Here is a 54,160-nt window from a genome sequence, read left to right as displayed (position 1 = left end):
GGCGCCGGCACGGCCGCCTCGGGCAGCTCGACGCTCGCCGACGGGACCGCGCAGCTCGCCGACGGCACGGCCAAGCTGGCCGCCGGTGCGCAGACGCTCGCGAACGGCGCACAGCAGGTGAGCGCGGGCAATCGGCAGCTCGCCGACGTGGCCGACCGTGCCGGCGCGGCCGTCCAGCAGGCGGCGAACGCCCTGCCCCAGGTGCGCACCGACATCGCCGACGCCCTGGCGGAACAGGGTCTGACCCCGGAGGAGATCGACCAGGTCCTCGCGAAGCTCGATCCGCTCGGCGCACGCCTGCAGGAGGGCAACACGCAGGTGCAGAGCGCTGTCGGCAAGGTCGACCAGCTCGCCACCGGCGCGGCCTCGCTGGCCTCCGGGGCCTCGGACCTGGCGAACGGCGCCGGCACGGTCGCCACCGGCGCCTCCGCCGCGAACGACGGCGCCGTACAGCTGCGTGACGGGCTCGCCACCCTGGCGTCCGGCACGGCGGACCTCCGCGACGGGCTGTCCGACGGCGTCGAGGCGATCCCGTCATCCACTCCCGAACTGCGCTCCCTGCAGGCCGACACGATCGCCGACCCCGTGAAGGTGTCCAGCGACAAGGTCGCCTCCGCCGAGGACTACGGCGCCGGCCTGGCCCCGTTCTTCGCCGCGCTGTCGGCGTGGATCGGCATCTACGCCCTGTTCCTCATCGTGAAGCCGATCTCCCGCCGGGCCATCACCGCGCTCCACTCCCCCGTCCGCATCACGCTCGCGGGCTGGCTGACACCGGCCCTGCTCGGCGCGGTGCAGATGCTCGGGCTCATGGGGATCCTCGCGCTCACACTCGGCTTCACCTTCGACCATCCGCTCGGCACGCTCGGCGTCATGGTGTTCGCGTCGGCGACGTTCGCGGCGATCATCCTGGCGCTGAACGTCTGGCTCGGGTCCGTCGGGCAGTTCCTCGGCCTCGTGCTCATGGTGCTGCAGCTGGTCACCGCCGGCGGCACCTTCCCCTGGCAGACGCTCCCCGCGCCGCTGGCCGCCCTGCACCACGTCCTGCCCCTGGGCTATGTCGTGGATGCGATGCGACAGCTCATGTACGGCGGCGACTACGCCCGCGCCGGTTGGGACCTCGCGGTGCTCGGAGTGTGGCTGGTGGGCGCGCTGCTGCTGGCGATGGCCGGCGTGACGCGGATGACCCACCGCCGCACCCTGCGCGATCTGCAGCCGAGCCTGATCGGGTGAGCGGACCGGGGCGCCCGGCCCGCCGGACGGATATGATGCGAGAGCGCGACCCTGAAACGCGCACTGGGGCTCGGTGGGACTGAGTTCCACCTGTCTACCCGAAAGAGTTCTCGACGATGACGACCGATTCGCAGGAGTCCACCGTACCCACGCACCCTTCCCTGGGCGTCCGCATCGGCCGGATCGCCTTCCTCGTCGTGGCCGGGCTCGTCGTCATCGCGGTGGCGGCGGCGTTCTTCGTGACCTGGACGATCCAGCGCTCGTTCCCGCAGACCGCCGGCACGGTGAAGCTCGAGGGCCTCCGATCCGAGGTCACCGTGCAGCGCGACGACCTCGGCATTCCGACCATCACCGCCGACTCGACGGACGACCTGTTCTACGCCGAGGGGTTCGTGCACGCGCAGGACCGCTTCTTCGAGATGGACTTCCGCCGGCACGTCACCGCCGGCCGCGTCGCCGAGATGTTCGGCGAGTCCCAGGCCGCGACGGACGCTTTCCTGCGGACGCTCGGCTGGCGCAAGGTCGCCGAGGCGGAGGTCGAGGCGATGGACGACACCACGCGCGGCTACTACGAGGCCTACGCCGACGGGGTCAACGCCTACCTCGCCTCGCGCTCGGGAGCAGAGCTGTCGCTCGAGTATGCCGTCCTCGGCATACAGAACCCCGACTACGCCCCCGAGCCCTGGCAGCCCGCCGACTCGGTTGCCTGGCTGAAGGCCATGGCCTGGGACCTCCGCGGCAACATCGAGGACGAGACGGAGCGGTCGCTGCTGGCCGCCGAGCTGAGCGACGGCACGGATACGGCCGCCACCGCCGACGTCCTCGCGAAGCTCTATCCCGACTACCCGTTCGATGAGAACCCGGTCATCGTGCCGAAGATCTCGACGGTACCCGCGCTCGGGACCGATGCCGAGCCCGCGGCCTTCGTGCCGTCCCCGTCGGATGACGAGGTCCAGCAGGCGACCACCACCGTGGAGTGGAAGGAGACGGCGAACGTCATCGAGGCGGCGAGCGAGCTCGTCGGCGATGTCGGCGAAGGCATCGGCTCGAACTCCTGGGTCGTCTCCGGCAACCTCACGGAGAGCGGCATGCCCCTGCTCGCGAACGACCCGCACCTCGGCGCGTCCCTGCCCTCGGTCTGGTACCAGGTGCAGCTGAAGTGCTCGACCGTCGACGACGACTGCCCGTTCGACGTGGGCGGCTTCTCCTTCTCGGGTCTCCCCGGCATCGTGATCGGCCACAACCAGCAGGTCGCGTGGGGGTTCACGAACCTCACCACCGACGTGACCGACCTGTACGTCGAGCGCATCCAGGGCGACGAGTACTGGCGCGACGGCGCGCTCGTCCCGCTCGAGCAGAGCACCGAGACGATCAAGGTCGCCGGGGGCGACGACATCGAGCTGACGATCCGCTCGACCGTGCACGGCCCCATCATCTCGGGGCTCACCGATGACTTCACCGCCATCGCCGACGACCCGGAGCCGGCGCTCGAGGAGGGCACCGACGCCCCCACCGCGCTCCCCGCCCCGGTCGACGGCACCGAGTACGCCGTCAGCCTGCGCTGGACCGCGCTCGATCCCGGCACGACGGCGACGGCGATCTTCGCCCTCTCCACCGCCCAGGACTTCGAGGACTTCCGCTACGCCGCATCCCTCTTCGACGTGCCGGCGCAGAACCTCATCTACGCCGACACCGACGGCAACATCGGCTACCAGACGCCGGGGCGACTCCCGATCCGCGGGGCCGGTGATGGATGGATGCCGCAGCCGGGTTGGGACAGCAGCTACGACTGGACGGGCTTCATCCCGTTCGAGAAGCTGCCGGTGTCCTACAACCCGGGCTCCGGGTACATCGTCACCGCGAACAACGCCATCGTGACCGACGACTACTCCTACTTCCTCTCGCGCGACTGGGACTACGGCTACCGCGCGGCGCGGATCGCCCACCTCATCGAGCGACGTGCCGCCACGGCACCGCTGACCGCGCAGGACATGCGCGACATCCAGATGGACGACGAGATGTGGATCGGCAAGCACCTGGCGACGGCGATGAGCGACGTCTCGGTGTCCGGTGCCGGGCCCACGGAGGCGGTCGAGCTGCTGCTCTCCTGGGACGCCCAGAACACCGCGTCCTCCGCAGCGGCCGCGTACGCGAACGTGCTGTGGTCGAACCTCGTGCAGAACATCTTCGGGAAGCGCGAGCAGCCCCTGCCCATCGACGGTCAGGGACGACTGTTCACCGTGGTCGCCGACATGCTCGAGGACCCGACGGATCCGCTGTGGGTCAACCCGCAGATCGACGTGGACGGGATGGACGCCATGCTCGCCCTCTCGGCCGAAGAGGCGTACGACGAGCTCTCCGCACTGCAGGGCACGATCGTCTCGCGCTGGAACTGGGGCGACCTGCACGCCATCACCCTGACCAGCGACACGCTCGGCTCCTCCGGCATCGCCCCCATCGAGGCCCTGTTCAACCGCGGACCCTTCCCGGTGAGCGGCGGCGCCTCGGTGGTGAACGCGACCGGGTGGGATCTCGGCACCTCCTACGCCACGACCACCGTGCCGTCCATGCGCATGGTGATCGACCTGTCCGACTTCGACGCGTCCACCTGGAACCACCTCACCGGCGCGTCCGGCCATGCCTTCCACGAGCACTACATCGACCAGACCGCGGACTGGGCGGTCGGCGAGCAGACGCCGTGGGCGTGGTCGTCCCATGCCGTGGATGGCGCGACGGTGGACACGCTGGTGCTGGCGCCCGCCGGCTGAGAGCGGGACGCCCCTGAGAAAGAGGCGCAGGATGCTCGGCTAGCGTTGAGGGGTGCCATCCAGTTACCTCGCCCCGAAGGGCACCATCGCCACCCTCCTGGAATTCGAGCACGGCGGCGCGACGCTCATCGCCGAGAGCTTCGGTGAGGGACCGCACACCTACCTGCTGCTGCACGGCATCGGGATGGGCCGCAGCGTCTACCTCGACGTCTTACAGCGCCTCGAGGGCCGCGTGATCGCGCTCGACCTGCCGGGTTTCGGCGAGGCACCCGAGCCGACCCGCACGCTCACCATGGAGCGGCACGCCGATCTCGTCGCGGCCTATCTGCGCCACGTGGACGCGGACCCGGTCGTCGTGATCGGCCACTCGATGGGCAGCCAGATCGCCGCGGAGCTCGCAGCCCGGCATCCCGAGCTCGTCGAGGGCGTGGTGCTGGCGGGCCCCACCGTGAACAAGGCGGCCCGCAACATCGGCGCCCAGGCGCGGTATCTGCTGACCGACCTGGTCGGCGAGCGGCCGCTCGTGATCTGGCGCGGAGCCCGGGAGTACCTGCGCGGCGGTCCGCACCTGATCCGCAAGATGCGCGCGACCATCGTGCACGAGCCGGAAGACGCCTTCGTGCGCATCGAGTGCCCGGTGCTGGTGCTGCGCGGGGAGAGCGATCCCCTCGCCCCGATGAGCTGGTGCCGTGAGATCCTCGACGCGATCCCCGGGGCCGAGCTCGAGGTCATCCCCGACCACGGTCACGGCACCCTGATCAGCGACTCCGAGCCCGCCGCGCGCCTCATCCACGAGTTCGCCGCACGCCTCTGAGCCCGGTTCCGGCTCCTCGGCGACGGCGTCAGCCGGCGGCGGGCGGGGTCTGCTTCGACTCGGCCAGCTCGTCCGCGACGAGACCGCGCTGCTCGATCGTGCCGTTGCGGTACGCCTGTCGGCCGACCATGTGCGCCGAGAGCGGGGCAGTCGCGAACTGCATCAGCACCACGGGGGCCACCAGCACGAACCCGAGCAGGATGCCGCCGATCGAGCGCTGCGACAGGGCGATGGCGATGCAGATGAGCAGCAGGCCGAGCACCTGAGGCTTGGTGGCCGCGTGCAGCCGCGACGGCACGTCGCGGAAGTGCAGCAGTCCCACCGCAGCCGACAGGCAGAGCACGGCTCCGAGCAGGATCAGCACCAGGACGGCCACGTCGATGACGGCATCCGGGATCATGAGACCGAAGACGTTCATGAGGTCGTGTTGTCCCTTCTCGCGACGAAGCGGGCGACGGCGATGGAGCCGAACACCCCGATCGCGGCGATGATGAGGAGCACGGGGATGTTGCGGGTGTGACCGTTGATGGCCATCTCCGCACCGAGCACGCACATCACCTCGGTGAGGAGCACGTCGGAGGCGACGGCACGGTCGAGGATCGACGGACCGCGCACGATGCGGATGAGCGCGAGGATGGCGGCGATGCCGAACACCACCATGATCAGCAGGAGCAGGATGTTCATCGGGCACCGCCCTTCATCGATCCGAGTCCGGCGCGCTGGTCGGCCTTGAGGGCACGGTACTGCGCGGGGTCGCCCAGCGCACGCACGACTCGGCGCTCCCACGTGAGCACCCCGGCGCGCTGCTTCTCGACATCGGCCCGGTTCCTGACCCCGATCACGTGCAGGTACAGGATGCGCCGGTCTCGATCGGTCTCGACGACGAGAGATCCGGGGATCAGCGACGACACGACGGCGACGTGCGTCATCACCAGGTCATCGGCGTAGCGCAGCGGCACCGCGATGATGGCCGTGCCCGGCTGCCGGCGGAAGTCGAAGACCTGCACGGTGACCGAGAGCGCACCGCTGAGAACCGCCCACAGGAACTGCACGACGAAGAGCGCGGCGTACCAGAGGTTCACGCGACCGGAGAGCGCGACCGTCGGCAGGCGGAAGACGCGGGTCACGAAGATCGCGACGACGAGACCGGTGAGGAACGACAGCACGGTGAACTGCGCCCACAGCAGCATCCAGAGCACGACGAGCCACGCGAGGAACGGCAGCTGCACCCGGATGTCCCGCCAGAGGTGGCGCTTGGTGTCGCGACCCATCAGCCCACCTCCTCTTCCAGCTGCACGAGGCTCACGGGCTGCAGCAGGGCGGCGCCGATGCGGTCGCAGAGCGCGTAGAGCGGGCCGGCGAAGATCGTCAGCGCCAGCGTGACCGCGACCATCCCGCCGGTCGCGACCGTCATGATCTTCGGGATGCGGCGGGTCTCCTGCTGCTCGTCGGCGGCCGGAGCGTTGCCGAGGTAGGAGATGCGGCCCTCGGTCTCGGTCGAGTCCTCCTCCTCGCGCCAGAACGCGAGGTTCCAGGCGCGCATGAGGGCGTAGAGCGTGAGCAGCGAGGTGATGATGCCGCCGAAGATCAGCACGATCATGAGCGGGGTGCCCACGGACGCCGCGGCCTCGAACAGCGCGAACTTGCCGATGAACCCCGAGAACGGCGGCAGGCCACCGAGGTTGATCGCCGGAACGAAGTAGAGGACGGCGATGACGGGCGCGACCTTCAGCAGGCCCTTCACGCGCAGGATCGAGGTGCTGCCCGCTCGACGTTCCACGAGCCCGACGGCGAGGAACAGGGTCGTCTGCACGACGATGTGGTGGACGATGTAGTACACCGTCGCGCCGATGGCCGCGGGGGTCGCTATCGCGAGACCGAAGATCATGTAGCCGACATGGCTGACCAGGGTGAACGACAGGATTCGTTTGAGCTCCGCCTGCGCGACCGCGCCGAGCACCCCGACGATCATGGTCGCGAGCGCGATGATCAGCAGCAGCGTGTCGATGCTGTTCGAGGCGAAGAGCTGCGTCTCGGTGCGGATCAGCGCGTAGACGCCGACCTTGGTCAGCAACCCGGCGAACACCGCGGTGACCGGGGCCGGCGCGGTCGGGTACGAGTCGGGCAGCCAGAACGACACCGGGAAGATGGCCGCCTTGATGCCGAAGGCGACCACGAGCATCAGGTGCAGCACCAGCTGCGTCTCCTGCGGGAGCTCGGACATACGCTCGGCGATCTGCGCCATGTTGACCGTGCCGAGCGCGCCGTAGATCATCGCGATCGACGCGAGGAACAGGATCGACGAGACGAGCGAGACGACGATGTACACCGCGCCGGTGCGGATGCGCGACTCGGTGCTGCCCAGCGTGATCAGCACGTAGGACGCGACGAGCAGGATCTCGAACCCGACGTAGAGGTTGAAGAGGTCGCCCGCGATGAAGGCGTTGAAGATGCCGGCCGCGAGGATCAGGTACGAGGGGTTGAAGATCGAGATCGGGGTCTCGTCCGTGCCGTCCGCGGCGCCCTGACCGATCGAGAAGAGGAGGACGGCGAGCAGCACGATGCTCGATACGAGCACCAGGAGCGCGGCGAGCCTGTCGACGTACAGCACGATGCCGAACGGGACGGGCCATCCGCCGACCGAGACGGCCAGCGGATCGCCGGAGTCCACGACGACCAGCAGGATGGCGGCGATGACCGAGACCGCGGCGAGGGTGGCCACCGTGACGACGACCTGGAGCCGCGGGTTGCGTCCGAAGACGAGGGTGATCGCGGCACCGAGGAGCGGCAGTCCGACGAGGAGGGGGACGAGGGCGGTCATGGCCTGTCCTCCTCTTCGTCACGGTCGTGGGGTTCATCGGGGCGCGCCTGGTCGCCCTCGGCTGAGCGCGAGGAGGGTTCGCTCCCCCAGCCGGTGGGGGCGTCGAACGGAGCGTCGTCGTGGATGGCGGGGTGGTCGCGCATGTGCAGCACCGTGATCGGCGCCGTCTGCACCCCGACGAAGTCGGTGGTCGCCTCGTCGTCGTCGGTCTCGGACTCGTCGTCCATGAGGTCTTCGTCGGCGTCGGTGCGCTCACGGAGCGCGATGTCGGCCTCGTCGTCCTCGACGGTGTCGGCCTGGCCCAGCTGCCAGGAGCGGTAGATCAGCGCGAGGAGGAACGCCGAGACCGCGAAGGTGATCACGATCGCGGTGAGCGTGAGGGCCTGCGGGAGCGGGTCGCTCATCTCGCCCTCGGTGCCGAAGAACGGCGCGTTGCCCGGCACGCCCATCACGATCAGCAGCAGCAGGTTCGTGGCGTTGCCGAGCAGCAGGAAGCCGATCAGCACGCGGGTCAGGCTGCGCTCCAGCATCGCGTACACGCCGCACGCGAAGAGCACGGCCATGATGACGATCAGGGTGAGGGAGACGTCCATCAGCTGTTCCCTCCGCCCCGCGAGAGGAAGCCCTCAGGACCCGGCGTCGTGCGCAGGGCGGCCTGACGGTCGACCTCGGCGCCGAGGCTGCGCAGCACGTCGAGGACCAGGCCGATGACGACGAGGTACACGCCCACGTCGAAGATCGTCGAGGTGACGAACTCCATGTGCCCGATGCCGGGGATCTCCCACTCCCAGAACGAGCTGGTCAGCGGCGCGAGGCCGAACAGCAGCGGGACCACCGCGGTGCCCACGGCGAGGATGAGGCCGGTGCCGAGCAGTCGACCGGCATCCGTCGGCGCGGCGGCGCCCAGCTCCCAGCGTCCGCCCGCGATGTAGCGCATGACCAGGGCCATGCCCGCGACGAGCCCGCCCGCGAAGCCGCCGCCGGGGAGGTTGTGGCCGGAGAACAGCAGGAAGATCGACACCACGATGATGGTGTGGAACAGGATGCGGACGATGACCTCGAGCAGGATCGACCGGTTCTCCGGCTTCATCTTCTGACCGCCGACGAGCCAGGCGCGCGGGCTGCTCTCGTTCTCGGTGGTCTGGAAGCGGATGCCCTCGGTGGTCTCGACCAGCGGACGGCTGCGAGCGGCCTTGCGCGTCGCCCGCGGCAGGTTCTTGGTGGCGGCGAGCAGGTCGGCGCGGTGGGTGACGAACACGAGGGAGGCCACGCCGGTCGCGGCGAGCACGAGCACGGAGAGCTCGCCCATGGTGTCCCAGCCACGCAGATCGACCAGCGCGACGTTGACGACGTTCTTGCCGTGACCGATCTCGTATGCGAGCGTCGGGAACGCCTCGGAGATCGGATCGGCGATACGGGACTGGGTGGCGACGACCGCGACGAAGGCCATCGTCACACCCACGCCGATCGCCAGCAGGGCACGGGGGATCCGGCCCACCGACGCGTTGTGCTCGCCCATCCGCGCGGGAAGGCGGCGAAGCACGAGCGCGAAGGTGACCATGGTGACCGTCTCGACCAGGATCTGGGTGAGCGCGAGGTCGGGGGCGCCGCTGGTCGCGAACAGCACCACCATGCCGAGGCCGGTGACCGAGACCAGCACCACGCCGGTGTACCGCTTCTGCGCGCGGACGGCGAAGATACCGGCCGCCGCCATGATCGGCGCCACGACGATCTGGGCAGGGGTGTGCCAGAGGGAGAGGTTGTACCGGTCGATGTCGCTCGCGATCAGGGCCGTGACCTCGGCAGCGACGAACACGACGAAGATCGTGCCCACGTAGACCGGCAGCGAACCGCGCTGCGTGAGGGTCGTGCTGAGGACCGACAGCCGGTCGACGCCGCGCATCACCAGGTAGTACACGTCGGCCGCGGTGAAGCGCAGCATGCGGGCCTTGCGGTCCCAGCCGGTGCGACGCGTGAGGAGGAACAGCCCGATGCCGAGGAGGATCGACAGGATCGAGATGCCGAGCGCGGGCTCGAAGCCGTGCCAGAGCGCGAGGTGCCCCGGGCCCTCGACGGCGGCACCCGCGTGGTCGAGCCCCGGCGTCGCCGTGACCGCGTAGCCGTGCAGGGCGACGTCGAGCGCGGGAGCTCCGATGCCGGCGGCGAGCGTGACGCCGGCGAGGATGATCGGCGCGGACAGGAAGCCGACGGGCGGGTCGGGCCACGCGGTGTCGGGGAGCTGCTGCCCCGACTCGTCGCGCTTCTTCCAGAACGCGCCCCAGAGGAAGCGGACGCCATATGCCGCAGTGAGCATGGATCCGAGGATGATGCCGATGAGCGCGACGAGGCCCCACGGGGAGCCGCCGATCGCGTCGTCGAGGAGGGCCGTGAGGGTCGACTCCTTCGCCACGAAGCCGATGGTCGGAGCGATACCCGCCATGGAGGCGACGGAGATGAATGCCGCCGTGGCCATGACCGGTGCCTGCCGCCCCACGCCGGACAGCTCGTTGATGTCACGGGTGGACAGTTGGCGGTCGATGACGCCGACGATGAGGAACAGCGCGGACTTGAACAGCGCGTGCCCGATGACCAGGGCGAGACCGGCGAGCGCTGTCGCCTGCGTGCCGTATCCGACGACCACAGCGAAGAAGCCGAGCTGGCTGACCGTGCCGAACGCGAGGATGCGCTTGAGGTCGGTCTCGCGCAGCGCCTGGATGCCGCCGAGCAGCATCGTGAGGATGCCGAGCGTGATGACGATGGGCCGCCAGGTGGCACTGAACGCGAAGATCGGGGCGAAGCGGGCGATGAGGTAGATGCCGGCCTTCACCATGGCGGCCGCGTGCAGATACGCGCTCACCGGTGTCGGCGCAGCCATCGCGCCGGGGAGCCAGAAGTGGAACGGGAACAGCGCCGACTTGCTGATCGCGCCGACGAGGAGCATGACGATCGCCGCCTCGACGATCGGCCCGGTGGGTGCGATCTCAAGGATCTCGCGGATGCTGGATGTGCCGGCATCGACGACCAGCAGCACCACGCCGACGAACATCACGAGGCCGCCGAGTGTGGTCACCAGCAGGGCCTGCAGAGCGGCACGACGGCTGGCGGCACGGCGGCGGTAGTGGCCGATCAGGAGGTACGAGAGGATGCTCGTCACCTCCCAGAACATGACGAGCATCACCAGGTCGTCGGTGAGCACGAGTCCGTACATGGCTCCCGCGAAGCCGAGGAGGACGCCGGCGAACTGCCCGATCCCCACGGTGTCCTCGTAGAAGTACCAGCGGCAGTAGAGCAGCACCAGGGCGCCGACACCGGTGACGATCAGCGTGAGCACCCAGCCGAGCACATCCATGTTCATGGAGAGGCTGATCCCCAGCTGCGGAATCCACTCGTAGGTCTCGAACGGCACCGGTCCGTCGAGCACCTGCGGCGTCATGACGAGCGCGTGCACGAAGGCGGCCGCCGGCACGAGGGCCGCGATCGCGAATGCCTGGGCCCCGAGCCAACGCACCAGAACGGGCATCAACAGCGACCCGAGCAGGAACACGGCGAGGAGCAACAGCATATACGCGGCTCCCTCGGGGGTCGTCGGCCTCACGGCTCAGGCGGGGGGTGTCCCTGTCAGTTTACCGGGGCGAGAAGGTCCCGCGGTCCGCGTCTTGCACGATCGTGCAAGAGTTGTCGCATGCGGGGGGTCTGGTTGCGGGAGCTTTCCGGGTGGCTCGGGGCCCTGGCCCTGGCCGTGATCACCACCGCGCAGGTCGCCTCCTCCGCCCGATCGGAGCTGCTGTTCCGCGACGGGGATTCCCTGATCGTGGCCATGTTCGCGCGGTCCCTCCTCTCCGGCCAGCCGCTGGACTGGGCGATGTCGAGCGTGCTGTTCCTGCCCGAGTCCGCGGTGTTCGCCGGCCTCGATTCCGCCCTGCCTCTGGATGTGGACGGTCTGCTCGCGACGAGCGCCGTGGTGAACCTGATCGCGCTCTACGGAGCTCTCCGACTCGTCGCGGGGCGGCGTCGCCGCGGGTCGGCGCCCGTGGCGTGGTCGCTCCTGGGGCTCACCGTGTTCGCGGTCCTCGCCGTGACGGAGACATCGGCGTCGCGGGATGCGCTCGAGCTCGCGTCTCTGCAGCTGACGACCACCTACTACGCCGCGACGGTGGTCGCGGTCGTGCTGTCGGTCGGTCTGGCCCGACGCCTCATCGATCGCGACGGCGGCGGCCTCGGATTGTTCATCGCCCTCTTCTCGACGGCTGCCGTGTCGACGCTGTCGAATCCGCTGTACGCGGCCTGGGCGACGGTTCCGCTCGCGCTCGTCCTCGCCGTGACGATGATCCGCTCCCCACGGAGGCCGCGGATCGCGATGCTCCTGGTGACGCTTCTCGCCGGCACCATGATCGGCTTCGTGGGTCGCATTCCGTTGCAGGCATGGATCGCCAACACGGGGGCGGGGTACGTGCAGCCCGGGCTGTGGAGGGAGTCGCTGGAGTACTACGCCGGCCTTCTCGCGGAACGTCTCTCCTCGCCCGGCGGAGTGGTCGGCTGCCTGATCGTGCTCGCGCTCCTCGCGCTCGCGGTCGTGCGTTCGGTTCGCGTCCGGGAGGACGGAGCCCGGCTCGTGGCGGTGATGGCCTGGCTGGCGCCCGTGCTGGTGGGGATCGGGGCGATCGCGCTCGGGACGCACGCCGCCCGCTACCTGCAGCCCCTCGCCTTCGCGCCCGTGCTCGCGCTGGTCGCGGCTCCGCACGCGTGGCGGATGCCGTTCCGCTCGGTCGTCGCGGGCGCCGCCGCCGTCCTGCTCGTCGTCGCCGGCGCCCTGAGCATCCCGCGGCTCGCCACCGCCGCGGGCGCCGAGGACCCCGACCTCGTCTGCGTGACCGACTGGGTGAACGCGTCCGGCCGCACCGGTGGCGGGCAGTTCTGGACGGTGCGGCTGCCCAAGCTGCATCTCGACGACCCCGCCCGGCTCGTGCAGGTCGATCATGAGCTCAACGGCTACGCGTGGCTGGTGAACCGGCACGACTTCGACGTCGGCGAGGTGTCGTTCCTGGTCGAGGATGCGCAGACCGTTCCGTGGAGCCTCCCCGTACCCGCCGTCCCCGACGAGGTGGTCGACTGCGGTCGCTACCGCATCCTGGACTTCGGGGACACCCTGCTGCCGCTCGGCCCGCAGCGCAGCTGAGGCGTGCTCAGGATCCGCTCAGCGCGCGGCGCGGGCGGTCGTCGTGCCGGCGCGGAACCGGCAGGTGAGGTGCTGCGTGAGACCGGGCTCGCCGCGCAGCATGCGCGCCACCTGCTCTCCGGCCGCCCGGCCCTTCTCGACGGCCGGCTGCACGCTGGTCGTGAGCGTGAGGTCGCCGAGACCGTCCAGCGCGATGCCGTCGAATCCGGCGACCGAGAGGTCTTCCGGCACGCGCAGCCCCAGCTCCTCCGCGGCACGGATGACGCCGACGGCCAGCAGGTCGCTCTGCGCGAGCACGGCGGTCGGCCGCGTGACGGGGTCGGCCAGCAGCATCCGCCCCACGACGACGCCCTCGTCGATGAGGCTGCCCGCGGCCGAAATGGCCGGAGCGTCGGGGAACACCTCACGCGTCCCCGCGAGCCGGTGGACCGTGACGTCGACGGTCGCGTTCGCGACCCGGTCGGGCGTGACGGGCCCGCGTTCCCGATCGCTGTCGAGCGGAAGCGTGACGAGGGCGACGTCGCGGTGACCGAGGTCTCGCACATGGCGGGCGATCTCGGCGGAGGCCTCGGCGTTGTCGAGAGTGATGCGTGGGATGGCGTCGCCGGCATCGCCTTCGATCACGACCACCGGGAGTCCGCGACCGACGACCACCTCGAGCGATGCCCGCGTGCGTCCGGAGCATCCGATCAGCACGACCGCGTCGACGGGGGCGTTCGCGATCGCGGAGCCGTCCTCCCCCGGCTCGTCGCGCATGAGCAGGATGCCGGCGCTGAGCTCGGCGAGTCCGTCGGTGAGGCCGTCCATCATGGCCGTCGTCACGGGGTCGAGGAAGGCCGCCCGCAGGTGCCCCTCGAGCACGACCGCGACGATGCCGCTGCGTCCGCGGCGCAGGGATGCCGCACGCGGATCTGGTCCGGCGTAGCCGAGTTCGGCCGCGGCGGCGAGCACGCGCTCCCTGGTGGCCGCCGCCACCTTCGCCTTGCCGCTGAAGACCACCGAGGCCGTGGAGGTCGCCACTCCCGCCTCGCGCGCGACGTCGGCGATCGTGGGCCGACGCGGCGTCTCCTGACTGCTCATACTTCGAGGATAGCTCCCTCCCGTTCCGGTGGATCGAATCGATTCGATAGGCTATCCGACATGGATGCAGCCCTCACCCGTTCGCAGTTCGTCCGCTGGCGTGCCGCGATCTTCGCCATCTTCCTGGCGAGCGGACTCTCGATCGCGACCTGGGCATCGCGCGTGCCCGGGATCAAGCTGGCGCTCGACCTCGACAATGCGCAGGTGGGACTGATCCTCCTCGGCATGGGTGTGTCGTCGATCCTCGGCATCTCGACGAGCCCCGCCGTCATGGCGCGTACGGGTGCGCGCCGCGGCATGCTGCTGACGATGCTGATGTTCGCGACCGGCATCACCCTCGTCGGTCTCGGGGCGACCGTGTTCGGCTCCGTCGCCGTCGTGCTCGTCGGTATGGTGCTCTTCGGCTTCGGCAACGGCTGCGTGGACGTGATGATGAACGTCGAGGCCACCGCGATCGAGCAGCAGATGGGCCGCACGATCCTTCCCGTCTTCCACGCGTTCTTCAGCTTCGGCACGGTCATCGGCGCGGGCGTCGGCGCCCTCGCCGCCCACCTCTCGATCGACGTCGCCACGCATGCGGCGTTCATGGGCGCACTGATCGCCGTGATCGCGGTGGTCTGCTTCTTCCAGGTGCCCACGCGCGAGGCGGCGCTCGACCCCGCCGATCACGAGAAGCCGCCGTTCCGTGCGCGGATGCACACGGCACTCGAGGCCTGGCGTGAGCCGCGCACCTATCTGCTCGGCACGGTGATGCTCGGGATGTCCTTCGCGGAGGGCGGCGCGAACGACTGGATCGCTCTCGGCACCGAGCAGGGCCACGGCTTCGGCGAGGGCACCGGAGCGGTCTCCCTCGCAGTGTTCTCCGTCGGCATGACGGTGGTGCGACTGTTCGGCGGTCCGCTGGTCGACCGGTTCGGACGCGTCCTGGTGCTGCGCATCCTCGCCGTCGCGGCGGCCTCCGGCATTCTCCTCTTCATCCTCGCGCCGACGTTCCCCCTCGTGCTCGTCGGAGCGGCCCTGTGGGGTGTCGGCGCCTCGCTCGGGTTCCCGCTCGGCATGTCGGCAGCGGCCGATGATCCCGTCAAGGCCGCGGCCCGGGTCAGCGCGGCGGCGACGATCGGCTACATCTCGTTCCTCGGCGGCCCTCCGGTGCTCGGAGTCATCAGCGAGCACATCGGCCTGCTGAACACCCTGTTCATCCTGGTCGGACTCGTGGTGCTCTCCGGACTGTTCTCCGGCGCCGCCCGTCCCCTGCGCGAGGACGAGAAGACGCCGGTGCGCGGAGGCCAGGAGAGCTGAGGCCCCGTCGCCCCGACCCCGCACGCGCATCGCTCTGGGAGACCCTCGGCTCTTTCCCGACCGGTGACGGCACACGATGGGGTCGTGTGCGTCGGAGCCGCACCGTGACGAAGTAGGCTCGACGGGTGCGTCTCGTCATCGCCCGCTGCTCGGTCGACTACACCGGTCGGCTCAATGCCCATCTCCCGCTCGCCACGCGTCTGCTCGTGCACAAGGGAGACGGGAGTCTGCTCGTGCACTCCGACGGCGGCAGCTACAAGCCGTTGAACTGGATGAGCCCGCCGTGCACCCTGTCGAGCGAAGAGCCCGGCGAGGAGGAGGCGAGCGCCGGCGTCGTCGAGGTCTGGCGCGTCACGCACAAGAAGACCGGTGACGCCCTGCGCGTGCAGATCTACGAGATCATCCACGACACCTCGCACGAGCTGGGCGTCGACCCCGGGCTGCAGAAGGATGGCGTCGAGGCCGACCTGCAGCGCCTGCTCGCCGAGCAGGTGGACCGCATCTCGGAGGGCGCGACCCTCGTGCGCCGCGAGTATCCGACCGCGATCGGTCCGGTCGACCTGCTGGTGCGCGATGCGGACGGCGCCGCCATCGCGGTCGAGATCAAGCGCCGCGGCGACATCGACGGCGTCGAGCAGCTCACCCGCTACCTCGAGCTGCTGGGCCGCGACCCGCACCTCTCCCCCGTGCAGGGTGTCTTCGCCGCCCAGGAGATCAAGCCCCAGGCGCGTGTTCTCGCCGAGGATCGCGGCATCCGCTGCCTGGTGCTCGACTACGACGACATGAAGGGCATCGAGTCGGGGATCCCCCGGCTGTTCTGAGCCTCTACCGGTCAGACGCAGACGCCGGTCAGCGCACGGTCATCAGCCGCGGGATCGGCCCCTCGAGGCGTGCGACCGCGATCTTCACCTCGGTGATCTCGAGCCGGCAGCCATCGACCGCCTCGGTCAGTCGCGCGAATCGCTCCTCCACCCGGTCGAATCGCTCATCCACGCGGTCGAATCGCTCATCCACGCGGGCGAAGCGCGCCTCGTTCTTCACGTCTTGCGCATCGAAACGCGCGTCCATCCGATTGATCATCCAGCCGAATCCGCCGATGATCGCCACGAGCAGCGTCACCGCTGTCGCCAGCATCGTGATGACTTCCACCGACACGTACATGCCCCCATTCTCGCCCGCAGATCCGTCGTTGTCACGACCTTATATGTGGACAGGGGGGTGGTCACATGAGGTGTGCAGAACGTTCTCCCGTGCACACCTGTGCAGGAAGAGCGGTCACCCTCGATCGGCCCCATAGGCTGGAGGCATGCCCCACTCCCCTTACTCCTGCGTGCTGTGGGACGTCGACGGCACCATCATCGATGCATCCGTCGGCATCCTCCGTCGGCTGAACGTCGCGCTGACCCACTTCGGCCACCCGGCGCCCACGCGCGAGGAGCTGGTGCACTGGATCGGACCGCCCATGTTCCAGTCCTTCCAGGACCAGGCGGGCATGACCCCGGAGGAGTCCGCGGAGGCGGTGGCGTTCTACCGCACGCTCGGCAAGGCCGACGGGTACACCACCGACGTCGCGACCTACCCCGGAGTGACCGAGCTCATCCACGACCTCCACGCCGCCGGGGTGCCGCAGGCGACGGCCAGCTCCAAGCCGGAGAACCAGGTCGACGCCCTCGTCGATCACTTCGGTCTCCGCCCCGCATTCCTGACGACCGTCGGCGCGACGCCGGACGAGTCCACGCTCGCGTCGAAGACCGACATCGTGGCCGAGGCGCTCCGCCGCCTCCGCGAGCTCGGCGCCGATGTCTCCCGCCCGGTGCTCGTGGGGGATCGACACCACGACGTCGAGGGCGGCAATGCGAACGGCGTGCCCGTGATCTTCGTCGAATGGGGCTTCAGCGACTCGCACGAAGGAGACGAGGCGGCGTTCCGCGTCGCGTCCGTCGACGACCTGCGCGCACTGCTGCTCGGCTGACGCCCGGGCGCATGATCGTCCGCGTCGACGGACCACGATGATCAGCGCGCTCCCGCGCCGAAGACCGCCGAAAGCACAGGACTCCCCGCCGGATGGCGCGTCGACGACGCGATCCGGTCGGGGAGTCCTGTGTCTCGCCCGTCTCAGACGGGGCGAATGTTCTCAGCCTGCAGGCCCTTGGGGCCCTGCGCCACATCGAACTCGACTCGCTGGTTCTCTTCGAGAGACCGGTAGCCGGATGACTGGATGGCGGAGTAGTGCGCGAAGACGTCAGCGCCTCCGTCGTCGGGGGAGATGAAGCCGAAGCCCTTCTCCGAGTTGAACCACTTAACCGTGCCCTGGGTGCTCATGTACTGCCTGTTCTGCTGGGTAAAAAGCCGACGCAGGGATGCCCCGACATCGCTAACGCTAGTGGAGGAGGCCCCGAGGGGAATAGCCGCGGGCAGAAGGTAATCCAAATGTTGCATGAGCGGCACACGGCCGTCATACAGCGGGATTCGCGCGGGCCGGCGGACGAAGCGCCCGGAAAATGGTGTGGCCCTCACCGCGGGGGGAGCGATGAGGGCCGAAGACGACCGGAGGGTGCGTCAGAAACAGCCTAGCTCCTTTTCGGAGCGCTTGTCCCCCTTTTGGGGGACAAATCCGAAAATCGGTGGGAGAATGACGAGAGCGGCCCCCTCGAGTAGCCCATTGGGGACTGAACTACTCGAGAGGGCCCAATCGCATGCACGGATCGTCTTGCCTCTGGGGAAGGCTGCCGTCTCCTGGGGAGAGACGGGGACGATCGATCCCCTTGTGCATGCACCTTCACCATAGGGGAGGATGAACGATTCCGCCACGGACCATGGTCCACGGGGTGGATTCGGCGAAGGTCGGGGACTGATCCCGCGAGGATCGCAGGTTTCGGGTGGAGACAGGGCACACAGCCCGGAGGCGACTCCGGTGCCCCTCTCCCCCGAATCCGCGACCGATCGGCCCCGCTCAGACCCGGCGGTGCAGCTGCCCCTGCGTGATCGCGATGCCGAGGACCACGATCAGGGCGCCGACGGGCTCGTTCCAGGAGACCTGCTCCGCGAGCACGATCACGCCGAGGACCACGCCGACGACAGGGGTCAGGTAGGTGACGGTCGAGGCGTTCGTCGCACCCCAGGCGCCCACGATGTTCGTGTTCCAGACGTAGGCGAGTCCCGTTCCGAGCGCTCCGAGGGCGAGGACGGCCAGCACGACCGGCACCGACAGCGGCACCGGCGTGATCGCGACCGCCGGCGCGATGGCCAGCATCACCACCGCCCCGAGCCCCACCTGCACCGTCGCGACCGGGATCGCGGCGAGACCGCGCGGCGAGACGAACCGGCGCAGATACACGAAGGCCGCTCCATAGCTGGCGGTCGCGCCGAGGCAGGCCAGCTGTGCGAGCGCCGTTCCGCCGCCGAGCCCGTTCCACGGCCCCAGCACGATCAGCACGCCGAGGAATCCGACGATGATGCCGAGGGTGCGATCCCGCGTCGGGCGCTCTTCCCGAAGCGCCAGCAGCGACACCAGCATCGTCATGAGCGGCGTCGTGGCGTTGTAGATGCTCGCCAGCCCGGACGAGATGTCCTGCTGCGCCCAGGCGAAGAGCAGGAACGGGACGACGCAGAGGAGCAGCCCGACGACGAGCAGGTGCCCCCAGATCCGGCCGAACGGCGGCAGGCGATGACGCCCGACGAGGCAGATCACCGCGAGGGCCACGGCTCCGGTCACCAGCCTTCCGAGCACGACCTGCGCCGGCGACAGCCCCTCCAGCGCGATGGCGACGAACAGGAAGCTCGCTCCCCAGGTGAGGGCGAGCAGGACGAACTGCACCAGCACTCCGCCTCCCCTGGTCGGCGTGGGCTTCTCGGTCACTCGGGTCATGCCCGCCCCCTCCGGGTTCGTCGGTGAGATGTTCGGTTCCCATGCTGGCGGGACGTCTGCCCGCGCACCGGCGGGTTTCGGCCATCTCGTCGAGGTATCCCGACAGACTCCCGAGTAACCTGTTGCCGTGACGCTGCTCAACAAGGACATGACGCTGTGCATCTCGCTGTCGGCACGGCCGAGCAACAACGGCACCCGCTTCCACAACTTCCTCTACGAGGCGCTCGGACTGAACTGGATCTACAAGGCGTTCGCGCCGACCGACCTGGGATTGGCGATCGCGGGCGTGCGCGGACTCGGCATTCGCGGCTGCGCGATCTCGATGCCGTACAAGGAGGACGTGATCGCGCTGGTCGACCGGATGGACGCGTCTGCGAGTGCGATCGACTCGGTCAACACCATCGTGAACGACGACGGCGTGCTCACGGCGTACAACACCGACTACTCCGCCATCGCGCAGCTGATCGAGCGTGCCGGCCTCGACCCGGCGGCGTCCGTGCTGCTGCGCGGCTCGGGCGGCATGGCGAAGGCCACCGCGGCCGCGTTCCGCGACGCCGGCTTCACGCGCGTCACGATCGTCGCCCGGAACGAGACCGGCGGCCGCGCCCTGGCCGATCTGTACGGCTACGCCTGGCGAGCCGACGTCGGGGACGCGAGCGCCGACATCATCGTGAACGTCACCCCGATCGGCATGGCCGGCGGGGCGGAGGAGCATGCGCTGTCGTTCTCGGAGAAGGCCATCGACGCTGCCCGCGTGGTGTTCGACGTCGTCGCGCTCCCTGCCGAGACACCCCTGATCGCCGCGGGGCGCGCGGCCGGCAAGACGGTGATCACGGGCGCCGAGGTCGCCACGCTGCAGGCGCTCGAGCAGTTCGTCCTCTACACCGGCATCCGTCCGTCGGACCAGCAGGTGCGGGAGGCCGAGGACTTCATGCGCGCGGGGACCGCCTGACCGGGACGCCTGCAGCACCGGGGGAGAGGCGCCCGAAATGAGCAACCCAGGTTGACAAGGATCGGCCGAGCAACCTAGGTTGACAGCATGGAATCCCTCGACGTCGCGCAGATCGCCGCGGACACGACCGATCCGCGAGCGGGGCTCCGTGCCGTGGCCTCCCTCCGCACCCTCGCTGACAGGCTCGAGCTCCGGCAGGTCGAGGCCGGACTGCGGGCGGGAATGAGCTGGCAGTCCATCGCCGACGCTCTGGGAGTGTCGCGTCAGGCCGTGCACAAGAAGCACGCGAAGCGCATCGATCCGACCATCGTCGTGCCCCGGCGGAACTCATGAGCCGATTCACCCGGGCCGCCGCCACGATGCACACGCTCTCCCTGGCATCCATGGAGGAGGCGTCCCGGTTCGGCGTCCGCGACGCCGACATCGATCACCTCCTGCTCGCGCTGACGATCGATCCCGACACCGGCGGGCAGGTGCTGCGCAGCATGGGTGTCGGCCTGGAGGCGGCGCGCGCGGCCGTGGCGGCGCAGCACTCCGCGCAGCTCGACCTCGTCGGAGTGACATCCGGCGCCGACGGGCCCGGGCGCATCGTCTTCCACGAGACCACGGGCTACGAGTTGACCGATCGCGCACTCGCGGTCCTGAAGGACGCGTCGACCGGGGATCGTGTCGGTGACTCCGCGGCCGTGCTGCGCTCGCTGACCTCTGAGCCGAGCGGGCTCATCGCCGAGGTCCTGCACCGGCTCGACGTCGATCCTGAGGCCCTGACATCGCGGCTGGATGAGGTGCAGCGACTCCGCCTGTCGCAGCGGGACTCACCCGATGCGGCGGCACTGACCGGTTCGCGCTCGATCTTCGTCCCGGCGACGCTGGACGACTTCTGGGCGCTGCTCTCGTCGGCGACCCGCATCCCGGAGTGGGATCAGGGGATCGCGGCGATCGACGGGGACGACTCGACGACAGACACCTGGAATGCCACGACGGCGACCACGACACCCGACGGCAAGCCGATCCCGGTCAAGGCGGAGTTCCTGCGCCAGCGGGTCCACCTCGTGCACCGCGAGGAGCGGGTCGGCGTCCAGTGGCGATTCACCCGCCCCGACGCGGCACGATCGAACCCGCGACTCGTGGCCTTCAGTCTCGAACATGCCGCCGGCGGCATGCAGCTCCGGGTGACCCTCACCTGGGAGACCGCACGGCCCCGTCGGGGCCGCCGATTCCTTCGGTTTGCGTTGAAGCCGCTCCACCGCTTCGTCATCTTCATCCAGCTGGCGCAGATCGAGAGCGGCATCACGCGCGTCTTCCGCTGAGGCCGCGCCGGCGGGTGCGGTGCGCAGTGCGCAGCGATGCACCCGCCGGGGCCGAGTCCGCTCAGCCCTTCGCGCCCTTGCGGGGCTTGAGGAACTCGTCTGGTGCGTTCTTCTCGCGCTTCGCTGCTCGCTTCTCCTTGAGAGTGAGCTGCGGCGCCTTCTTGCTGTCGCGACCCTGGATGGACTTTCCGGACATGGTTACTCGCTTCCCCTTCGGTGGCTGGCGTAACCTCCGACCATAGCGAGAACCCCAGGGAAGTCAAATTTCTCTGTGACCGGGAAATTATTCGCGTCCGGAAAGGCCACCGAAGGGCGGTCGAGGATCCCTCGGACACCCCGAGCGCACCCACGTCTGCACGCCCCTCAGGCAGACAGGTGGGCACCCTGCAGGAGCGCATACGCCCCGACACCGGACGCCGTCGCGGACGCGGTTCCGCCGTCGTCGACGAGGAGCAGGACGTAGCCCGATTCCTCGGCGGCGCGCCCCCAGTTCGCGGGAAGCCCACTCAGCTGATCGGCGATGAGGGTCTCGTGAGGACGGATGCCGCGCACATCATGAACCACCAGAATCCGGTCGCCGCGGAACTCGACTCCGACCCCACGCACGGGAGTCAGCGGTCCGTCGTGGGGAGGTTCGAGGAGGCTCCAGCCGTGCGCCCGGAGGTGCTCCCTCATCCCGTCTGTGTCATCGCGCAGCCGGAACAGCATCGTGGCGATCGGCTGCTCGTCCGTCCCCCGCAGGACGAAGTCGCATGCCGCTCGCGGAATGGAAGCCCTCCGCGTCCGGGATCCGCGGACCGCCATGATGCCGACGGCGACGAGGAAGACCCCGAATGCGCCCTGGAAGCCCCCGAGGAGGAACCCGAGCGCGACGCCGGACACGCACAGTCCGAACGCCGCACTCGGGCGCCGCCGATCAGTCCTGTCGACCTTCGGCATTCCCGCTGCCCGCCACCTCGGCCGTGGGTCCGCCCTCCACCTGTTCCTCCTGGTGCCCGTGGCCGCCGTGCGCGTCGGCCGCATCGATGTCGGCCTGCGTGAGAGGGACGAGGCGGTCCTCGAAGAACCAGCGGGAGACGGCGGAGCGCACGTTCTCCGTCCAGGGGATGCGGCCCTTCGCGTTCGGACGCACCACGAGGGGCTCGTAGCTCTCGACGTCGATGAGCTTCCACCGGTCGTACTCGTCGACCGGCTGGTGCACCTCGACGAACTCGCCGCCGGGGAGACGCACGATGCGGCCGGACTCGAAGCCGTGCAGCACGATCTCACGGTCCTTCTTCTGCAGCGCGATGCAGATGCGCTTCGTGACGAAGTAGCCGCTCAGCGGGCCGATCAGAAGCAGCGCCTGCAGGGAGTGGATGACGCCCTCCATCGTGAGCATGAAGTGCGTCGCGATGAGATCGGAGGAAGCCGCGGCCCACAGCACGGCATAGAAGATCATGCCGGCGACGCCGATCGCCGTACGGGTGGCGGCGTTGCGCGGACGCTCCGCGATGTGGTGCTCGCGCTTGTCGCCCGTGATCCACGCCTCGAGGAAGGGGTAGATCGCGACCGTCACGATGAACAGGCCCATCACCACCACCGGCACGATGATGCCGAACGACCAGGTGCGGTCGAACATCACGACGTCCCAGTTGGGAGGCGCCAGTCGCAGGGCACCGTCCGCGAAGCCGATGTACCAGTCCGGCTGGGTTCCCGCCGAGATCGGCGAGGGGTCGTACGGCCCGTAGATCCAGAACGGCAGGATCTGGAAGAACGTGCCGAGCACCACGATCACACCGAAGACGATGAAGAAGAACCCGCCCATCTTCGCCGCGTACACCGGCATCATCGGGTAGCCCACGACGTTGTCGTTGGTGCGGCCCGGTCCCGCGAACTGCGTGTGCTTGTTGATGATCATCAGCATCAGATGCACGACGATCAGCGCGATGACGAGCATCGGCAGGATGAGGATGTGCAGCGTGTACAGGCGCCCGATGATGTCGGTTCCGGGGAACTCGCCGCCGAACAGCATGAACGAGGTCCAGGTGCCGATCAGCGGGAGACCCTTGATCATCCCGTCGATGATGCGCAGGCCGTTGCCGGAGAGCAGGTCGTCCGGGAGCGAGTACCCGGTGAAGCCCTCGGCCATCGCCAGGATGAACAGGATGAACCCGATCACCCAGTTGAGCTCGCGAGGCTTGCGGAACGCGCCCGTGAAGAACACCCGCAGCATGTGGAGGCCGATGCCGGCCACGAACACGAGCGCCGCCCAGTGGTGGATCTGGCGCACCAGGAGCCCGCCGCGGATGTCGAACGAGATCCGCAGCGCCGAGTCGAAGGCCGCGGTCATCTCCATCCCGCGCATCGGGGCGTAGGCACCGGTGTAGTGCGTCGGCACCATCGAGGCCTGGAAGAAGAAAGTGAGGAACGTGCCGGAGATGAACACCACCACGAACGCCCACAGCGCGATCTCGCCGAGCATGAACGACCAGTGGTCGGGGAAGACCTTCCGGCTCAGCTCCTTGAGAAGGCCGGAGACGCTGGTGCGCTCGTCGATGTAGTTCGAGGCGGCGCCGACGAAGCGTCCGCCGAGGGGCGGTGACTTCTTCGGGGCCGTCTGGTCGAGAGTCGGGGACTCACGGGACATGGTGCGATCCTCTTCGGTCGTGGGGGCCAGGGAGTTCACGGACGGCAGGCAGCAGGGAGCGCATCGTCGGACGGCACCGGGGGAGCGGTGGTCGCGACGCGCGAAGAAGAGGCGTCCGCGAGGGACGGCGAGGAGGATGCGGGGCGATTCCACACGCACAGGGCAACACGAGACGACCTTCTGGTCAGTCTTGTCGCTTTGCGGGTACTGCGCCCTCGTCCGCAGGTTCGTGAGGTGAACCTGCCGCCAAGCTACCAGAGAACGTGACGGCCTGCGCGAGTCCGGGGGCCCGAGACGGAACGGCACCGATTTGCTACCCTGGATGGTGGAATCACGACGGAGGACGACCTCCGGCGGCGAGACAGACCGGGGACGACCCCGAGGGGAGTCTCCCGTGAACCATCCGTCCGCCTGGCCCTTCTGGGTCGTCTCCCGTGAACCTCGGGCCGCCCGCGCCACACTCGCGCTGTGCATCGTCGCGTTCACGATGGTCAGCGCTGCGGCGCTCTCCGTCGGAGCTCGAGGGATCTGGCTCGAGCTCGTGCTCTCCGCGGGCTTCCTCGTCTGGGCCACCGCGCAGTGGGCCTGCGTCGAGCGTCGTCGACACCGCGAGACGGCCTTCCGCCGCGACGTGGAACGCTACATCCACGCGCTCTCCCACTCCTCCGCCCAGGAGTGACGTCACCGCCGTCGAAGCCGGGGTCACCCATCGGCATCGACCGCGTACCATCAGATGCAGTGCGCTGACACAGCGCTGCGTCCGGGACGACCCGGACGTCGTTTTCATTCGGGGACGGCCCCACCTCGAAGGAGTCCGGCGATGTCACGCACGGAACTGAAGCAGCTGATCGGCGTCACCGACGTCGTCCGCGTCGTCCTGGGATGGGGTGCCTTCGCGGCGCTCCTCCTTCTCCACCCGGTGCTCGAGCCCCCCGTGCCCGCCCCGGTCCTCATCATCGCGCTCGGCGTCATCATCGCCGTGATCCTCGTGTGCGCGTTCGGCGTCGTGAAGCAGGCCGAAGCCCTCGCGCACCGGCTCGGCGACCCCTACGGCTCACTGGTCCTGACGCTGTCGATCGTGCTGATCGAGGTCATCCTGATCTCGGCGGTCATGCTCGGCCCGGGCGAGCACGCGACCATCGCGCGCGACTCGGTCATGGCCGTCGCCATGATCATCCTGAACCTCGTCATCGGACTCGCTCTGCTGCTCGGCGGACTCCGTCATCGCGGCATGGCGCACAACCGGACCGGCACCTCGGCGTACCTGTCGATGCTGGTGGTGCTCGTCGCCCTCGCGTTCGGCCTCCCCGCCCTCATCGGCACGGACGGCTCGTACACGACCGCGCAGGAGATCCCGATCATCATCCTGACGCTGGTGCTCTACGCGTTCTTCCTCTACCGGCAGATGGGTGCGCAGGCGAGCGACTTCACCGAGGTCGACCCGCGTCTGCTGCAGAGCGCACAGCGTCAGGAGAAGGCGGAGTCCACCGGCGGGATCCGCCAGGTGCTGGCCGAGCACCGCACGGAGGTCCTCGTCCGCCTCGCGCTGCTGGTGGTCACGGTCATCCCGATCGTGCTGCTGTCGCACGACATGGCGGCGCTGCTCGACGACGGCCTGGGTCGCCTCGGCGCCCCGGTCGCCCTCGCGGGTGTGCTCATCGCGGGCATCGTGTTCCTTCCGGAGTCGATCACGGCTGTGCGCGCCGCGCTGGGGGGAGAGGCTCAGCGGGTCAACAACCTCTGCCACGGTGCGCTCGTCTCCACGGTCGGCCTCACGATCCCCGCGGTGCTGATCATCGGGATGTTCACGGGTCAGACCGTGGTTCTCGCGGAGTCGCCGGCGAACCTTCTCATGCTCGGGGTCACGCTGCTGCTCTCGGTGACGACCTTCGCCGCCAAGCGGGTCACCGCGATGCACGGCGCCGCCCACCTGGTGACGTTCGCCGTGTACCTGGTCGTCCTGTTCAGCTGAGGGTGCGGCCGCCTGTTCGGGGGAGCGGGCGGCCGACCTAGACTGGCCGCATGGAGGCGACCCGGCGACCGGCGAACTCGGCCGGGACGGATGCCGCGACGCGCGCCGTGACGTGGGGACGCGTGTACTTCGCCGCCCAGGCGCTCGCGGGTGCGGCCTGGTGGGTCGGGGTGTTCACTCTTCCCTGGGTGCGATCCGCGACGCTGGGCACGCTCGACGTCGGACTCCTGGCCGTACTGGACATCCCGCTGTTCGTGATCGCCTCCGCACTGGTCGCCTGCGGGCTCCGGTTCGTCGCCTGGATCGTGGCGCCCTGGACGATGCTCGTCGCGGCCGGCATGGTCCTGTACGCCACGGTGACGGCGACCGCGGGGTGGGGCGCTCTGCTGATGGTGGCGGCAGCAGCCGGCTCGACGGCCGCCGGGATCGTCGTGCTCGTGGGACGACTGCCCTCGGAGTGGCTGCTGATCGGTCCGTTCCGCTTCCGCCCGGCAGCGCCGACCACGACCGGAGCCCTCGTCACGAAGGCCGCGGTCCAGACCCTCGTGTTCTCGGGGATCTTCCTCATCGTGATCCCCGGCATCATCCTGGCGCTGGAACTGCGCTGGGGGCTGCACCTGGACTTCCCGGCCGCCCTGCGCATCGGAGGGGTGGTCCTGTTCGCCGCCGCACTCGCCCTGTCGCTGTGGTCGTCGGCGGCGATGTCCGTGCGCGGCGCCGGGACCCCGCTGCCCTCGGAGATGCCGCGCCGGCTCGTGATCTCCGGCCCGTACCGGTTCGTCCGCAACCCGATGGCGGTCGGCGGGATCGGACAGGGTGTGGCGATCGGCCTGATCGCGGGCTCGTGGCTCGTGGTCGTCTACGCCCTCGCCGGCTCCCTGGTCTGGAACACGCTGGTGCGGCCGCTCGAGGAAGCAGACCTGGAGGAGCGGTTCGGGTCGGAGTTCCGCGCCTACCGCGCGACCGTCTCCTGCTGGATCCCCCGGCGTCCGGCAGCCGCGGCCGAATCGGAGACCCCGACTCGCACAGTTGCCTCAGGCAACTAAAGGCGTAGACTGGCGACATGACGGTCGCAGACGGTGTCGCAGGCATCCATGTCGCGCTCGTCCGGGTCGTATCCGAATGGACCGAGAGCGACGTGCAGGCGCTGGTCGCGGAAGGCGTCGGCGTCGCGCTCGACCCCACCGGCATCCGCGCGGTGTACCTCCTCGGCCTCAACGGCGGGGCGATGGGATTCGGACAGCTCGCCGAGCGCGGATCGATGTCGCGCCCGACCACGTCCAAGCTGGTCTCCCGGCTGGAGGCGCAGGGCATCGTCGATCGGGTCCGCTCCGGACGCACGGTCGAGGTGCGGCTGACGGATGCCGGCGACCAGGCCTACGCACGCCTGGTCGCCGCCGGACATCGGATGGTCGACGACGCGCTGGACGGCTGGGATGCGCGTGAGGTCGAGCAGTTCCAGGCGCAGCTCACGCGATTCGTCGCCGCCCTTTCCCGCACGAGCACGCAGCCGTCTCACGGCGTCTCCACCGACGTCGCCACCCCCAAGGAGGAAACATGACACGCACGTACATCGTCACCGGCGCCGCCTCCGGCATCGGTGCAGCCACCACCGAGCTGCTGCGCACGCAGGGCCACACCGTGATCGGCGTCGACCTCGCCGGCACCGAGGTCGAAGGCGACCTGTCGACCCCGGACGGCCGCAAGGCGGCTGCGGATGCCGCCGTCGCGGCCGCCGGCGGCACGGTCGACGCGGTCATCGCGTGCGCCGGCATCGCCGCGCCGATCTCCAAGACGATGGCCATCAACTACTTCGGCGTGACCGAGTTCCTGGAGGCGCTTCTGCCGACGCTGAGCCTCGCCGACCAGCCGCGCGCCGCCGTGGTGTCGTCCATGGCGTCGCTGCAGCCGGTCTCGCCCGAGCTCGTCGACGCCGCCCTGAGCGGCGACGAGACGCTGGCGCTGTCGATCGGCGACCAGCTCGCGACCACCCCCGAGGCCGGATTCCTCAACTACTCGTCGAGCAAGCGCGCGCTGTCGCGCTGGGTGCGCCGCGAATCCGTCACCCCGGCCTGGGCCGGCGCCGGCATCCCGCTCAATGCCGTCGCCCCGGGCACGGTCACCACGGCGATGACCGCGGGTCTGCTCGCGAGCCCCGAAGGTCTCGCGCAGGTCGACGCGGCGGTCCCGATGCCGCTGAACTACCACCAGCCCGCCTCGTCCATCGCCGAGCTCCTGGTGTGGCTGACGAGCCCGGCGAACACGCACATGGCCGGTCAGACCATCTACTGCGACGGCGGCGCCGACGCCGTCCTGCGCGGGGACGACATCTGGTCCTGGAACGACGCACCGCGCGGCTGACGCGGGATGGCGACGAAGGCCCGGTCCGCTGAGGACCGGGCCTTCGTCATGCCGGGTGCGAGGTCACTCCCGCACCCAGGGGATCAGGGCGCGCGGAAGGCCGACCGGTACTGACTCGGAGTCGCGCCGAACGCCCGCCCGAAGTGCTGGCGGAAGAGCGCGGCGCCGCCGAACCCGGTCGTCGCGGCCACGGCGTCGATCGGCAGCGTGGTGGTCTCGAGCAGTTCCCTGGCCGCGGCGAGCCGCTGCGCGAGCACCCACTTCGCGACCGTCGATCCCGTACGGGCACGGAAGGCGCGGGTGAAGGAGCTGCGGCTCAGGTGCGCGCGAACAGCCAGGACGTCGATGGAGAGGTCGGTCTCGAGGTTCGCCGCCGCCCAGCGCATCGCGTCGGCGACCGGGTCTCCTCCGCTCTCGGGGATCGGCCGCTCGATGAACTGCGCCTGCCCGCCGGCACGGTGCGGCGGTGCGACGATCCTCCGGGCGACACGGTTCGCGACGTGCTGACCCTCTCTGCGGGCGAGCAGGTGCAGGCAGGCGTCGATGCCCGCGGTGGCGCCGGCGCCCGTGATGATCCGCCCCTCGTCGATGTACAGCTCCTCCGGCTCCAGGGCCACGCGGGGGAAGCGCTGCCGGAAGACGTCGGCCCACTTCCAGTGCGTGGTCGCCGCGTGGCCGTCGAGCACCCCGCTGTCGGCGAGGGGGAACGCGCCCAGGCAGAGTCCGACCAGTTCGGCGCCTTCGTCGCGTGCGTCCCGCAGGGCGAGGGACAGCTCGTCCGGCGCCGCGCTCCCCGGCTCGCCCCACCACGGGACGACCACCACGTCGGCCCCGCGGACGGCCTCCAGCCCGTGACGGACATCGATGTCGAAGTCGGCCGAGGTGCGCAGGGTCCCCGCCCGGAGCGCCGCGACCCGGATCGGCCACGGGTCGATCTCGCCGACCGGCGTCTCCCCGCCCCACACCAGCGAGGGGACGGAGAGATGGAACGGGCTGATTCCCTCCACCGCGATCACGGTCACACGCGGAGCGGCCATGCGCCTTCCTTCCTGACCCTCCGAGCCGATCTCGACGGGTCGTGACCCGAAATCACCTGTTCAGATGTGTTCGGGTCAACCAGACTACTGACGACCCCCGAGAGAGGACACCCGGAATGACCACCTCAGCCACACTCCGCACGCTCAGCGGCGTCGTCGACACCCCGGCGACGCTCGCGAACTCGACCGTCGTGCTCGTCGACTTCCAGAACACGTACACCCGGGGCGAGATGGAGCTCGAGGGGTGGGACGCTGCGCTCGACGCCGCCGCCGACCTCCTCGCGCGAGCCCGCACGGCCGGCGCGACCGTGATCCACGTGCAGCACGACGGCGGTGCCGGATCGGCGTACGACATCCGCGAGGACATCGGCGCGATCCACGAGCGCGTCGCCCCGGCCGACGGGGAGGCGGTGGTCGTCAAGAAGGCGCCGAACTCCTTCGTCGGCACCGAGCTCGGCGACCTGGTCGACGCGGCCGGGCATGAGGACGTCGTCATCGCCGGGTTCATGACCCACATGTGCGTGACGTACACGACGGAGGGCGCGTTCCTCCGCGGCAACCGACCCACTGTCGTCGCCGCGGCCACCGCGACGCGAGCGCTCCCCTCCGTCGCGGGCGACGTGCCGGCCGAGCAGCTGCATCGCGCGGCCCTCGCGGGCATCGCCGACCTCTACGCCACCGTCGTCCCGACCGCCGCCGACCTCTCCTGACGTCGCCGCACGAGGCCCGGCTCCTGGAGGGCCGGGCCTTCTCCGCGCCATCCACTCGTCCGTTATTTTGAATGACTCAAAATAACGTGGTACGGTCGGAGGGAACCGGACGGCCGGATCATCCCTCCTCAGCTCGTCGCAGACGGCATCCGCACGGGAGGCATCCGGCCGGCAGATGGCGCGCCGTTCATCGGGGGCTTGTCGCCCCAGAGCGGTGTTCTGCGCGCCATCGCGCAGGATCGTGTGCACCCCGCATCCGACTGCCACCGGCGAGAGAAGAGAGGAATCGCTGATGGAGGAGACCCGATCCGGCTGGAAGCCCAGCCCGGTGTTCAGCTCGATGCCGCACTCGATGGGCCGCGGCTCGCGCGAGGACATCGTCTGGGAAGCGCTCGAACGCGTCGACGGCAAGCCGGCACCATCCATGGGCGCGATGCAGGCGGCCATGGGGAACGAGGCGCAGATCCGCCTCGTCCACGACGCGATCCGTGCGTACCTCGACGCCCACGGGCTGCAGAGCACCAGCGAGCTCGGCGTCCGCGCCGGGAGATCCGCATGAAGAGGCGGGAGGCGCGCGGGGACGTGACCCTGCGGATCCGATCCGCCGAGCTGTCCCTCACACCGCCGCCTCGGGTGGCTGCCGATGAGTTCGTCGCCCGGCTCGGATCCGGCGGCCTCGGATGCACGTCCTACGTGGTCGCCCGGCGCGAAGGGACGGCGCCCGAGTGGATCGTGCTCGACTACGCCGCCGAGGGCCGCGAGCGCGTGTGGCGCCAGACGCCGTCACACGCGGACGACGTCCTCTCCTATGTCCTCGTGGAGGACGACTCGTCGAGCGGTTACGTCACGATCGCCTGAGGACGGCCGGCGCGCCCGCTCCGGTCATCCGCCGAACACGACGACGGAGCTCGAGCGGGAACGCGCCGCCCGCAGTGCCACAGCGCCCAGGGCCCCCGCGGCGAGGATGCGGACGAGGAGCACGATGTTGGAGACGAGGAACATCGTGCTCATCTCCGACATGCTCCCCGACAGCGCCGCGAACTCCATCAGGGAGCCCGCCACCACGGCGGCGAGAGCGATGGCGGGGATGTAGCGCCACGGCGTGGGCATCGGGCTGCGCAGCACTCCGGCGACCACCACTCCGCTCAGACCCAGCTTCACGAGCGGGTCCACGAAGAGCGGTGCGGCGGAGGTGACGTCGAACACCGCGGTCAGGAGCGGCTGACCCACGAAGACCCAGATCGCGAGGAGGAACAGTGCGACGACCGCGCCCCTCGACAGCCGCAGCGCATCCTGCCGACGGGCTGCGGCGATTCCCGCACTGGCGAGCGCGAGGCTGAACGCCGCGGTCGTCGTCGTCGCGAGCAGGCTGAGCGCTCCGCCGTCGAGCGCACCGGGAAGGCTGCGGAAGACGGCGAGGAGGGCGGAGACGAGGAAGAGCGACCCGGATGCCAGCCACCAGCGCGACCAGCGAGGCGCAGCACCTTCCACCGCGATCGCCGGCGATTCCGGTCGACTCATCACTCACCGCTCCGTCGGTCGGGGACAGATCCTGCGATCCACCCTCGCAGACGCCGCCGAGTCACGCCAGAACGCGGTCGCACACCGCAGGTCGGAGACCCGCCGGGTCGAGCCCGGCGGGTCCCGCCGGGGTCAGTGCCCGAGGTTCGTCCAGACGGTACGCGTCTCCAGGTACGACTCCAGGTTGGCGTGGCCCATGTCGCGGCCGTAGCCCGACATCTTGAACCCGCCGAACGGAGCCGCCGCATCGGTCGCGCCGTACATGTTGATGTACACCGTGCCCGCCTGCAGGAGCCCGGCCAGGCGGTTCGCCTTTGTGATGTCGCGCGTCCAGATGCCCGCCGCGAGACCGTAGGGAGAGTCGTTCGCACGGCGGGCGATCTCGTCGATGTCGTCGAACGGCTGCGCCACGACGACGGGTCCGAAGATCTCCTCCCGCACGGCGGCGAAGGTGTCGTCCACATCCGTCAGGACCGTCGGGCGGATGTAGTACCCGCCCGGGATCGCGGCATCGGGGAACGCGGACCCGCCGGCAGCGACCGTCGCGCCCTGCTCCTGGGCGCCGTCGATGTAGCCGAGCACCCGCTCGTGCTGACGGGTGGAGATGACCGGACCGATCTGCGCGGACGGGTCGAAGCCGTGGCCGACCGTCATGGACGAGGCGATGTCGGCCAGGCGGCCCACGACGTCGTCGTAGGAGCGCTTCTGCACGTAGAGGCGCGACCCGGCGGCGCAGGCCTGGCCCGCGTTGAAGAAGATCGCGCTGGCCGCGGCCGCCGCTGCCTCCTCGACGGGGCTGTCGTCGAAGATGATGTTCGGGCTCTTGCCGCCGAGCTCGAGCGTCACGCGCTTGACCATGGGGGCCGCGCGCTGGGCGATGCGGGTGCCGACCGCGGTGGAGCCGGTGAAGGCGACCTTGTCGACGTCGGGGTGGTCGACGAGCGCCTCGCCGGCCTCGGCGCCGTAGCCGGTGAGGATGTTCAGCACGCCCTTCGGCATGCCCGCCTCGAGCGCGAGCTGGCCCAGGCGCAGGAGCGAGAGCGGCGTGTTCTCGGCGGGCTTCATGACGATGGTGCAGCCGGCGGCGAGTGCCGGCGCGATCTTCCATACCCCCATGAGGAGCGGGTAGTTCCACGGCACGATCTGGGCCACGACGCCGACCGGAACGCGCTCGGTGCGCACCATCGCGTCGGTGATCGACACGGGGATCGTGTTGCCCTCGATCTTCGACGGCCATCCGCCGAAGTACTCGAAGTGGTTGATCGCGAGGGGCAGATCGACGGATGCCGCCGCCCCTTTGAGCTTGCCCCCGTCGAGCACCTCGAGCTCGACGAACTCGTCGGCGCGCTCCTCCAGGAGGCGGGCGAGCCGCAGGATGATCCGGCCGCGGTCGAGGGCGCTCATGCGTCGCCAGGGCGCGTCGGGGGCGAAGGCGCGGCGGGCGGCCTGCACCGCGCGGTCGGCGTCCACCGCGTCCGCGGCTGCCGAACGGGCGATGACCGCACCCGTGCCCGGGTCGACGATGTCGATGGTGCGACCGGAGTGCGCCTCGACGAGCTCGCCGTCGATGAGCAGCCGCGGAGGCTGGGCGAGGAAGCGCTTGGTCGCCTCGCTGATGTCGGGATCGATGGTGATGTGCGTGGGGGCGGTCGTCATCACGGCTCCTTGTTCAGGCGTGGTGCAGGGCGGCGAGCGCCTCGGCGGGGAAGGCGGTCTCGGTGTCGCCGAGGAGGAGGGCACGGTAGGTCGCGGTGGCGGCCTCCTCGAGGTTGAGCGCCCGACGGAACGCCATGCTCACCGAGTCGCCCAGTGCGGAGCAGCCGTGGTGGCCCATGATGATGCAGTCGTGATGCGCGGCCTGCTCCGCGGCGGAGTCGGCGAGCTCGTCGGAGCCGTTCGGGTAGTACGGCGTGGTCCCGACCGAGCGGACGTAGTACGCATGGTCGAGCGTGATCAGGCGCACGTCGTGTCCGAGCGCGTTGAGCAGCACGGCGTGCTGGGGGTGCACGTGCACCACCGCGTTCACGTCGGTGCGCGTCTGATAACTGCGCTGGTGCAGCTTCCACTCGCTGGAGGGGCTCGCGGAGCCGCTGATCACCTCGCCCGACAGGCTCATGACCGAGAAGTCCTCGGGCGTGAGCCTGTCGAGCCAGGTGCCGGAGCCGGTGACCACGAAGGTGTCCTCGTCGATGCGGGCGGAGATGTTGCCTCCGGAGGCGAGGGCGAGTCCGCGGGCGACGATGTCGGCGCCGACGGCCATCAGTTCTTCGACGAGGGATTCCACACGCGTGGTCATAGCGACTCCTTTTCGGGGTGGGGTGAGGGGGATGTCAGGCGCTGACGGCGGACGGAGCGGGGTTCGCCGTCACGACGTCGCCCGCGTCCTTCGGCGCCTTCAGCAGGAACGTCAGGGCGAAGCCGACCAGGTAGAGCGAGGCGATGATCCAGACCGTGCCCTCGATGCCGACGGGTGCGGCGAGACCGGCGATGACCGGGCCGATGAACTGGCTGAGGCCGGCGCCGAGGTTCAGGATCGCGACCGCGGCGGCCTTGTTCTTCGGTGCGAGCAGCGGGACGATCGCGGACAGCGGCACGAACATGCCCAGCGCGAGGCCGTAGACGATGGCGATCGCGATCGTGATCCAGAAGTTCGGACCGATCAGCGTGGGGACGTAGAAGAGCGCGAGGACGGTGACGAAGCAGCCGATGCCGCCGGCCCAGGCCACGACGTTGACGCGGCCGATCCAGTCGGCGAGGTAGCCGGAGAGGAGGTTCGCGGCGACGTTCGCGGCGAGCATCGTGCCCCAGATGATCTGCCACTGGGCGAGGTCGAAGCCCACGTCACGGACCATGTACGTGGTGAGGAAGACGACGAACGCGTAGAAGGAGAGGGTGTTGATGATGCGGACCACGCCGCCGACGCCGACCTTCGGGTTGGTCGCGACGATGGTGAGGGAGCTGACGACGCCCTTGACGCTGTTCGCGACGGTGACCTTCTTCGTGACCGGGTTGCGCAGCAGCACCAGGACCATCAGTCCGCCGACCACCACGAACGCGAGCGCCATCCACAGCGTGGCCAGCTCTCCGATGATCGGGATGACCGCGCCGGCGAAGTAGGAGCTGAGCACGCCGAGGCCGAGCGTGGAGAAGAACCAGTACCAGCCGACGGCGCGACCCATCACGTTCTCGTCGGTGTCGATCGTGACCCACACCAGGAATCCGTAGGCGAACATCGGGTAGCCGAGCCCGCGGATGCCGAAGGCGAGGAGCATGATCTCGAAGTTGCCGCCCATCACGCCGAAGACGAGGAAGAGCACCTCGAAGACGACCCAGATGCCGAAGCCGAGCATCATGACGCGCTTGGGGCCCCACGCCTCGGCGAGCGCACCGCTCAGCCAGGCGGCGACCGCGACGACGATGCCGTAGACCGACCAGAGCAGGGCGATCTGGCTGCCGTCGAACCCGCGCTCGTCGAGGTACGGGGAGAGGAAGCCGGCCTCGATGCCGTCTCCGATCATGAAGATCGTCAGGGCGACGAAGCCCCAGGCGATGGGGCGGGAGATGCCCTGCGAACTGAGAAGGCGCGCGAAACGTCCTTCGACGGGAGGTGTTGCGGGGGTGACCATGGGTGTCTCCTCGTTGAGCGCGTAGAGATTTCGGGGTAGTGGTGTACATTTGTTCAGCGACGTGAACGAATGCCCATGGCCATCTTGGGCATGAGTCGCGCAATTGTCAAGCAGGGCGGACGGCGGCCGGACGAGGCGGCATGGGAGGATGTTCAGCATGCTGATGGGTCGCGTGGCGCGCATGTACTACGAGCTGGGGCTCACGCACCAGGAGATCGCCGACGCGCTCGGTCTGTCCCGCGTCCGGGTGACGAGGCTCCTCGCCGAGGCCCGCGACTCCGGCATGGTCGAGATCATCGTGCACGTGGAGGAATCGCTCTTCGCCGCCGAGGAGCAGGCCCTCCTCAACCGCTTCGGGCTGCGTCAGGCCTGGATCGCCCCGAGCGTCGACGACCCCGCGAAGGCGTCGAGGGCGATGGCCACGGTGGGCGCCGAGGCGCTCGCGAGCGTCATCGAGAAGGACACCACCGTCGCGATGGGTCTCTCCACCGCGGTGGCCGCGGTGGTGGAGGCGTTCCCGGCCCGCGCGCTGGGCGCCCGTTTCGTGCCGCTCACCGGGTCGAGCAGCGGACTCGCCCATGGCGCCAACCCGCACGAGCTGACCATCGCGCTCGCACAGCGGACGGACGGCTCGGCGTTCCACCTGCCGGCACCGCTCGTCGCCGCGACACCGCAGGCCGCCGAGAGCGCCTACGCCGATCCGGGCGTGCGCGATGTGCTGGCGCGCGCCGCGGAGGCGACCACTCTGATCGCGGGCATCGGCAGCACCCACGACACCCGCGGACTCCTGTTCGGGTCGCTGAGCGAGAACGAGCGCACCGCACTCCTCGAAGCCGGCGCGATCGGCGACATCGGCGGTCGGTTCTTCGACGCCTCCGGAGCGCCGGTGCGCGGAGAGCTCGATGCACGCGTCGTCGGACTCGACCTCGACCAGCTCCGCGCGATCCCGCACCGCCTGGCGATCGCCGCGGGCGCGGCGAAGGTGGAGGCCGTGCGGGCGGCCCTCGCCAGCGGCATGGTCAACATGCTCGTCACCGACTCGAACACCGTCACCGCCCTGCTCAGCTGACGGCACGCGGGATGCGGACCACACGCCGGCGCGCGATCCGCCTCCCGGAGGACGTCCTAGCCCGCGGCGGCGAGCGCCTTCTCGTTCGCGGTGCCGGGGACCCGCTGACCGGCGAGCCAGGCGCGCAGAGCGGTGGCGGCGATGCGCGAGTGCTCGACGATGACGTCGTCGGACGCCCCCGCGATGTGCGGCGTCATCGTGACGTCGTCGAACGTGAACAGCTCGTGGTCGCGGGGGAGCGGCTCCTCGTAGAAGACGTCGAATCCGGCGCCGGCGATCCGGTGCTCGCGCAGCACGGTCATCAGGGCCTGCTCGTCGATGATGGCCGCGCGGCCGGCGTTGATCAGGAACGCGTCGGGGCGCAGCAGCGCGAGCTCGCGCTCACCCAGCAGGCCCTCGGTCTCCGGCATCAGGGGCACGTGGACCGTGACGATGTCCGACGTGGAGAGCACCTCGTCGAGGGAGACCACGCTGGCCTCGTCCCCGAACGCATCCGGGGCGAGGAAGGGGTCGTACACCTTGACGGTCATGCCGAAGCCCCGGGCGCGGGAGACCATGCGACGCCCGACGGCCCCGCCGCCGAGGACACCGAGCGTGCGGCCGTCGAGGCCGATGGAGCGGAAGATCTCGTACGGCTCGAACACGTCGCGCTCGCTCCAGTTGCCCGCGCGCAGCCAGCGCTCGGACTCGCTCACCTTGCGCACGGTGGCCAGCAGCAGTGCGAAGCTCAGGTCGGCCGTGACGCCGGCGTTGCGACCGGGAGTGGTGAAGACGGGGATGCCGCGCGCCGTGCAGGCGTCGAGGTCGACGTTCGCCGGCTTGGCGCGGCACGACACGACGGCCTTGAGGTCGGGCGCCTTGGCGAGGGCCGCCTCGTCGACGACGTCGAGCTCGGCGATCACGACGTCCGCCGCGGCGAGCGACTCGTCGACCCCGCGGTCCGCGAGCGATCCGCCGTCCATGGTCGGGTCGACCAGCGTGACGTCGAAGGCGTCGGCGAGGGAGTCGGCGATCGCGGCGTCGAACGGAGCGGTGATGAGCACCTTCGGGCGGGACTGTTCAGTCATGTGTCTTCTTTCGAGGAGGAGATGGTCAGTGAGCGTGGGACGCCGAAGGATCCGCGTGGCCCGCGCTCTCGCGCAGGTGACGGAGTCCGGGCCAGTGCGGCCGCAGGGCGTCGCGCGTGGCGATGAAGAGGGAGTACGCCTCGTCATACAGGGCGACGCGTGCGGAGTCCGGGCGGAAGGTGGTGGTCGACGGCGTCAGGCGTCGCGAGGCGTCGTGGAGGTCGTCGGCCAGGCCGACCGCCGCCATCGCGAGCGTCGCGACTCCCCGCGCACCGACCTCGGGCTCGTCCTGGCGGACGATGTCGCGCGCCGTGACGTCGGCGAGGATCGCGCAGAGGAGGTCGGAGTCCGAGCCTCCGCCGCACACGAGGAGGGGGCCGTCGAGACCCAGCGCCTCGGTCGATTCGCGCAGGCTGAAGGCGAGGCCCTCGTACACGCTGCGCAGCAGCTGCCCCGAGGTCGTGGTCACGCTCATGCCGAGCCAGGAGGCCGAGGCATCGGGCGCGAAGAAGGGCGCCCGTTCCCCGCTCGGCGCGCCGTAGGGGAGGTAGATGACCCCACCGCTCCCGGGAGGCACGGCGACGGCCTGCTTCTCGACGACGACCCAGTCCTCGTCGCCGAGGCCGAGCGTGGCGCGCACCCAGTCGAGGTTGGGGGTTCCGGTCATCGGCGCCATCGATTCCAGCACCTGGCTGCCGCGACCGGTGGCCAGGACGATGCTCGACTCGGTGCGCACGTCCGCGCGCGACGCGTGGTTGATGCCGACGAGGCTCGTGGTGCCGAGGATGGCGTAGCCGCGGCCGTCGTCGAGGACGCCGAGTCCCACACCGGCGGCCGCGGTGTCCACCACGCCGACGACGACGGGCAGACCTTCGGGCAGACCCAGAGCCGCTGCCACGTGGGGGTCGACCGGTCCGGCGATCTGCTGCGGGTCGAGCACCTCGGGGAGCAGGTCGCGCACGTGCTCCTGTCCGAGCGCGGCGAAGAGTCCGTCGGCGTACGCGCCCGTGCCGGTGTGGAGGTAGGTGCGAGACGCCTCACTCGGATCGGTCGCGCGGCGACCCGTGAGCTTGAAGCGCAGCCAGTCCTTGCAGTTGAGCTGGGTGGCGGCGCGGTCGCGGAGGCTCGGGTCGGCGTCCATCAGCTCGTCGACGAGGATCGGCAGCGCGCCGGCGAACAGGGGCGAGCCGGTGGCCTCGTGCACGGCGTCGGCGCGTCCGTCGCCCAGCCAGTCGTCCAGTCGCGCGTGGGCGCGTCCGTCCAACCAGAGCGCGGCGGGGCATGCCGGCCGTCCGTCGGCGTCGACGAGCCAGGCGCCGTCGCCCTGGCCGGTCACGCCGAGCGCCACGATCTCGGCATCGCCGATCTCCTCGACGACCGCCGTGATGGTGGATGCCGCGGCATCCCAGATGTGATCCATGTCGGCTTCGGCGCGGCCGTCGTCCGAGCGCTGGACGCGGACGCTCGAGCGGGACACGCTCGCGATGCGGCCGTCGAGGTCGAACGCGACGGTCTTCACCGAGGTGGTCCCGGCGTCGACGCCGAGGATGATGCGAGTGCGGCTCTGCACACTGAACTCCGAACAATGGTGCGGGCTGATGATCTATTGTTCAGTATAGCTCGCTGACCTGAGAGCGCAACGAGACGGCATCCGGTTCGGGCGGCCACGACGAGGAACGCCCTCCCGACCCGGATCGGATCGGGAGGGCGCTCACCCGTCAGGGGACGCTATCGCGACAGCTCCGCGTGTACGGGCTTCGGGATGAAGAGCGAGAAGACCAGCGCTCCGACGAGCACGACGGCACCCGTGATGAGGGCGGCGACATAGCCCGCTGCCGCGTCACCCGACGCCGCGGCGAACGACGTCTGTGCGGCATAGATGATGACGAAGCTCAGCCCCGCGCCGAGATTGATGGCGCCCGTGTTCAAGCCGGGAAGCGAACCGGGACGCTCCTTCGGGGACAGCACGACGCCGAGACCGTTGAGCATGATGTTGCCGATGCCCGCGTAGGTGATGCCGACGGCGACCGAGAGCAGCAGCAGCACGAGCCGCGAAGAGGTGTCGACGTTCGCCACCATGAGCCCGAGCACGACGACCGTGCCACCCAGGCCGATCCGCAGCATCGTGCGGTACCCGAGGGTGGCGGCGAGTCGGCCGCTGAGGGGACCCATGAGCAGTCCGGCGAGCGCGTACGGCATCAGGATCCAGAGGGACACCTCTTCCGCGCTCATCGCGAGGCCCATCGCCGAGTCCTGTGCCAGCGCCGGGACCACGCCGTTCATGACCGCGAAGATCCCCGAGAGGGTGAGGAGCGAGGTCGCGGCCAGCGCCCAGGTCGAGCGCTGCCGCAGCTGCGTCGTCGAGACGAGAGGATCGCGGATCGTGCCCTGGAGCTTCCAGAAGGAGAGGAAGGACACGATCGCCACGACCGCGAGGACGACGACGAGCACCACATCCGCATCGGCCAGCCGGCCCAGCTCGTTCACCGCGACGAGCATCGAGCCCACCGACACCACGAGCAGGAGCGAGCCCCACCAATCCATCCGCGGCCGGTCGTCGGCCATGGTCTCGGGGGCGAGGAAGCGCACCACGAGGGCGGCGACCACGGCGACGCCCGCCATCGTCCAGAAGATCGAGGCGAATCCGTGGTTGGTCGCAAGATAACCGCCGAGCAGCGCGTCACCGCCGGCGATCCCCCCGTTGACCGCCGTCACGACGCCCAGCAGCGTGCCGTAGGCCTTCGGGTCCTTGACGGCTGCGCGCAGCATGATCAGGCACAGCGGGACCACCGGCCCGGACACGCCCTGGATGAGACGGCCGATGAAGAGCATGGGGACGTTGGTCGCCAGCGCCGCGACGACACAACCCACCGCCATCACGAGCAGCATCCCGACCAGCACGCGCCGCCGACCGATCAGATCTCCCAGGCGCGGGAGGAACAGGGTGAACAGCGCGGCAGCCGTGAAGAAGACGGTCTGGGTCGCCGCGATCTCGGTCGACGTCGCCGCGAGCTCCCGCTCCATCGTCACGAGAGCCGGGCTCAGCATGCTGGCGTTCAGCTGGAACGCGAGGCACGCGGCGAGGAGCGCGATCATCAGGGGCACCACGCTCGATCGGGTGCGGACCGCTTCTGCTTGTCTGGTCATAACTCACTTCTTCGTGTTGATTCGTTGGCTGGCGGTGTGCGTAATCCTTTACGCACGCCCTATCTTTGAGTCGTGGTGTCGCCGACGGCACCGGTGGAGATCGAGGTCGTTGTGAAGAGAGCGTCAGTCACGTTGCACGAGGTGGCCGCCGCTGCCGGAGTGTCCATCGCGACGGTCTCACGGGCCCTGAACGGCAAGGACCGCGTCTCGTCACGCACGGCCGAGCACGTCGCCGAGGTGGCCGAACGACTCGGATACCGGGTGAACCTCATCGGTCGCGGCCTGCGGGCCGGCACCGGGGCCACCATCGGCGTCGTCGTCCCCGTCATCAGCAACCCCTTCTACGGTGAGCTCATCCACCGCCTCGAGGACCATCTGCAGCGCCGCGGGTTCGACCTCGTCATCGCCGACTCCCACGGCGACGTCGAGCGCGAGAGCGACCGGCTGCGCATGCTCGTCGAGAGACGGGTCGAAGGCGTGTTCGTCGTCCCGTCGGATGCCGAGCTCTCCTTCGACGCGGTCGCCGACACCGCCCGCCGGGTTCCCCTCGTGCAGCTCGACCGTCACGTGCTCGACCTCCCGGCCGACTTCATCGGCGTGGACAACGACGAGGGCATCGAGCTCGCGGTCGCGCACGTGGTCTCCCGCGGTGCCGAGCGGGTCGTCCTGGTCTCGGGCAACGACGTGACCTCGGTCGGGCGCGAACGACGGTCGGCGTTCGAGGCGACCGTGCGCACGCGGTCCCTGCCGCAGGAGGTGAACGTCTTCGGGGAGTACCTGCTGGAGTTCGGTGAGAGCGCGGTGCGGACGCTGTTGGCCCGCGGCCCCCTCCCCGACGCGATCGTGGCGGGAGACGACCTGGTGGCCGCCGGTGTCATCGCCGCGCTGAAGCGCGCCGGCACGCGGGTGCCCGAAGACGTGCAGGTGACCGGCTTCGACGGCACCATGCTGGCGGATGTCTGCGAGCCGAGGCTGACGACCGTGGTGCAGCCCTTCGACGACCTCGCGCGTGAAGCCACCGAGGCGCTGGTGCGGAGGATGGACGATCCCGACTCGCCGTACGTGCTCCGCCGCCTCGCGCCGAGCCTCAGAGTGGCCGAGTCCACGTCGCCCGCCCCCTGAGCGTCAGGCCAGTGCGCCGACAGCATCGGTCACCAGGTCCCAGAACCGCTCCACGTCGAGAGTGATCGCGACGTCGGCGTTCGGCTCCTTGCCCAGCATGTCATGGAGATCGACGCAGGTCGCTCCGGCGGTGAACTCGCCCGCCGTCTCGATGTCGACGTGGGTGCGCTGAACCGTTGCGACCGCACGGTCGATCGCGATCGCGACGGTGATGGGGTCGTGGAGCGGCCCCTCCGGCATGCCTTCCGCCTTCTCGTAGGTGCTGCAGAAGAAGCGCAGCAGCTCGACGCCGAACGCCGAGGTCGTGTTCCCGACGGCGGCGATCCGCTGGATCACGTCTTCGGTGATCAGGGCCTGGTGCGAGATGTTGAGCCCCACCATGGTCAGGGGCACACCCGAGGCGAACACCACCGCGGCAGCTTCCGGATCAGCCCACGCGTTGAACTCCGGGTACGCGCCGACGTTCCCCCGACCGGTCGAGCCACCCATCCAGATGATCTCCTTGATCTGCTCCTTCACCTCGGGGTGCTCCTGGAGGAGGAGTGCGATGTTGGTGAGCGGGCCCGTGGGGATCACGGTGATCGGCTCGGACGACGCCGCGAGCGTGTCGGCCAGGAACCGCACGGCATGGCGGGAGTCCAGGGGGACCGTGGGCTCGGGCAGGACCGGGCCGCCGAGAGCGTTGTCGCCGTGGATCCACGAACCGGGGGTCAGCTCGCGAGTGAGCGGCTTCGCTGCGCCCGCTGCGACGGGGACGTCCGTGACCCCCGCGACGGTGAGGGCGATGCGCGCGTTGCGGGTGGTGTGCTCGAGGTAGCCGTTGCCCCCGACGGTGGTCACACCGCGGAGGTCGATGGCGTCGTTTCCGGCCGCGAGCCAGATGGCGAAGACGTCGTCGTGGCCGGGATCGCAGTCGAGAAGGACGGGGATGGTCATGGTGCTCCTTTGCATTCGCGTGTGCGTAAACGTTTACACTTTCTCTGAGGAACGTCAAGTCGACAGGTGCGCCGGCGTTCCACCCTGACCGCCACGACTCGAAAGCAGCTCCCATGGCTCCCTCGCCCCTTCCTTCCGTCGTCGTCGTCGGAAGCGCGAACGTCGACATCACGGCGTTCGTCGATCGCCTCCCCACCGCCGGCGAGACCGTGGCGGGCGGACGACTGTCCCGCGACCTCGGCGGCAAGGGGGCGAATCAGGCGGTCGCCGCCGCGAAGCTGGGCGGACGGGTGCGGATGGTCGGCGCCGTCGGCGCCGACTCCGACGGCGCCTGGACACGTGCGGAGCTCGACCGAGCCGGCGTGGACACGGCCGCCCTTCGCACGGTCGACACCCCCACCGGAACCGCCCTGATCGTCGTGGACGCCGACGCCGAGAACCAGATCGCCGTCTGCTCGGGCGCCAACGACCACGTGTCTCTGGACGGCGTGACCTTCTCCGCCGACGAAGCCGTCCTCATGCAGCTGGAGATCGCGCTGTCCGTGGTGCAGGAGGTCGCCGCCACGGCCGAGGGCTTCCTCGCCGTCAACGCCGCTCCCGCCCGTTCCCTGCCGGTCGAGCTGCTTCGCCGGGTCGACCTGTTCATCGTGAACGAGACCGAGCGGGAGCTCATGCCCGAGCTCGCCGAGGCCGCGCTCGTCGCGGTGACCTACGGAGCCGCCGGGGCCGCCCTGTATCGCCGCGGCGAGGAGATCGCCCGCGCGGAAGGGGTTCCCGCCGAGGCGGTCAACGCGGTCGGGGCCGGCGACGCGTTCTGCGCCGCACTCGTGCTCGCCCTGCGCTCCGGCCACACGCCCGTCGACGCCCTCGCGGCCGCCTGCGCTGTCGGATCGGCCGCGGTGTCGCACCTCTCATCCCAGCCGCCTTTCGAGCACCTGGACCGCTACCTGCCCCGTCGATAGCCGGATCGACCCGCCCGACAGCCCTCCGGCGGCGTCAGACCGCGGCCGATGCGGGGCGGAATCGCATCGCGACCGCTCCGGACCGGAACTCCCGGCGCTCCACGAGCTCGAGCCGGATGCTCTCGCGCAGGCCGTCGAGCAGCCTCGGTCCCCGACCCGCGAGAACGGGCTGCACGAGGAACTCGTACTCGTCGATCAGCCCCAGATCGGCCAACGCCGACGGCAGAGTCACACCGCCCACCCAGAGCGCTTCGCCCGGCTCCTCCTTGAGCCGCCGGACCTCCTGCTCCAGGTCGCCGCGCACCAGCTCGGCGTTCCAGTTGACCGCCTCCAGCGTGCGGGAGACGACGTGCTTCCTCGCCCGGTCGATCGCCTCGCCGAACGGGATCTCCCACTCGTCCATCCAGTCCGGCCACGCCCCCGAAGCGGGCCGTCGCCAGGCCGACTCCATCATCTCGTAGGTCGTCCGGCCGAAGAGGAGCGCGTCCGCCCGCTCCATCTCCGCGGTCCAGTACCGCATCGACTCCTCATCCGGCGGCAGTCCCGCCTCGTGATGACAGCAGCCGTCGAGCGTAACGTTGATCGAGTATCGGAGTGTCCTCATGCCGTCGCTCTCCTTTGACACGTGCGGCGTCGTCGTTCCGCTCGGTGCGGCGATGATACTCGCGGCCGCGGTCAGGGCACCAGGCCCGGCGACGTCGTCCCGGTCAGCGCCCATCCATCGCCGAACGCCGTCAGCACCGTCGCCGATCCGTTCACGACAGAACTGTCGTGTACGCTTCTTCTTAGGCGAGCCTTCCCTAATGCTCCGATGCCTGCCCTCCCCTCCGCTCAACGTGAAACGAGTGTGCTCATGCCCCGCATCGCCCCCTGGCCCCTCGCCCTGCTCGTGGTCGCCGCCGTCGCCCTCTCCGGATGCGCCCCTGCCACCTCGGGCGCGGGCAGCAACCAGTCGAACGTCGCGACAGGGCAGGAGGGTTTCCAGGACGTCCGCGCCCTGGCGGCCGAGCTGGGGACGGATGCCGCACCCGGCGAGTTCCCGCGGATGATCCGCAACATCGTCGCCAACGGCACGGTCGGTGAGACCGAGATCCCGGCCAAGCCGCAGCGCGTGATCGTGCTCGACACCGGTGAGCTCGACAACATGGTCGCCCTCGGCATCGAGCCCATCGGCATCGCCCACCCGGCCGACACCGGCATGGCCCCCGACTACCTCGAGGTGGGCGACGCCGTCGACCTGGGACCCTATGACGCGCTCGACCTCGAGCAGATCAAGAACCTCGACCCGGATCTGATCCTCGGCACGTCGCTGCGCATCGACGACGACGGCCTGAAGAAGAAGCTGCAGGACATCGCGCCGACCGTGCTGTCTCCCCGCCCCGGCGTGCTGTGGAAGGAGAACTTCCTCCTCAACGCGGCTGCGGTCGGCGAGGAGGAGCAGGCGCAGAAGCTCCTCGACGCGTATGAGGAGCGCGCGGCCGCGGTCGGCGACGACGTCGTCGAGGCGAACGAGGGCGTCGCGCCCACGGTGTCGATGCTGCGCTTCATGGCAGGACGGATCCGGCTCTACGGCAACGACTCCTTCATCGGAACCATCCTCGCGGATGCCGGACTGCCGCGACCGAAGACCGAGGACGTGAACGAGCTCGCGGTCGAGATCTCGGCCGAGGAGATCACCAAGGCCGAGGGCGACTGGCTGCTGTGGGGAACCTACGGGAAGCCGGACGCCACCGAGCAGGCGACCGTCGTCGACGGGCCGCTCTGGAGCAAGGTGAAGGCGGTCGCCGACGGCGGCGTCGTCCGCGAGGTCAACGACGGCACCTGGTACCTCGGACTCGGCGTCGAGGGCGCGCAGCTCGTGCTCGACGACCTGGAAGCCATCGCCGCCGAACGGTGAGCACCGCACCACGCACGCGCACACGCCGCGCCCCGCTGACGATCCTGGTCGGCGCGGGCGTGGCGCTGCTCGTCGTGGTCGTGCTGCTGAGCCTGCTCGTCGGCTCCCGGGTCCTGTCGCCCGTCGAGACGTTCGGCGGGCTGTTCGGCCACGACCCGGTCGCGGCCGCCGTGATCTGGGAGCTCCGGCTGCCGCGCACCCTCCTGGGCCTGCTCGTGGGCGCCGCACTCGGTGTCGCCGGCGCATTGGCGCAGTCCGTGACCCGGAACCCGCTCGCCGACCCCGGTTTGCTGGGCATCTCGTCGGGTGCGGCCGTCGCCGTCGTCGTCGGTGGTGCGTTCCTCGGGTTGGGCGCCGGCACGCCCCGCGTCCTGCTCGCGCTGGTGGGCGCGGCGCTCGCGACCGTCGCCGTCTACACCTTCGCGCGCCGTTCGCCGGAGGGCCTGACGCCGGTCAACATGACCCTGGCCGGCATGGCCCTGACGGCGTTCCTCGGGGCCGTCGTGTCGGCGACCGTGCTGCTGAGCGCCTCGACCATGGACCAGTACCGGTTCTGGGTCGTCGGGGCACTGAGCATCCCCGACCCGCAGACCCTCGTGCCTGCCGCGCTGATCGCCGCGGTCGGCGCCGTCGTCGCGGCATCCGTGTCCGGCTCGCTGAACACCCTCGCACTCGGTGACGACACGGCCTCCGCCCTCGGTGTCAACGTGCTGCGCACGCGGATCTCGACGGGAGCGGCCGTGGTCCTCCTCTCCGGCACGGCCGTGGCCCTGGCCGGCCCCATCGCGTTCGTCGGCCTGGTCGTCCCGCACATGGCACGCGCGCTCGTGGGCAACGACGTGCGTCGGATGCTGGTCCTCTCGGCCGTGCTCGGGCCGCTCCTCCTGCTGTCCGCAGACATCATCGGCCGACTGATCGTGCGCCCGTCCGAACTGCAGGTCGGCGTGGTCACGGCGATCCTCGGCACCCCGTTCTTCATCTGGCTGACCTGGCGGACGCGCAGCAAGGGACTCGCCCGATGACCGCCGCGACCACCCCGGGCATCCGCGCGATCCTGCCCCGCCCGCGCCCCCGTCGCCGCGTCGTGATCGCGGTGGTGACGACGGCCGTGCTCCTCCTGCTGGCATGCGTGATCGCCCTCAGCCTCGGCGATCGGGCCACCGCGCCGGCCGCGCTCTGGGAGGCTCTGCAGGGGCGCGGCGAAGAGAACACGGTCTATGCCGTCCTCGAGGTCCGGCTGCCGCGCGTGGTGCTCGCCCTCGTGGTCGGAGCGGCGTTCGGGATCGCCGGGGGTCTCAGTCAGAGCGTGCTGCGCAACCCGCTCGCGAGCCCCGACGTCCTGGGCATCGGCGCCGGCGCGTCCACCGCGGTGGTCGCCGTGATCGCGATCGGCTCGCTCGGCGGCCCCGTCGGAGCGGTGCCGATCCCCCTGGCCGCGCTGGCGGGTGGCCTGGCGGCCGCGACGCTGATCGCTCTGCTCGCGCGGGACCGCTCCCTGCGAGGGCGGCGCATCCTGTTGATCGGGATCGCCATGTCCACCGCCCTCACCGGGGTGACGCAGTACCTCCTCACCCGCATCGACGTGTACGACGCGCAGCGCTCCGCGGTCTGGCTCACCGGCAGCCTCAACGCCCGCGGATGGGACGACGCTCTCCCCGTCGCGCTCGGCCTGGCGGTGCTCCTCCCGCTCACCCTCGTGCTCGCCCACACCGGTCGGGCCTTGATCTTCGACGACGACGTGGCGTCCGGATGGGGCGTGCGCACCGGACGCATGCGCGTCGTGCTCCTGATCATCTCCGTGTGCCTGGCCGCCCTGGCGACGTCGGCCGCGGGACCGGTCGCGTTCGTCGCGCTGGTCTCGGGCCAGGTCGCACGACGCGTCGGCGCGGTGCCCGACATCCCCCCGCTCCTCTCCGGCCTCACCGGTGCGCTCATCGTGCTGGTGGCCGACACGGTCGCCCGCACCGCGCTGCCCTTCCAACTCCCCGTGGGGGTGCTGACCGCCCTCGTCGGCGCACCGTACCTCCTCTATCTGCTCCAGCGGCGCCGCCGAACGAACGGATCAACGCCATGACCCCCTCCCTGCCCACCCCGTCGCGCCTGCGCGCGGAGCACGTCACGCTCTCATACGGCACGCGCGACGTCGTGACCGATCTGTCGCTCGCCATCCCGGACGGCAAGGTCACCGTGATCGTCGGCGCGAACGCGTGCGGCAAGTCCACCCTGCTGCGCGGGCTGGCCCGGCTGCTCGCTCCGACCTCGGGCACGGTGCTGCTCGATGGGAAGTCGATCTCCGAGCAGCCCTCACGCCACGTCGCCCGCACCCTGGGCATGCTGCCGCAGTCGCCGCTCGCGCCGGAGGGCATCACGGTGCGCGACCTCGTGGCCCGCGGGCGTCATCCGCACCAGAACTGGTGGCAGCAGTGGGGCGACGAGGACACCGTCATCGTCGACGACGCCCTGCGGGCGACCGACACGCTCGAGCTCGCCGACCGCGACGTCGACGAGCTCTCCGGCGGACAGCGGCAGCGCGCCTGGATCGCCATGGCCGTGGCGCAGAACACCGACCTGCTGCTGCTCGACGAGCCGACCACCTACCTCGACATCGCGCATCAGCTGGAGGTGCTCGAACTGGTGTCGACGCTCAACCGCGAACACGGGCGCACCGTCGTCATGGTCCTCCACGATCTCAACCTCGCCTGTCGCTACGCCCACCACATCGTCGCGATGCGCGACGGCGTGATCGTCGCCGAGGGCGCTCCGGCGGAGATCGTGACGCCCGAGCTGCTGCGCGACGTGTTCCGCGTCGAGGGCGCCGTCGTCGTCGACCCGGTCACCGCGGCGCCGGTCGTGCTGGCCCATCGGATCGCCGCGGACTGAGGAGTCGGATCAGCTCTCTTCGCTGCCGGTCAACACGTGGCGGAGCTCGTCCAGCCGCTGATGGGCAGCCGCCGAACGGGCCGGGTCCGACGCGGCGACCACGGCCGTCAATAGCTCCGCCAGCTGCACCGCGGCGATGGTCCATCGCGCCAACTCCGAGGCGGTGCCCACGCACGGCAGCACGGCGGAGACCCGCGAACCGTGCTGCGCGGCCAGCTGGGTGCCGCACACGAGCACCACGGGGACATCGGCCCGCTGTGCCCAGTCCAGCAGTGCCGTGAGCTCCGGCATCGGACGTGCCGCGTGGAACACCACGAGCGCATCACCGGGTCGGATCGAGAGCAGCTCGGCCGCCAGATCGAATCCCGCGGCCCTCGTCCATCGGGACGGATGCCCCGCCCGCGCCAGCTGATCCGCGAGATGCAGAGCGGCCGCGCCGGAGGTGCCGACGCCGACCGCCCACACCGTACCCGCGTCCCGGATCACCGCAGCCGCGCGCTCCAGCTGATCCGCCTCGACGAGCTGGGCGTTGTCCTCCAGCAGATCGCGCATCGCATCGTGGAAGGCCTCCGCGATCGCCCCGGCCTCATCACCGACGACGTTCACCTGCGTGTCGAGGCGCTCGGAGCGCGAGGTCTCGATCCGGCGCGGACGGCTGGCGATGCGCTGGAGCTCGGGCAGTCCGGTGAAGCCGAGGCTGCGCGCCGCCCGCGTCACGCTCGCATCGCTCGTCCCGGTCGCCGCGGCGATCTGATTCGCCCGCAGGAACGGCAGCTCGTCGAGCTCGACGTCGGCGAGGTACTCGGCGATGGTCCGCTCCACCCGCGACAGCGACCGTCCGTGCGCCCGCAGTCGCTCGCGCAGCAGCTCGCTGCCGGTGTATGCACCCATCAACCGTCCCCGCCCTTCCCCGCCAGCGTATCCGTCGGCGGGGGAAGGGTCGGGAACGGGCGTCACTCCTCCCAGTCACTCCCGCGGATGATCTCCACGAAGTCCTCACGGCGGTAGCCGGGCAGGTAGTGGGCGAGGACGTCGGCGTTCACGTTCCCGAATGTGCTCGCGGGGCGGTGCACGTTGCCGTCGGCGAAGGCCTGGAGGATGCGGTTCTTGAAGTCGGGGCGCGGGTGGGCTGCGGTCACCGCCCGCCGCTCGGCGTCGGTCACCTCGTGGTACCAGATGCCGAGCACGTCGGTCTCCACGCCAGCCGTGACGAGGGCGACCTCCGGCGCCATGAACTCGGGGACTCCGGGGGTGGTGTGCAGGGCGATGCCCGTCCAGACCTTCTCCGCGGCGGCCGGGGCCACCTCACGCTCGACGAGGAAGGCACGTGCGGCATTCGCGCCGTCGACCTCGAAGCGGAGCGGGGACTCGCGGAAGTCGTCGGTCAGGCCGAGGTCGTGGAACATGGCCCCGGCGTAGAGCAGCTCGAGGTCGACCGACAGGTCACGGCGTTCGCCCATCAGCGCCCCGAACAGGAACACGCGACGGGAGTGATGGAAGAGGAGGTCGTCCTCCTGGGTGCGGATGTAGTCGGTGATGTCGCGCACCAGGGCGGTGTCGGGGATGGTGATCCCGGCGATGGTCTCGGTCATGGGCTTCTCCTCAGGGGGTCGAAGGGGGGACTGACACCAGCCTCGCTGCGCCCGCCTCGGAGCAGGCACGTCCACATCGACAACGTGTCCACAGATCCGGACATACTAGGAACATGGGCATTCACCGGGTCGTCTTCCTCGTCTTCGACGGGGTGAAGCAGCTGGACGTGTCCGGGCCCGCCGAGGTCTTCGCCGAAGCCTCCCGGTGGGGCGCGACCTACGAACTGTCCTACGTGTCCCCGGACGGGCTTCCGGTGCGCACGTCCACGGGCATGCAGCTGCTGGTGGACGGCACGGCGAGAGACGTCGCGGAGGCCGACACCGTCGTCATCCCCGGCGCGGATGCCCTGCCCACCGCGCCTCTTACGGAGGAGCTGCGCGCAGCCACGCGGCATCTGCTCCGCACGGCAGAGCGGGTCGCGTCGATCTGCACGGGTGCGTTCCTGCTCGCCGCCGTCGGGGCGCTCGACGGTCGACGGGTCACGACCCACTGGGCGCACGCCGCGCTCCTGGCCCGCCTCTCCCCGGCGACGGAGGTGGTGGCGGACGCGCTCTTCGTCCGTGACGGGAGTCTGCACACGTCCGCAGGGGTCTCGGCCGGTATCGACCTCGCCCTCTCGCTGACGGAGGAGGACCACGGCGCGGACCTCGCCCGCACCGTGGCACAGCAGCTGGTGCTGTTCATGCGGCGCCCCGGCGGACAGTCGCAGTTCTCCGCGCTGCTCCAGACCTCCCCGGGCACGCACGAGAGCGTGCGGCGGGTCGTCGACGCCGTGCTGACCCATCCGGATGCCGCGTACGACCTGCAGAGCCTCGCCCGACTCGGCGGCGTGAGCGCGCGTCATCTCGCCCGGCTGTTCGGGGCGGAAGTGGGGATGTCACCGGTCCAGTTCGTCGAGCAGACGCGTCTCGAGACGGCCAAGGCCCTGCTGCTGCGCGGCGAGTCGGTCGCGGTCGCCGCGCGGAAGGCGGGGTTCTCCCATCCGGAGACCATGCGGCGCGCGTTCACCCACCGGCTCGGCATGCCCCCGAGCACGTATCAGCAGCGGTTCGCGACCGCCCTGCGCCCCGCTCCGGGCGGGACCGCCACGCATTAGGTTGGGGCGCATGACTCCGACCGCGTCCCGCACCTTTGCTCCGGCCGATCTGGAAGTCCTCTGCAGGGAAGTGGTCCATCGGGCGGGGGCATCCGAGGCGGCGGCCCAGGCTCTTGCCGTCGAGCGCGGCAAGCCGATCCCGGAGGGGTGGGCCAACGACGGGGACATCGAGGAATCGCTGCTGGAGCGTCTCGCCGAAGCGGCGCGATAGGCGCTCGTCGGCCGCCGTGGGGAACGGCGGCCAACGAACGAGGCACAGCACCCCATCGATGTGCGACCTTGGGGACGGTCGCAGGTCGGCGGGGAAAGCCGGGAGTGCTGTGTCGTCGCCCTGGGAAGGCGACCATTGAACGGTATCCGCGACGCGTCCCGCCCGGTGAAATATCAGTGCGCGCTCAGCCCGTGGTGAGGTCGTCGAGCACGTACACGTAGAGGTCGCCGACGATATCGGCGCCCTCGTGCTGCGCTGCGCTGTCGACCGCGTCGAGGAGCGCGGCGATCGCGCCGCACACCATCGCCGCATGGTGATCCCGCCCGAGGTGCGTGAAGCCGAGGACGAGTGCCGGGCGCTTCGCGGCATGCATCGCCTCGAGGTAGGGGTTGCGCGAGAAGGACGCCAGCACCTGGAAGAGGTTCCAGGTCAGTCCCGACGCGGTGCGGTGATCGACGCGCGGCGCGCGCCACGCGGCCATCGCCTGCTCGGCGGCTCCGCGGAACTCCCGACGCTCCTCCAAGGTCGCGCGGGCGATGCCCAGGCTCGTCGCGAGCGTCGACAGCCCGGCGCACTCCGCGACGACGGCAGCGAGCCACGCCTCGGTGGGGGTGGCCACGACGGAGGACTTGTGCGGGCGGGCCTCGACCAGGTGCCGCGCCGTGAGAATCGAGATCGCCTCGCGCACCGTGTTCGGCGCGGCATCGAGCTCCTTCGAGAGCTTCGAGATCTTGAGCGGCGCGCCCGGCGCGAGCTCTCCGGTCTCCATCTTCCTGTTCAGCGCTTCCACCACGGAGTCCAGTCGCGTCGGCACGGGGGCGGGCGCGGCGAGCTCCTTCCGGTCGACCAGGTCCAGGATCTCGACCGAGACGAAGGAGGAGGTGCCCGCCAGCGGATCCGCGTCGCCCCTACTCACGCGGGAGCCGCCAATCGCCGGTGATCGCCGCGCGGAGCCGCTCCACCGTCGTGATGCGGAAGAGCTCGAAGACCGCGTCGCGTGCGGCGGCGCCGTCCCGAGCTCGGAGCGCGACCCGAAGCGGCTCGAGGAGCGCGCGCTGTCGTTCCCCGAGCCACTCCGGAAGCGGGCTGTCCTGCACCGAGCGGCTCAGATGCAGGACGAGGTTGCGATCCAGGATCTCGGTCACGATCGCGTTGTCGGCGAGTTCGATCACCTCGATCCACAGCGCGAACCAGAGCCGCAGCCCCTCGGGCATGCCGCCGCGGGTGAGGTCGGAGTCGAGGATCGCCTGCATCCGGGCGTCCAGGGACTCGAGCTGGGCGTCGGTGAGAGTGGGGAACACCTTCGCCGCCGCGTAGGCGATCAGCGCCCCGGCGGCCTCGGCGCGGTCCGCCTGCGCCTGGAGGTCGATCGGGGCCACCCGGGTGAAGCGGTTCGAGCTCATCTCGACCAGGCCGACGTCGGTCAGACGGATGAGCGCTTCCCGGATCGGCGTGCGCGAGACGCCGTACTCGGCCTGCAGATCCTGATCGCGGATCTCCTCCAGCGGCGCCAGGCGGCCCGTCACGATCTCCTGAGCCAGCCGGGCGTAGACCTGATCGCGGATCAACGTCCGCGGGCGAGCTTTCGTCGAGGGCGTCGGCTCGTCCGTCATACCGGCCAGAATAGCCAGCCGACTCTCGTTCTGTCAGTCACCCTCGGTCCGATGGCGTCCTCCCCGGGGATCGCGGGCGCGGAGCAGACTCACGCCAGGGCGCCGGCCAGGTCGGCTGCGACCGTCCGCGCGCGATCCCGGAGCGCGGCGAAATGCGCCTCGGTGTCCTCGATGCCGTCACCGAGGGAGTCGTGCAGCAGGATGACCTGACTGTCCGCGATGCCGCTGAGCTCCGCGATGCCGACGTTGAGCTGTCGGGTGATCATCTCGTCGTAGCCCCGCTTGCGGAACGCCTCCGCGCTCTCGCCCGCCAGGCCGATCCAGCGGGCGGCGGCGATGCCCGAGCGGCGGCCGCCGCCGTAGAACAGCCCGTTGTTCCACACGCGGTCGATGTAGCCCTTCATGATCGCGGGCACCGAGTACCACCACACCGGGAAGACGAACACGACGGCGTCCGCCCCCGTCGTGCGCGCGGCGAGCTCCATCACCTCCGGCGTGTACTGCTTGTCGAGGTCGTTCCAATCGGGTTCGTCGGCCTCCCACACGATCGGGTCCACGCCTTCGCGATGGAGGTCGAGCTCATCCACCTCGAAGCCCTGGGCGGTCAGCTCCTCGATCACGTCCGCGGTGACCGCCGCCGTGAGCGAATCGGTGCGGGGGTGAGCCCAGACCACCAGTGAGCGCTTGCTTGCCATTGCCGTTCTTCTCCTCTTGATCCGACGCTGCATCCGCGATCGGGCATGCCGAAGCACCGCCGAGGGGCGGGGGCCGGTCGCGGACGAGCACGCACGGGATGTGCGCTGACCGAGGCGCAGGAGACGATTGCCCGCCCGCTCCTCAGCACGTACATTGAGTCAAACAGGACACTGGCAAAAGCAGAAGTATGCACTTTTCGGTCCAGTACAGACAGTTTGGATAGTGACATGCGTGACAAGACCGCGGCGGCGATCGCCGTGTGCTCCGTCGAGACGACCGTGAGCATCATCGGCGGATGCTGGAAGCTCACCATCATCCAGGAGCTGCTCGACCGCACCCTGCGCTACGGCGAGCTCCGACGCGCGGTCGGCGAGGTGACCGATCGGGTCCTGACGCGGCAGCTGCGTGAGCTCGAGGACGACGGGCTCGTCCACCGCGAGGTCTACGCCGAGGTGCCACCGCGCGTCGAATACTCCCTCACCCCGATGGGCGAGACGCTGCGTGCGCTCGTGCGCGACATGGATGCGTGGGGCCAGACATGGGTCGCCGCCCAGCAGCCCGCCACGTCGGATCCGGCGCGGAGCGCCGCCTAGGGACGCCGGCCGAGAGCATCCCCGCTACGCGTCATCCGCATCCCACATCGTGTAGGAGATGACGCCGGTGGGGAGTCCGTCGAGGGGCGCGACGAGCTCGCTCT

Annotated in this window: 57 protein-coding genes and 1 riboswitch (2 of these 58 cut by a window edge); of the genes, 28 read left to right on the top strand and 29 right to left on the bottom strand. The window is 70.0% G+C overall.

Annotation, left to right across the window (positions count from 1 at the left end; all coding sequences use genetic code 11):
* The 3 genes from AC07VM_RS07815 to AC07VM_RS07805 all read left to right on the top strand — a co-directional run.
* Positions 1-1,230, top strand: partial view of a YhgE/Pip family protein gene (locus tag AC07VM_RS07815; protein WP_494910592.1) — the 3' portion only. It extends 606 nt beyond the left edge of the window; only the last 1,230 of its 1,836 coding nucleotides appear in the window; the start codon falls outside the window, past its left edge; it ends in the stop codon at positions 1,228-1,230.
* Positions 1,231-1,346: 116 nt separating this feature from the next.
* A complete protein-coding gene (locus AC07VM_RS07810; RefSeq protein ID WP_494910591.1) occupies positions 1,347-3,998 on the top strand; it encodes a penicillin acylase family protein in 2,652 nt (883 codons plus the stop codon).
* A 52-nt stretch (positions 3,999-4,050) separates the two neighbouring features.
* Positions 4,051-4,812: an alpha/beta fold hydrolase gene (locus AC07VM_RS07805; protein WP_494910590.1), complete on the top strand. Its 762-nt coding sequence runs from the start codon at positions 4,051-4,053 to the stop codon at positions 4,810-4,812.
* Between the two features lie 28 nt (positions 4,813-4,840).
* Here AC07VM_RS07805 and mnhG read toward each other — a convergent pair whose 3' ends face one another.
* The 6 genes from mnhG to AC07VM_RS07775 are packed head-to-tail and all read right to left on the bottom strand — an operon-like array spanning position 4,841 to position 11,195.
* On the bottom strand, positions 4,841-5,230 hold the full coding sequence (mnhG, locus tag AC07VM_RS07800; RefSeq protein ID WP_267416679.1) for a monovalent cation/H(+) antiporter subunit G: 390 nt from the start codon (positions 5,228-5,230) through the stop codon (positions 4,841-4,843).
* Positions 5,227-5,496: an MrpF/PhaF family protein gene (locus AC07VM_RS07795; RefSeq protein WP_267416678.1), complete on the bottom strand. Its 270-nt coding sequence runs from the start codon at positions 5,494-5,496 to the stop codon at positions 5,227-5,229. Before AC07VM_RS07795 ends, mnhG begins: the two co-directional genes overlap by 4 nt.
* A complete protein-coding gene (locus AC07VM_RS07790) occupies positions 5,493-6,083 on the bottom strand; it encodes a Na+/H+ antiporter subunit E (RefSeq protein WP_267416677.1) in 591 nt (196 codons plus the stop codon). The genes AC07VM_RS07795 and AC07VM_RS07790 overlap by 4 nt, the downstream gene beginning before the upstream one ends.
* Positions 6,083-7,633, bottom strand: a complete 1,551-nt coding sequence (locus tag AC07VM_RS07785) for a Na+/H+ antiporter subunit D (protein WP_267416676.1) — start codon at positions 7,631-7,633, stop codon at positions 6,083-6,085. Before AC07VM_RS07785 ends, AC07VM_RS07790 begins: the two co-directional genes overlap by 1 nt.
* Positions 7,630-8,226 carry a Na(+)/H(+) antiporter subunit C gene (locus tag AC07VM_RS07780; RefSeq protein ID WP_494910589.1) on the bottom strand — a complete coding sequence of 199 codons (597 nt, stop codon included), beginning with the start codon at positions 8,224-8,226 and terminating at the stop codon, positions 7,630-7,632. The genes AC07VM_RS07785 and AC07VM_RS07780 overlap by 4 nt, the downstream gene beginning before the upstream one ends.
* Positions 8,226-11,195 (bottom strand): Na+/H+ antiporter subunit A, encoded by a 2,970-nt coding sequence (locus tag AC07VM_RS07775; RefSeq protein WP_494910588.1) that lies wholly within the window; start codon positions 11,193-11,195, stop codon positions 8,226-8,228. Before AC07VM_RS07775 ends, AC07VM_RS07780 begins: the two co-directional genes overlap by 1 nt.
* 120 nt (positions 11,196-11,315) lie before the next feature.
* Here AC07VM_RS07775 and AC07VM_RS07770 point away from each other — a divergent pair, with 120 nt between their 5' ends.
* Positions 11,316-12,809, top strand: coding sequence for a hypothetical protein (locus AC07VM_RS07770; protein WP_494910587.1), 1,494 nt, complete (start codon positions 11,316-11,318; stop codon positions 12,807-12,809).
* An 18-nt stretch (positions 12,810-12,827) separates the two neighbouring features.
* Here the strand turns inward: AC07VM_RS07770 and AC07VM_RS07765 are convergent, their stop codons facing one another.
* Positions 12,828-13,889, bottom strand: a complete 1,062-nt coding sequence (locus AC07VM_RS07765) for a LacI family DNA-binding transcriptional regulator (RefSeq protein ID WP_494910586.1) — start codon at positions 13,887-13,889, stop codon at positions 12,828-12,830.
* Between the two features lie 60 nt (positions 13,890-13,949).
* Here AC07VM_RS07765 and AC07VM_RS07760 point away from each other — a divergent pair, with 60 nt between their 5' ends.
* Positions 13,950-15,188: an MFS transporter gene (locus tag AC07VM_RS07760; protein WP_267416671.1), complete on the top strand. Its 1,239-nt coding sequence runs from the start codon at positions 13,950-13,952 to the stop codon at positions 15,186-15,188.
* Positions 15,189-15,313: 125 nt separating this feature from the next.
* The gene (nucS, locus tag AC07VM_RS07755) at positions 15,314-16,009 is read left to right on the top strand and encodes an endonuclease NucS (protein ID WP_267416670.1); all 696 of its coding nucleotides are present in this window, start codon (positions 15,314-15,316) and stop codon (positions 16,007-16,009) included.
* 28 nt (positions 16,010-16,037) lie between these two features.
* Here nucS and AC07VM_RS07750 read toward each other — a convergent pair whose 3' ends face one another.
* The gene (locus AC07VM_RS07750) at positions 16,038-16,295 is read right to left on the bottom strand and encodes a response regulator (protein ID WP_494910585.1); all 258 of its coding nucleotides are present in this window, start codon (positions 16,293-16,295) and stop codon (positions 16,038-16,040) included.
* A 199-nt stretch (positions 16,296-16,494) separates the two neighbouring features.
* Between AC07VM_RS07750 and AC07VM_RS07745 the strand changes: the two genes are divergently transcribed.
* On the top strand, positions 16,495-17,160 hold the full coding sequence (locus AC07VM_RS07745) for an HAD hydrolase-like protein (protein ID WP_494910584.1): 666 nt from the start codon (positions 16,495-16,497) through the stop codon (positions 17,158-17,160).
* A 143-nt stretch (positions 17,161-17,303) separates the two neighbouring features.
* Here AC07VM_RS07745 and AC07VM_RS07740 read toward each other — a convergent pair whose 3' ends face one another.
* Positions 17,304-17,510, bottom strand: a complete 207-nt coding sequence (locus AC07VM_RS07740) for a cold-shock protein (RefSeq protein WP_017203899.1) — start codon at positions 17,508-17,510, stop codon at positions 17,304-17,306.
* 631 nt (positions 17,511-18,141) lie between these two features.
* The gene (locus AC07VM_RS07735) at positions 18,142-19,056 is read right to left on the bottom strand and encodes a DMT family transporter (RefSeq protein WP_494910583.1); all 915 of its coding nucleotides are present in this window, start codon (positions 19,054-19,056) and stop codon (positions 18,142-18,144) included.
* Positions 19,057-19,183: 127 nt separating this feature from the next.
* Here AC07VM_RS07735 and AC07VM_RS07730 point away from each other — a divergent pair, with 127 nt between their 5' ends.
* From AC07VM_RS07730 to AC07VM_RS07720, 3 genes are all read left to right on the top strand, one after another.
* Complete coding sequence (locus tag AC07VM_RS07730; protein WP_267416665.1) at positions 19,184-20,008, top strand: shikimate 5-dehydrogenase; 825 nt, start codon at positions 19,184-19,186, stop codon at positions 20,006-20,008.
* An 87-nt stretch (positions 20,009-20,095) separates the two neighbouring features.
* Positions 20,096-20,341 (top strand): hypothetical protein, encoded by a 246-nt coding sequence (locus AC07VM_RS07725; RefSeq protein ID WP_267416664.1) that lies wholly within the window; start codon positions 20,096-20,098, stop codon positions 20,339-20,341.
* Complete coding sequence (locus tag AC07VM_RS07720) at positions 20,338-21,318, top strand: SRPBCC family protein (protein WP_494910582.1); 981 nt, start codon at positions 20,338-20,340, stop codon at positions 21,316-21,318. Before AC07VM_RS07725 ends, AC07VM_RS07720 begins: the two co-directional genes overlap by 4 nt.
* A 61-nt stretch (positions 21,319-21,379) precedes the next feature.
* On the opposite strand, the gene AC07VM_RS07715 is transcribed toward AC07VM_RS07720, so the two are convergent.
* From AC07VM_RS07715 to qcrB, 3 genes are all read right to left on the bottom strand, one after another.
* On the bottom strand, positions 21,380-21,514 hold the full coding sequence (locus AC07VM_RS07715; protein ID WP_267416662.1) for a hypothetical protein: 135 nt from the start codon (positions 21,512-21,514) through the stop codon (positions 21,380-21,382).
* Between the two features lie 167 nt (positions 21,515-21,681).
* Positions 21,682-22,200, bottom strand: a complete 519-nt coding sequence (locus AC07VM_RS07710; protein ID WP_494910581.1) for a hypothetical protein — start codon at positions 22,198-22,200, stop codon at positions 21,682-21,684.
* A 34-nt stretch (positions 22,201-22,234) separates the two neighbouring features.
* Complete coding sequence (qcrB, locus tag AC07VM_RS07705; RefSeq protein ID WP_494910580.1) at positions 22,235-23,947, bottom strand: cytochrome bc1 complex cytochrome b subunit; 1,713 nt, start codon at positions 23,945-23,947, stop codon at positions 22,235-22,237.
* Positions 23,948-24,126: 179 nt separating this feature from the next.
* Positions 24,127-24,192, bottom strand: a riboswitch (guanidine-III (ykkC-III) riboswitch).
* 149 nt (positions 24,193-24,341) lie between these two features.
* Here qcrB and AC07VM_RS07700 point away from each other — a divergent pair.
* From AC07VM_RS07700 to AC07VM_RS07680, 5 genes are all read left to right on the top strand, one after another.
* Complete coding sequence (locus AC07VM_RS07700) at positions 24,342-24,626, top strand: hypothetical protein (protein WP_267416659.1); 285 nt, start codon at positions 24,342-24,344, stop codon at positions 24,624-24,626.
* Between the two features lie 141 nt (positions 24,627-24,767).
* Positions 24,768-25,919 (top strand): calcium:cation antiporter, encoded by a 1,152-nt coding sequence (locus AC07VM_RS07695; RefSeq protein WP_494910579.1) that lies wholly within the window; start codon positions 24,768-24,770, stop codon positions 25,917-25,919.
* Between the two features lie 50 nt (positions 25,920-25,969).
* A complete protein-coding gene (locus AC07VM_RS07690) occupies positions 25,970-26,965 on the top strand; it encodes a methyltransferase family protein (protein ID WP_494910578.1) in 996 nt (331 codons plus the stop codon).
* A gap of 17 nt (positions 26,966-26,982) precedes the next feature.
* A complete protein-coding gene (locus tag AC07VM_RS07685) occupies positions 26,983-27,480 on the top strand; it encodes a MarR family winged helix-turn-helix transcriptional regulator (RefSeq protein WP_267416656.1) in 498 nt (165 codons plus the stop codon).
* A complete protein-coding gene (locus AC07VM_RS07680; RefSeq protein WP_494910577.1) occupies positions 27,477-28,280 on the top strand; it encodes an SDR family oxidoreductase in 804 nt (267 codons plus the stop codon). Before AC07VM_RS07685 ends, AC07VM_RS07680 begins: the two co-directional genes overlap by 4 nt.
* Positions 28,281-28,363: 83 nt before the next feature.
* Here the strand turns inward: AC07VM_RS07680 and AC07VM_RS07675 are convergent, their stop codons facing one another.
* Positions 28,364-29,317, bottom strand: coding sequence for a GlxA family transcriptional regulator (locus AC07VM_RS07675; RefSeq protein ID WP_494910576.1), 954 nt, complete (start codon positions 29,315-29,317; stop codon positions 28,364-28,366).
* A gap of 116 nt (positions 29,318-29,433) precedes the next feature.
* Here AC07VM_RS07675 and AC07VM_RS07670 point away from each other — a divergent pair, with 116 nt between their 5' ends.
* The 3 genes from AC07VM_RS07670 (at position 29,434) to AC07VM_RS07660 (ending at position 30,885) form a co-directional block, all read left to right on the top strand.
* On the top strand, positions 29,434-30,027 hold the full coding sequence (locus AC07VM_RS07670; protein ID WP_494910575.1) for an isochorismatase family protein: 594 nt from the start codon (positions 29,434-29,436) through the stop codon (positions 30,025-30,027).
* Between the two features lie 292 nt (positions 30,028-30,319).
* On the top strand, positions 30,320-30,586 hold the full coding sequence (locus AC07VM_RS07665) for a hypothetical protein (protein ID WP_494910574.1): 267 nt from the start codon (positions 30,320-30,322) through the stop codon (positions 30,584-30,586).
* Between the two features lie 23 nt (positions 30,587-30,609).
* Positions 30,610-30,885: a hypothetical protein gene (locus AC07VM_RS07660; RefSeq protein ID WP_494910573.1), complete on the top strand. Its 276-nt coding sequence runs from the start codon at positions 30,610-30,612 to the stop codon at positions 30,883-30,885.
* Between the two features lie 24 nt (positions 30,886-30,909).
* Here the strand turns inward: AC07VM_RS07660 and AC07VM_RS07655 are convergent, their stop codons facing one another.
* From AC07VM_RS07655 to AC07VM_RS07640, 4 genes are all read right to left on the bottom strand, one after another.
* The gene (locus tag AC07VM_RS07655; protein WP_494910572.1) at positions 30,910-31,548 is read right to left on the bottom strand and encodes a hypothetical protein; all 639 of its coding nucleotides are present in this window, start codon (positions 31,546-31,548) and stop codon (positions 30,910-30,912) included.
* A 132-nt stretch (positions 31,549-31,680) separates the two neighbouring features.
* Positions 31,681-33,204 carry an aldehyde dehydrogenase family protein gene (locus AC07VM_RS07650; RefSeq protein ID WP_267416640.1) on the bottom strand — a complete coding sequence of 508 codons (1,524 nt, stop codon included), beginning with the start codon at positions 33,202-33,204 and terminating at the stop codon, positions 31,681-31,683.
* Positions 33,205-33,217: 13 nt separating this feature from the next.
* Entirely contained in the window at positions 33,218-33,844 is a 627-nt protein-coding gene (locus AC07VM_RS07645) for a class II aldolase/adducin family protein (RefSeq protein WP_494910571.1), read from the bottom strand.
* A 34-nt stretch (positions 33,845-33,878) separates the two neighbouring features.
* Positions 33,879-35,174: an MFS transporter gene (locus AC07VM_RS07640; RefSeq protein WP_267416638.1), complete on the bottom strand. Its 1,296-nt coding sequence runs from the start codon at positions 35,172-35,174 to the stop codon at positions 33,879-33,881.
* A gap of 157 nt (positions 35,175-35,331) precedes the next feature.
* On the opposite strand from AC07VM_RS07640, the gene AC07VM_RS07635 reads away from it, so the two are divergent.
* Positions 35,332-36,243: a sugar-binding transcriptional regulator gene (locus tag AC07VM_RS07635; protein WP_267416637.1), complete on the top strand. Its 912-nt coding sequence runs from the start codon at positions 35,332-35,334 to the stop codon at positions 36,241-36,243.
* Between the two features lie 56 nt (positions 36,244-36,299).
* Here AC07VM_RS07635 and AC07VM_RS07630 read toward each other — a convergent pair whose 3' ends face one another.
* The 3 genes from AC07VM_RS07630 to uriT form a co-directional block, all read right to left on the bottom strand.
* A complete protein-coding gene (locus tag AC07VM_RS07630) occupies positions 36,300-37,310 on the bottom strand; it encodes an NAD(P)-dependent oxidoreductase (RefSeq protein WP_494910570.1) in 1,011 nt (336 codons plus the stop codon).
* A 25-nt stretch (positions 37,311-37,335) separates the two neighbouring features.
* Positions 37,336-38,880, bottom strand: coding sequence for an FGGY family carbohydrate kinase (locus AC07VM_RS07625; RefSeq protein WP_494910569.1), 1,545 nt, complete (start codon positions 38,878-38,880; stop codon positions 37,336-37,338).
* A gap of 158 nt (positions 38,881-39,038) precedes the next feature.
* Positions 39,039-40,457 (bottom strand): uridine transporter UriT, encoded by a 1,419-nt coding sequence (gene uriT / locus AC07VM_RS07620; RefSeq protein WP_494910568.1) that lies wholly within the window; start codon positions 40,455-40,457, stop codon positions 39,039-39,041.
* A 141-nt stretch (positions 40,458-40,598) separates the two neighbouring features.
* On the opposite strand from uriT, the gene AC07VM_RS07615 reads away from it, so the two are divergent.
* On the top strand, positions 40,599-41,579 hold the full coding sequence (locus tag AC07VM_RS07615; protein WP_494910567.1) for a LacI family DNA-binding transcriptional regulator: 981 nt from the start codon (positions 40,599-40,601) through the stop codon (positions 41,577-41,579).
* 3 nt (positions 41,580-41,582) lie between these two features.
* On the opposite strand, the gene AC07VM_RS07610 is transcribed toward AC07VM_RS07615, so the two are convergent.
* Complete coding sequence (locus AC07VM_RS07610) at positions 41,583-42,515, bottom strand: nucleoside hydrolase (protein ID WP_494910566.1); 933 nt, start codon at positions 42,513-42,515, stop codon at positions 41,583-41,585.
* Positions 42,516-42,628: 113 nt separating this feature from the next.
* Here AC07VM_RS07610 and AC07VM_RS07605 point away from each other — a divergent pair, with 113 nt between their 5' ends.
* Positions 42,629-43,477, top strand: a complete 849-nt coding sequence (locus AC07VM_RS07605; RefSeq protein ID WP_494910565.1) for a ribokinase — start codon at positions 42,629-42,631, stop codon at positions 43,475-43,477.
* A 34-nt stretch (positions 43,478-43,511) separates the two neighbouring features.
* Here the strand turns inward: AC07VM_RS07605 and AC07VM_RS07600 are convergent, their stop codons facing one another.
* The gene (locus AC07VM_RS07600; protein ID WP_494910564.1) at positions 43,512-44,081 is read right to left on the bottom strand and encodes a dihydrofolate reductase family protein; all 570 of its coding nucleotides are present in this window, start codon (positions 44,079-44,081) and stop codon (positions 43,512-43,514) included.
* A 249-nt stretch (positions 44,082-44,330) separates the two neighbouring features.
* Here AC07VM_RS07600 and AC07VM_RS07595 point away from each other — a divergent pair, with 249 nt between their 5' ends.
* Genes AC07VM_RS07595 through AC07VM_RS07580 form a run of 4 tightly spaced genes read left to right on the top strand, consistent with a single transcriptional unit; the run spans position 44,331 to position 48,254 of the window.
* Positions 44,331-45,374, top strand: coding sequence for an iron-siderophore ABC transporter substrate-binding protein (locus AC07VM_RS07595; protein ID WP_494910563.1), 1,044 nt, complete (start codon positions 44,331-44,333; stop codon positions 45,372-45,374).
* The gene (locus tag AC07VM_RS07590) at positions 45,371-46,396 is read left to right on the top strand and encodes a FecCD family ABC transporter permease (protein ID WP_494910562.1); all 1,026 of its coding nucleotides are present in this window, start codon (positions 45,371-45,373) and stop codon (positions 46,394-46,396) included. Before AC07VM_RS07595 ends, AC07VM_RS07590 begins: the two co-directional genes overlap by 4 nt.
* Positions 46,393-47,448 (top strand): FecCD family ABC transporter permease, encoded by a 1,056-nt coding sequence (locus AC07VM_RS07585; protein ID WP_494910561.1) that lies wholly within the window; start codon positions 46,393-46,395, stop codon positions 47,446-47,448. The genes AC07VM_RS07590 and AC07VM_RS07585 overlap by 4 nt, the downstream gene beginning before the upstream one ends.
* A complete protein-coding gene (locus AC07VM_RS07580) occupies positions 47,445-48,254 on the top strand; it encodes an ABC transporter ATP-binding protein (protein WP_494910560.1) in 810 nt (269 codons plus the stop codon). Before AC07VM_RS07585 ends, AC07VM_RS07580 begins: the two co-directional genes overlap by 4 nt.
* A gap of 9 nt (positions 48,255-48,263) precedes the next feature.
* On the opposite strand, the gene AC07VM_RS07575 is transcribed toward AC07VM_RS07580, so the two are convergent.
* Positions 48,264-49,145 carry a MurR/RpiR family transcriptional regulator gene (locus tag AC07VM_RS07575; protein ID WP_494910559.1) on the bottom strand — a complete coding sequence of 294 codons (882 nt, stop codon included), beginning with the start codon at positions 49,143-49,145 and terminating at the stop codon, positions 48,264-48,266.
* Between the two features lie 62 nt (positions 49,146-49,207).
* Positions 49,208-49,846 (bottom strand): HD domain-containing protein, encoded by a 639-nt coding sequence (locus AC07VM_RS07570; protein ID WP_494910558.1) that lies wholly within the window; start codon positions 49,844-49,846, stop codon positions 49,208-49,210.
* Between the two features lie 113 nt (positions 49,847-49,959).
* On the opposite strand from AC07VM_RS07570, the gene AC07VM_RS07565 reads away from it, so the two are divergent.
* Positions 49,960-50,943 carry a GlxA family transcriptional regulator gene (locus tag AC07VM_RS07565; protein ID WP_494910557.1) on the top strand — a complete coding sequence of 328 codons (984 nt, stop codon included), beginning with the start codon at positions 49,960-49,962 and terminating at the stop codon, positions 50,941-50,943.
* Between the two features lie 10 nt (positions 50,944-50,953).
* Positions 50,954-51,154 (top strand): hypothetical protein, encoded by a 201-nt coding sequence (locus AC07VM_RS07560; RefSeq protein ID WP_494910556.1) that lies wholly within the window; start codon positions 50,954-50,956, stop codon positions 51,152-51,154.
* A gap of 184 nt (positions 51,155-51,338) precedes the next feature.
* Here the strand turns inward: AC07VM_RS07560 and AC07VM_RS07555 are convergent, their stop codons facing one another.
* From AC07VM_RS07555 to AC07VM_RS07545, 3 genes are all read right to left on the bottom strand, one after another.
* A complete protein-coding gene (locus AC07VM_RS07555) occupies positions 51,339-52,070 on the bottom strand; it encodes a GntR family transcriptional regulator (RefSeq protein WP_267416617.1) in 732 nt (243 codons plus the stop codon).
* On the bottom strand, positions 52,063-52,767 hold the full coding sequence (locus AC07VM_RS07550; protein ID WP_267416615.1) for a GntR family transcriptional regulator: 705 nt from the start codon (positions 52,765-52,767) through the stop codon (positions 52,063-52,065). The genes AC07VM_RS07555 and AC07VM_RS07550 overlap by 8 nt, the downstream gene beginning before the upstream one ends.
* Positions 52,768-52,856: 89 nt before the next feature.
* On the bottom strand, positions 52,857-53,462 hold the full coding sequence (locus tag AC07VM_RS07545) for an NAD(P)H oxidoreductase (RefSeq protein ID WP_494910555.1): 606 nt from the start codon (positions 53,460-53,462) through the stop codon (positions 52,857-52,859).
* 228 nt (positions 53,463-53,690) lie between these two features.
* Here AC07VM_RS07545 and AC07VM_RS07540 point away from each other — a divergent pair, with 228 nt between their 5' ends.
* Positions 53,691-54,056 carry a winged helix-turn-helix transcriptional regulator gene (locus tag AC07VM_RS07540; RefSeq protein ID WP_267416612.1) on the top strand — a complete coding sequence of 122 codons (366 nt, stop codon included), beginning with the start codon at positions 53,691-53,693 and terminating at the stop codon, positions 54,054-54,056.
* A gap of 24 nt (positions 54,057-54,080) precedes the next feature.
* Here AC07VM_RS07540 and AC07VM_RS07535 read toward each other — a convergent pair whose 3' ends face one another.
* Positions 54,081-54,160 carry the 3' end of a hypothetical protein gene (locus AC07VM_RS07535; RefSeq protein WP_494910554.1) on the bottom strand. Its footprint extends 910 nt past the window's final position, so only the last 80 of its 990 coding nucleotides appear in the window; its start codon lies beyond the right edge, outside the window; it ends in the stop codon at positions 54,081-54,083.

The organism is Microbacterium sp. GW821-FHT01D02, assembly GCF_059422585.1.
Note: the sequence above shows the minus strand (reverse complement) of the source record. Positions and strands in the feature narration are given on the sequence as shown.

Excerpts from the sequence above, each read along its gene's own strand:
- AC07VM_RS07680 (WP_494910577.1), top strand. The coding sequence starts at position 27,477 with ATGACACGCACGTACATCGTCACCGGCGCCGCCTCCGGCATCGGTGCA.
- AC07VM_RS07780 (WP_494910589.1), bottom strand. The coding sequence starts at position 8,226 with ATGGACGTCTCCCTCACCCTGATCGTCATCATGGCCGTGCTCTTCGCG.
- AC07VM_RS07650 (WP_267416640.1), bottom strand. The coding sequence starts at position 33,204 with ATGACGACCGCCCCCACGCACATCACCATCGATCCCGACATCAGCGAG.
- AC07VM_RS07640 (WP_267416638.1), bottom strand. The coding sequence starts at position 35,174 with ATGGTCACCCCCGCAACACCTCCCGTCGAAGGACGTTTCGCGCGCCTT.
- AC07VM_RS07790 (WP_267416677.1), bottom strand. The coding sequence starts at position 6,083 with ATGGGTCGCGACACCAAGCGCCACCTCTGGCGGGACATCCGGGTGCAG.
- AC07VM_RS07725 (WP_267416664.1), top strand. The coding sequence starts at position 20,096 with ATGGAATCCCTCGACGTCGCGCAGATCGCCGCGGACACGACCGATCCG.
- AC07VM_RS07570 (WP_494910558.1), bottom strand. The coding sequence starts at position 49,846 with ATGACCGAGACCATCGCCGGGATCACCATCCCCGACACCGCCCTGGTG.
- AC07VM_RS07770 (WP_494910587.1), top strand. The coding sequence starts at position 11,316 with ATGCGGGGGGTCTGGTTGCGGGAGCTTTCCGGGTGGCTCGGGGCCCTG.
- AC07VM_RS07610 (WP_494910566.1), bottom strand. The coding sequence starts at position 42,515 with ATGACCATCCCCGTCCTTCTCGACTGCGATCCCGGCCACGACGACGTC.
- AC07VM_RS07565 (WP_494910557.1), top strand. The coding sequence starts at position 49,960 with ATGGGCATTCACCGGGTCGTCTTCCTCGTCTTCGACGGGGTGAAGCAG.
- AC07VM_RS07795 (WP_267416678.1), bottom strand. The coding sequence starts at position 5,496 with ATGAACATCCTGCTCCTGCTGATCATGGTGGTGTTCGGCATCGCCGCC.
- AC07VM_RS07605 (WP_494910565.1), top strand. The coding sequence starts at position 42,629 with ATGGCTCCCTCGCCCCTTCCTTCCGTCGTCGTCGTCGGAAGCGCGAAC.
- AC07VM_RS07760 (WP_267416671.1), top strand. The coding sequence starts at position 13,950 with ATGGATGCAGCCCTCACCCGTTCGCAGTTCGTCCGCTGGCGTGCCGCG.
- AC07VM_RS07745 (WP_494910584.1), top strand. The coding sequence starts at position 16,495 with ATGCCCCACTCCCCTTACTCCTGCGTGCTGTGGGACGTCGACGGCACC.
- AC07VM_RS07735 (WP_494910583.1), bottom strand. The coding sequence starts at position 19,056 with ATGACCCGAGTGACCGAGAAGCCCACGCCGACCAGGGGAGGCGGAGTG.
- AC07VM_RS07545 (WP_494910555.1), bottom strand. The coding sequence starts at position 53,462 with ATGGCAAGCAAGCGCTCACTGGTGGTCTGGGCTCACCCCCGCACCGAT.
- AC07VM_RS07785 (WP_267416676.1), bottom strand. The coding sequence starts at position 7,633 with ATGACCGCCCTCGTCCCCCTCCTCGTCGGACTGCCGCTCCTCGGTGCC.
- AC07VM_RS07775 (WP_494910588.1), bottom strand. The coding sequence starts at position 11,195 with ATGCTGTTGCTCCTCGCCGTGTTCCTGCTCGGGTCGCTGTTGATGCCC.
- AC07VM_RS07630 (WP_494910570.1), bottom strand. The coding sequence starts at position 37,310 with ATGACTGAACAGTCCCGCCCGAAGGTGCTCATCACCGCTCCGTTCGAC.
- AC07VM_RS07695 (WP_494910579.1), top strand. The coding sequence starts at position 24,768 with ATGTCACGCACGGAACTGAAGCAGCTGATCGGCGTCACCGACGTCGTC.
- AC07VM_RS07720 (WP_494910582.1), top strand. The coding sequence starts at position 20,338 with ATGAGCCGATTCACCCGGGCCGCCGCCACGATGCACACGCTCTCCCTG.
- qcrB (WP_494910580.1), bottom strand. The coding sequence starts at position 23,947 with ATGTCCCGTGAGTCCCCGACTCTCGACCAGACGGCCCCGAAGAAGTCA.
- mnhG (WP_267416679.1), bottom strand. The coding sequence starts at position 5,230 with ATGAACGTCTTCGGTCTCATGATCCCGGATGCCGTCATCGACGTGGCC.
- AC07VM_RS07595 (WP_494910563.1), top strand. The coding sequence starts at position 44,331 with ATGCCCCGCATCGCCCCCTGGCCCCTCGCCCTGCTCGTGGTCGCCGCC.
- AC07VM_RS07580 (WP_494910560.1), top strand. The coding sequence starts at position 47,445 with ATGACCCCCTCCCTGCCCACCCCGTCGCGCCTGCGCGCGGAGCACGTC.
- AC07VM_RS07540 (WP_267416612.1), top strand. The coding sequence starts at position 53,691 with ATGCGTGACAAGACCGCGGCGGCGATCGCCGTGTGCTCCGTCGAGACG.
- AC07VM_RS07690 (WP_494910578.1), top strand. The coding sequence starts at position 25,970 with ATGGAGGCGACCCGGCGACCGGCGAACTCGGCCGGGACGGATGCCGCG.
- AC07VM_RS07675 (WP_494910576.1), bottom strand. The coding sequence starts at position 29,317 with ATGGCCGCTCCGCGTGTGACCGTGATCGCGGTGGAGGGAATCAGCCCG.
- AC07VM_RS07635 (WP_267416637.1), top strand. The coding sequence starts at position 35,332 with ATGCTGATGGGTCGCGTGGCGCGCATGTACTACGAGCTGGGGCTCACG.
- AC07VM_RS07685 (WP_267416656.1), top strand. The coding sequence starts at position 26,983 with ATGACGGTCGCAGACGGTGTCGCAGGCATCCATGTCGCGCTCGTCCGG.
- AC07VM_RS07585 (WP_494910561.1), top strand. The coding sequence starts at position 46,393 with ATGACCGCCGCGACCACCCCGGGCATCCGCGCGATCCTGCCCCGCCCG.
- AC07VM_RS07550 (WP_267416615.1), bottom strand. The coding sequence starts at position 52,767 with ATGACGGACGAGCCGACGCCCTCGACGAAAGCTCGCCCGCGGACGTTG.
- AC07VM_RS07665 (WP_494910574.1), top strand. The coding sequence starts at position 30,320 with ATGGAGGAGACCCGATCCGGCTGGAAGCCCAGCCCGGTGTTCAGCTCG.
- AC07VM_RS07740 (WP_017203899.1), bottom strand. The coding sequence starts at position 17,510 with ATGAGCACCCAGGGCACGGTTAAGTGGTTCAACTCGGAGAAGGGCTTC.
- AC07VM_RS07765 (WP_494910586.1), bottom strand. The coding sequence starts at position 13,889 with ATGAGCAGTCAGGAGACGCCGCGTCGGCCCACGATCGCCGACGTCGCG.
- AC07VM_RS07715 (WP_267416662.1), bottom strand. The coding sequence starts at position 21,514 with ATGTCCGGAAAGTCCATCCAGGGTCGCGACAGCAAGAAGGCGCCGCAG.
- AC07VM_RS07655 (WP_494910572.1), bottom strand. The coding sequence starts at position 31,548 with ATGAGTCGACCGGAATCGCCGGCGATCGCGGTGGAAGGTGCTGCGCCT.
- AC07VM_RS07600 (WP_494910564.1), bottom strand. The coding sequence starts at position 44,081 with ATGAGGACACTCCGATACTCGATCAACGTTACGCTCGACGGCTGCTGT.
- AC07VM_RS07560 (WP_494910556.1), top strand. The coding sequence starts at position 50,954 with ATGACTCCGACCGCGTCCCGCACCTTTGCTCCGGCCGATCTGGAAGTC.
- AC07VM_RS07575 (WP_494910559.1), bottom strand. The coding sequence starts at position 49,145 with ATGGGTGCATACACCGGCAGCGAGCTGCTGCGCGAGCGACTGCGGGCG.
- AC07VM_RS07810 (WP_494910591.1), top strand. The coding sequence starts at position 1,347 with ATGACGACCGATTCGCAGGAGTCCACCGTACCCACGCACCCTTCCCTG.
- uriT (WP_494910568.1), bottom strand. The coding sequence starts at position 40,457 with ATGACCAGACAAGCAGAAGCGGTCCGCACCCGATCGAGCGTGGTGCCC.
- AC07VM_RS07645 (WP_494910571.1), bottom strand. The coding sequence starts at position 33,844 with ATGACCACGCGTGTGGAATCCCTCGTCGAAGAACTGATGGCCGTCGGC.
- AC07VM_RS07670 (WP_494910575.1), top strand. The coding sequence starts at position 29,434 with ATGACCACCTCAGCCACACTCCGCACGCTCAGCGGCGTCGTCGACACC.